General features: G+C 62.8%; 47 protein-coding genes and 5 pseudogenes (2 of these 52 running past the window's edge). 23 read left to right on the top strand and 29 right to left on the bottom strand.

Annotated elements, in window-relative coordinates:
- Together HNR05_RS07775 and HNR05_RS07770 are read right to left on the bottom strand one after the other, a co-directional pair.
- On the bottom strand, positions 1–817 hold the 5' portion of the coding sequence (locus tag HNR05_RS07775; protein ID WP_179577758.1) for an IS256 family transposase. It extends 428 nt beyond the left edge of the window; only the first 817 of its 1,245 coding nucleotides appear in the window; it begins with the start codon at positions 815–817; the stop codon falls past the left edge of the window.
- 162 nt (positions 818–979) lie between these two features.
- Positions 980–1,432 (bottom strand): annotated as a pseudogene (locus HNR05_RS07770) (IS3 family transposase); the annotation flags it as partial.
- 47 nt (positions 1,433–1,479) lie between these two features.
- On the opposite strand from HNR05_RS07770, the gene HNR05_RS07765 reads away from it, so the two are divergent.
- Positions 1,480–3,039: an IS30 family transposase gene (locus HNR05_RS07765; protein WP_179578489.1), complete on the top strand. Its 1,560-nt coding sequence runs from the start codon at positions 1,480–1,482 to the stop codon at positions 3,037–3,039.
- A gap of 34 nt (positions 3,040–3,073) precedes the next feature.
- On the opposite strand, the pseudogene HNR05_RS07760 reads toward HNR05_RS07765, so the two are convergent.
- The 8 genes and pseudogenes from HNR05_RS07760 to HNR05_RS07725 all read right to left on the bottom strand — a co-directional run.
- Positions 3,074–3,765 (bottom strand): annotated as a pseudogene (locus tag HNR05_RS07760) (transposase); the annotation flags it as partial.
- A gap of 72 nt (positions 3,766–3,837) precedes the next feature.
- Positions 3,838–4,419: a hypothetical protein gene (locus tag HNR05_RS07755; protein WP_179578488.1), complete on the bottom strand. Its 582-nt coding sequence runs from the start codon at positions 4,417–4,419 to the stop codon at positions 3,838–3,840.
- A gap of 90 nt (positions 4,420–4,509) precedes the next feature.
- Positions 4,510–5,268: a TIR domain-containing protein gene (locus tag HNR05_RS07750; protein WP_179578487.1), complete on the bottom strand. Its 759-nt coding sequence runs from the start codon at positions 5,266–5,268 to the stop codon at positions 4,510–4,512.
- Between the two features lie 446 nt (positions 5,269–5,714).
- Positions 5,715–6,797, bottom strand: a complete 1,083-nt coding sequence (locus tag HNR05_RS07745; protein WP_343062512.1) for an FtsX-like permease family protein — start codon at positions 6,795–6,797, stop codon at positions 5,715–5,717.
- Positions 6,798–6,814: 17 nt separating this feature from the next.
- Entirely contained in the window at positions 6,815–7,447 is a 633-nt protein-coding gene (locus HNR05_RS07740; RefSeq protein ID WP_343062510.1) for an ABC transporter ATP-binding protein, read from the bottom strand.
- 10 nt (positions 7,448–7,457) lie between these two features.
- The gene (locus HNR05_RS07735) at positions 7,458–8,282 is read right to left on the bottom strand and encodes a peptidoglycan-binding protein (protein WP_179578485.1); all 825 of its coding nucleotides are present in this window, start codon (positions 8,280–8,282) and stop codon (positions 7,458–7,460) included.
- A gap of 410 nt (positions 8,283–8,692) precedes the next feature.
- Complete coding sequence (locus HNR05_RS07730) at positions 8,693–9,334, bottom strand: hypothetical protein (RefSeq protein ID WP_179578484.1); 642 nt, start codon at positions 9,332–9,334, stop codon at positions 8,693–8,695.
- 2 nt (positions 9,335–9,336) lie between these two features.
- The gene (locus HNR05_RS07725; protein ID WP_179578483.1) at positions 9,337–9,792 is read right to left on the bottom strand and encodes a hypothetical protein; all 456 of its coding nucleotides are present in this window, start codon (positions 9,790–9,792) and stop codon (positions 9,337–9,339) included.
- A 216-nt stretch (positions 9,793–10,008) separates the two neighbouring features.
- Here HNR05_RS07725 and HNR05_RS07720 point away from each other — a divergent pair, with 216 nt between their 5' ends.
- Positions 10,009–10,191 carry a hypothetical protein gene (locus HNR05_RS07720; protein WP_179578482.1) on the top strand — a complete coding sequence of 61 codons (183 nt, stop codon included), beginning with the start codon at positions 10,009–10,011 and terminating at the stop codon, positions 10,189–10,191.
- 117 nt (positions 10,192–10,308) lie between these two features.
- On the opposite strand, the gene HNR05_RS07715 is transcribed toward HNR05_RS07720, so the two are convergent.
- The 3 genes from HNR05_RS07715 to HNR05_RS17370 all read right to left on the bottom strand — a co-directional run bounded on the left by HNR05_RS07715 (position 10,309) and on the right by HNR05_RS17370 (position 12,476).
- The gene (locus tag HNR05_RS07715; protein ID WP_179578481.1) at positions 10,309–10,512 is read right to left on the bottom strand and encodes a hypothetical protein; all 204 of its coding nucleotides are present in this window, start codon (positions 10,510–10,512) and stop codon (positions 10,309–10,311) included.
- A 252-nt stretch (positions 10,513–10,764) separates the two neighbouring features.
- Entirely contained in the window at positions 10,765–12,156 is a 1,392-nt protein-coding gene (locus tag HNR05_RS07710; RefSeq protein WP_179577258.1) for an IS1380 family transposase, read from the bottom strand.
- Between the two features lie 89 nt (positions 12,157–12,245).
- The gene (locus HNR05_RS17370; protein ID WP_218868840.1) at positions 12,246–12,476 is read right to left on the bottom strand and encodes a hypothetical protein; all 231 of its coding nucleotides are present in this window, start codon (positions 12,474–12,476) and stop codon (positions 12,246–12,248) included.
- Positions 12,477–12,992: 516 nt separating this feature from the next.
- On the opposite strand from HNR05_RS17370, the gene istA reads away from it, so the two are divergent.
- From istA to HNR05_RS07690, 3 genes and pseudogenes are all read left to right on the top strand, one after another.
- On the top strand, positions 12,993–14,543 hold the full coding sequence (istA, locus tag HNR05_RS07700) for an IS21 family transposase (RefSeq protein WP_179578479.1): 1,551 nt from the start codon (positions 12,993–12,995) through the stop codon (positions 14,541–14,543).
- Positions 14,540–15,285, top strand: a pseudogene (locus HNR05_RS07695) (ATP-binding protein). The gene istA and the pseudogene HNR05_RS07695 overlap by 4 nt, the downstream one beginning before the upstream one ends.
- Before the next feature lie 615 nt (positions 15,286–15,900).
- Positions 15,901–17,292, top strand: a complete 1,392-nt coding sequence (locus HNR05_RS07690) for an IS1380 family transposase (RefSeq protein WP_179577258.1) — start codon at positions 15,901–15,903, stop codon at positions 17,290–17,292.
- Between the two features lie 120 nt (positions 17,293–17,412).
- On the opposite strand, the gene HNR05_RS07685 is transcribed toward HNR05_RS07690, so the two are convergent.
- Positions 17,413–17,919, bottom strand: coding sequence for a hypothetical protein (locus HNR05_RS07685; protein ID WP_179578478.1), 507 nt, complete (start codon positions 17,917–17,919; stop codon positions 17,413–17,415).
- The gene (locus tag HNR05_RS07680; RefSeq protein ID WP_179578477.1) at positions 17,916–18,482 is read right to left on the bottom strand and encodes a recombinase family protein; all 567 of its coding nucleotides are present in this window, start codon (positions 18,480–18,482) and stop codon (positions 17,916–17,918) included. Before HNR05_RS07680 ends, HNR05_RS07685 begins: the two co-directional genes overlap by 4 nt.
- 554 nt (positions 18,483–19,036) lie before the next feature.
- Here HNR05_RS07680 and HNR05_RS07675 point away from each other — a divergent pair.
- The gene (locus tag HNR05_RS07675) at positions 19,037–20,095 is read left to right on the top strand and encodes a hypothetical protein (protein ID WP_179578476.1); all 1,059 of its coding nucleotides are present in this window, start codon (positions 19,037–19,039) and stop codon (positions 20,093–20,095) included.
- A gap of 561 nt (positions 20,096–20,656) precedes the next feature.
- On the opposite strand, the pseudogene HNR05_RS07670 reads toward HNR05_RS07675, so the two are convergent.
- From HNR05_RS07670 to HNR05_RS07645, 6 genes and pseudogenes are all read right to left on the bottom strand, one after another.
- Positions 20,657–21,616 (bottom strand): annotated as a pseudogene (locus tag HNR05_RS07670) (IS256 family transposase); the annotation flags it as partial.
- A gap of 9 nt (positions 21,617–21,625) precedes the next feature.
- Positions 21,626–22,917 (bottom strand): IS3 family transposase gene (locus HNR05_RS07665; protein ID WP_179577428.1). Its coding sequence is split into 2 segments (ribosomal slippage): positions 21,626–22,647 and positions 22,647–22,917, totalling 1,293 coding nucleotides; the frame shifts between segments, so codons are not numbered across the junction.
- 141 nt (positions 22,918–23,058) lie between these two features.
- Complete coding sequence (locus HNR05_RS07660) at positions 23,059–24,303, bottom strand: IS256 family transposase (RefSeq protein WP_179577421.1); 1,245 nt, start codon at positions 24,301–24,303, stop codon at positions 23,059–23,061.
- 131 nt (positions 24,304–24,434) lie between these two features.
- Positions 24,435–24,698: pseudogene (locus HNR05_RS07655) on the bottom strand (transposase); the annotation flags it as partial.
- A gap of 697 nt (positions 24,699–25,395) precedes the next feature.
- Entirely contained in the window at positions 25,396–27,270 is a 1,875-nt protein-coding gene (locus HNR05_RS07650) for an HNH endonuclease signature motif containing protein (protein WP_179578475.1), read from the bottom strand.
- Positions 27,271–27,458: 188 nt separating this feature from the next.
- Entirely contained in the window at positions 27,459–28,271 is an 813-nt protein-coding gene (locus tag HNR05_RS07645; protein ID WP_343062509.1) for a CPBP family intramembrane glutamic endopeptidase, read from the bottom strand.
- 259 nt (positions 28,272–28,530) lie between these two features.
- Between HNR05_RS07645 and HNR05_RS07640 the strand changes: the two genes are divergently transcribed.
- From HNR05_RS07640 to HNR05_RS07630, 3 genes are all read left to right on the top strand, one after another.
- Entirely contained in the window at positions 28,531–30,366 is a 1,836-nt protein-coding gene (locus HNR05_RS07640; protein ID WP_179578474.1) for an ABC transporter family substrate-binding protein, read from the top strand.
- A gap of 177 nt (positions 30,367–30,543) precedes the next feature.
- Positions 30,544–32,070 carry an ABC transporter permease subunit gene (locus HNR05_RS07635; protein WP_179578473.1) on the top strand — a complete coding sequence of 509 codons (1,527 nt, stop codon included), beginning with the start codon at positions 30,544–30,546 and terminating at the stop codon, positions 32,068–32,070.
- A gap of 2 nt (positions 32,071–32,072) precedes the next feature.
- Complete coding sequence (locus tag HNR05_RS07630; protein ID WP_179578472.1) at positions 32,073–33,185, top strand: ABC transporter permease; 1,113 nt, start codon at positions 32,073–32,075, stop codon at positions 33,183–33,185.
- A gap of 5 nt (positions 33,186–33,190) precedes the next feature.
- On the opposite strand, the gene HNR05_RS07625 is transcribed toward HNR05_RS07630, so the two are convergent.
- Complete coding sequence (locus tag HNR05_RS07625) at positions 33,191–33,802, bottom strand: PH domain-containing protein (protein ID WP_179578471.1); 612 nt, start codon at positions 33,800–33,802, stop codon at positions 33,191–33,193.
- A 71-nt stretch (positions 33,803–33,873) separates the two neighbouring features.
- Between HNR05_RS07625 and HNR05_RS07620 the strand changes: the two genes are divergently transcribed.
- From HNR05_RS07620 to HNR05_RS07610, 3 genes are all read left to right on the top strand, one after another.
- Positions 33,874–35,547, top strand: a complete 1,674-nt coding sequence (locus tag HNR05_RS07620) for an ABC transporter ATP-binding protein (RefSeq protein ID WP_179578470.1) — start codon at positions 33,874–33,876, stop codon at positions 35,545–35,547.
- Positions 35,548–35,795: 248 nt separating this feature from the next.
- Entirely contained in the window at positions 35,796–37,706 is a 1,911-nt protein-coding gene (typA, locus tag HNR05_RS07615; protein WP_179578469.1) for a translational GTPase TypA, read from the top strand.
- Positions 37,707–37,796: 90 nt separating this feature from the next.
- Complete coding sequence (locus HNR05_RS07610) at positions 37,797–38,255, top strand: hypothetical protein (RefSeq protein ID WP_179578468.1); 459 nt, start codon at positions 37,797–37,799, stop codon at positions 38,253–38,255.
- Positions 38,256–38,263: 8 nt separating this feature from the next.
- Here HNR05_RS07610 and efeB read toward each other — a convergent pair whose 3' ends face one another.
- The 3 genes from efeB to efeU are packed head-to-tail and all read right to left on the bottom strand — an operon-like array spanning position 38,264 to position 41,676.
- Complete coding sequence (gene efeB, locus HNR05_RS07605) at positions 38,264–39,577, bottom strand: iron uptake transporter deferrochelatase/peroxidase subunit (RefSeq protein WP_179578467.1); 1,314 nt, start codon at positions 39,575–39,577, stop codon at positions 38,264–38,266.
- A complete protein-coding gene (efeO, locus tag HNR05_RS07600) occupies positions 39,577–40,746 on the bottom strand; it encodes an iron uptake system protein EfeO (protein ID WP_179578466.1) in 1,170 nt (389 codons plus the stop codon). The genes efeB and efeO overlap by 1 nt, the downstream gene beginning before the upstream one ends.
- A gap of 54 nt (positions 40,747–40,800) precedes the next feature.
- The gene (gene efeU, locus HNR05_RS07595; protein WP_179578465.1) at positions 40,801–41,676 is read right to left on the bottom strand and encodes an iron uptake transporter permease EfeU; all 876 of its coding nucleotides are present in this window, start codon (positions 41,674–41,676) and stop codon (positions 40,801–40,803) included.
- A 149-nt stretch (positions 41,677–41,825) separates the two neighbouring features.
- Between efeU and HNR05_RS17560 the strand changes: the two genes are divergently transcribed.
- The 4 genes from HNR05_RS17560 to HNR05_RS07575 all read left to right on the top strand — a co-directional run bounded on the left by HNR05_RS17560 (position 41,826) and on the right by HNR05_RS07575 (position 45,798).
- Positions 41,826–42,797, top strand: a complete 972-nt coding sequence (locus tag HNR05_RS17560) for a PIG-L deacetylase family protein (protein ID WP_246318369.1) — start codon at positions 41,826–41,828, stop codon at positions 42,795–42,797.
- A 56-nt stretch (positions 42,798–42,853) separates the two neighbouring features.
- A complete protein-coding gene (fdxA, locus tag HNR05_RS07585) occupies positions 42,854–43,177 on the top strand; it encodes a ferredoxin (protein WP_179578464.1) in 324 nt (107 codons plus the stop codon).
- Positions 43,178–43,186: 9 nt separating this feature from the next.
- Positions 43,187–44,287: a succinyldiaminopimelate transaminase gene (dapC, locus tag HNR05_RS07580; protein ID WP_343062508.1), complete on the top strand. Its 1,101-nt coding sequence runs from the start codon at positions 43,187–43,189 to the stop codon at positions 44,285–44,287.
- Between the two features lie 203 nt (positions 44,288–44,490).
- Complete coding sequence (locus HNR05_RS07575) at positions 44,491–45,798, top strand: citrate synthase (RefSeq protein WP_179578463.1); 1,308 nt, start codon at positions 44,491–44,493, stop codon at positions 45,796–45,798.
- 316 nt (positions 45,799–46,114) lie between these two features.
- Here HNR05_RS07575 and HNR05_RS07570 read toward each other — a convergent pair whose 3' ends face one another.
- A complete protein-coding gene (locus HNR05_RS07570) occupies positions 46,115–48,760 on the bottom strand; it encodes a penicillin acylase family protein (RefSeq protein WP_179578462.1) in 2,646 nt (881 codons plus the stop codon).
- Between the two features lie 86 nt (positions 48,761–48,846).
- Positions 48,847–49,827 (bottom strand): 2,3,4,5-tetrahydropyridine-2,6-dicarboxylate N-succinyltransferase, encoded by a 981-nt coding sequence (dapD, locus tag HNR05_RS07565; RefSeq protein WP_179578461.1) that lies wholly within the window; start codon positions 49,825–49,827, stop codon positions 48,847–48,849.
- 104 nt (positions 49,828–49,931) lie between these two features.
- Here dapD and dapE point away from each other — a divergent pair, with 104 nt between their 5' ends.
- The 3 genes from dapE (at position 49,932) to HNR05_RS07550 (ending at position 52,460) form a co-directional block, all read left to right on the top strand.
- Positions 49,932–50,969: a succinyl-diaminopimelate desuccinylase gene (gene dapE / locus HNR05_RS07560; protein ID WP_179580673.1), complete on the top strand. Its 1,038-nt coding sequence runs from the start codon at positions 49,932–49,934 to the stop codon at positions 50,967–50,969.
- Positions 50,924–52,222 (top strand): hypothetical protein, encoded by a 1,299-nt coding sequence (locus HNR05_RS07555; protein ID WP_246318368.1) that lies wholly within the window; start codon positions 50,924–50,926, stop codon positions 52,220–52,222. Before dapE ends, HNR05_RS07555 begins: the two co-directional genes overlap by 46 nt.
- Positions 52,223–52,283: 61 nt before the next feature.
- Entirely contained in the window at positions 52,284–52,460 is a 177-nt protein-coding gene (locus HNR05_RS07550; RefSeq protein ID WP_179578460.1) for a DUF3117 domain-containing protein, read from the top strand.
- A 73-nt stretch (positions 52,461–52,533) separates the two neighbouring features.
- On the opposite strand, the gene HNR05_RS07545 is transcribed toward HNR05_RS07550, so the two are convergent.
- Entirely contained in the window at positions 52,534–53,166 is a 633-nt protein-coding gene (locus HNR05_RS07545; RefSeq protein ID WP_179578459.1) for a class I SAM-dependent methyltransferase, read from the bottom strand.
- Between the two features lie 87 nt (positions 53,167–53,253).
- Between HNR05_RS07545 and HNR05_RS07540 the strand changes: the two genes are divergently transcribed.
- A complete protein-coding gene (locus HNR05_RS07540) occupies positions 53,254–53,646 on the top strand; it encodes a sec-independent translocase (RefSeq protein WP_179578458.1) in 393 nt (130 codons plus the stop codon).
- A gap of 16 nt (positions 53,647–53,662) precedes the next feature.
- On the opposite strand, the gene HNR05_RS07535 is transcribed toward HNR05_RS07540, so the two are convergent.
- Positions 53,663–55,282 (bottom strand): PucR family transcriptional regulator, encoded by a 1,620-nt coding sequence (locus tag HNR05_RS07535; protein ID WP_179578457.1) that lies wholly within the window; start codon positions 55,280–55,282, stop codon positions 53,663–53,665.
- 102 nt (positions 55,283–55,384) lie between these two features.
- Here HNR05_RS07535 and HNR05_RS07530 point away from each other — a divergent pair, with 102 nt between their 5' ends.
- The 3 genes from HNR05_RS07530 to HNR05_RS07520 all read left to right on the top strand — a co-directional run.
- Positions 55,385–56,242 carry a GNAT family N-acetyltransferase gene (locus tag HNR05_RS07530; RefSeq protein ID WP_179578456.1) on the top strand — a complete coding sequence of 286 codons (858 nt, stop codon included), beginning with the start codon at positions 55,385–55,387 and terminating at the stop codon, positions 56,240–56,242.
- A 2-nt stretch (positions 56,243–56,244) separates the two neighbouring features.
- Positions 56,245–57,354, top strand: coding sequence for an o-succinylbenzoate synthase (gene menC / locus HNR05_RS07525; protein WP_179578455.1), 1,110 nt, complete (start codon positions 56,245–56,247; stop codon positions 57,352–57,354).
- Between the two features lie 99 nt (positions 57,355–57,453).
- Positions 57,454–57,671, top strand: the start of a protein-coding gene (locus tag HNR05_RS07520; RefSeq protein WP_179578454.1) for an ABC transporter substrate-binding protein. It continues 715 nt past the right edge of the window; only the first 218 of its 933 coding nucleotides appear in the window; it begins with the start codon at positions 57,454–57,456; its stop codon lies off the right edge, out of view.

The raw sequence follows: 57,671 nt of genomic DNA, 5'->3' as shown, positions 1-57,671 counted from the left end.
CCATTTCCTGGCTGCCCTTGGGCACGACGGCGAGCACGTTGCGCATGAAATGCACCCGGCAGCGCTGCCAGCTGGCGCCTTGAAACACGGTCCCGATGGCTTTCTTCAGCCCGGTGTGCGCGTCGGACATGACCAGCTTCACGCCGTCCAACCCGCGGGCCTTCAACGACCGCAGGAAGCCGGTCCAGAACGGCTCGTTCTCGGTGTCTCCGACATCGAATCCGAGGACTTCCCGGCGTCCGTCGGCGGCGACACCGACCGCGACGACGACCGCTTGGGACACAATGCGGTGATTCACCCGGGCTTTGCAGTACGTCGCGTCGAGGAACACATACGGGAAGTCGTGAGTCGACAGGGAGCGGTCGCGGAACTGCCCGACCTCCGCGTCGAGGCTGGCGCAAATACGAGAGACTTCGGACTTGGAAATGCCGGAGTCCGCGCCAAGCGCCTTGACGAGATCGTCGACTTTCCGGGTGGACACCCCGTGCACATACGCTTCCATCACCACCGCGAACAACGCCTGGTCGACCCGCCGGCGGCGCTCCAGCAGCGCGGGAAAGAACGTGCCGGCACGCAGCTTCGGGATCTTCAAATCCAGGTCCCCGGCCGTGGTGGTCAACGTGCGTGGGCGGGTGCCGTTGCGGTGGGTGGTGCGCCCGTCGGAGCGTTCGAATGGCGCGGCGCCGATGAACGCGGTCGCCTCCGCATCGATCAGTTCCTGGTAGAGCGATTCCGTCGCAGACCGGATCCGGTCGGTGACATCGGTGAGCTTGAGTTGAGCGAGCAGGTCAAGCAGGGCAGACTGGTCAAGAGCCATCGTGTGTTTGTGTCTTTTCTGTGAGGAACTTTGAACGGTTCTCACTGACCATCGCACGGTGGCTCTTCACGTTGGCGAAGCAACGCTCAAACGCCGAGATTTACACCACTACACGGGACGTGACCCTGCCCCGAGTTCAGTTGACTCGAAGGGTTAGTGGTTTCACGCGGCTTTGAGGGCCACGTTTATTGTCTCAAACTCGATTGGCGTGAGCTTGCCGAGTCGTCGTTGGCGGCGTCGACGGTGATAGGTCCTTTCGATCCAGACGACCATCGCCAGGCGCAGTTCTTCCCGGGTAGTCCAGCGTTGCCGATCGAGCACGTTCTTCTGCAGCAGCGCGAAGAAGCTCTCCATCGCGGCATTGTCGCCGCACGCGCCGACGCGGCCCATCGACCCGGTGATGCCGTTGTTCTTCAGCACGCGAACGAAGGCGTTGGAGCGGAATTGGGACCCGCGATCGGAGTGCAAAATCGTGCCGTCGATGGTGCGTTGACTGATCGCGTTGCGGGCCGCGGCGACAGCCAGCGACGCCTTCATCCGGGAGTCGATGGAGTACCCGACAATCTTGTTCGAGTAGACGTCCTTGATCGCGCAGAGGTAGAGCTTGCCCTCGTCGGCTTGGATTCCAGCGATCGTCGCAACACCGACGACGAGGAGTTGGGATGCCGGCGAGGAAATATACAGAACAGCAGAGGATTGCGTTCATGGCGATGATCGATCGTGGGGGCTCGGTTCGTGCCGCCGCTACCACGGTCGGGGTGCATCCAGATGCTGGATACAAATGGATGAAGCTGGCTGGGTTATCGACGCCTCGGAGCACGCAACGGCGCTACTCAGCGGAAGAAAGGGCTGAGTTCCTCCGGCGCCTTGCTCTCACGAGGAACGTGTCGAAAGTCGCTCGCGAACTCGGCTTCAACCGAGTCACTTGCTACGTCTGGGCACAGAAGGCCGGAATTTTCACCTCCGCCGCCTCCGACGCCAAACGGCAGCAATTCCTCCAGCTGCGACGGGACGGAGTCTCTCGCAGAGTTGCCGCCGAGCAGTTGGGGGTCGAGAACCACCAGGCGTTCGACTGGGACAAGGGCATCCGTGTCTTCTCGAAGGGCCGCATCCATCCCGATGGGCGTGTGGTTCTTTACCGTCCGGCAGAGATACTTTCGAACGTGAAGAATTCTAGAACTGCGTGGGTCCAAGGCGAGCGCGTCGCGCTCGACAAGATCGAGAAGGTCATCAACCCCCGCTTCGTGAGTCTCCTCGAGCGAGAAAGGATCAAGGACCTGCAGATGGCAGGTAGATCGATCCGACAGATTGCGGTCGCTCTCGGCCGGGCGCCGTCGACAATCAGTCGAGAACTGCGACGCAACACTGTCGGCCGCAGCGGTTACCTGTCCCACACCGCCCACCGCGCCTCAGCGAAGCGTCGCGAACGACCTCGTACCGCCAGACTCGCCCGGGAGGGGCCCCTGCGCGACTATGTGGCGGGAAAGCTGACCAAGCGATGGTCCCCGGAGCAGATCAGTCATCGTCTTCGGCGAGACTTTCCCCATGACCGGGAGATGCGCGTGAGTGTCGAGACGATCTGCCAGGCCGTCTACGTTCATGCCCGCGGCGAGCTCACCAAGGAGCTCGCTGCCGGGCTCCGTCGGGGTCGCCGACGCCGGAAGTCTCACAAAAGTGCGACGGCCCGCACCAGTCGATTCACCGACACGATGACGCCGTTGTCCGAGAGGCCCGCGGAGGTCAACGATCGAACGATTCCCGGGCATTGGGAGGGCGATCTCATTATCGGCGCGGGAAGCGGGTCGGCCGTCGCGACGCTCGTCGAGCGCACCACCCGATATGTACTCCTCGGGCATCTCCCGATCGAACGGACCGCGGACGCAGTCCGCGACAGCATCGTCACCGCGTTCAGCGTGCTTCCCGCCCAGTTGCGTCGCACGTTGACGTGGGATCAAGGGGTGGAGATGAGCGAGCACCGAAGCTTTGTCAGGGCGACCGACATGGCGGTCTACTTCTGCGAGGCTGGCTCGCCCTGGCAGCGCGGCACGAACGAGAACACGAACGGGCTCCTGCGCCAATACTTGCCTCGCAAAAGTGACTTGCGCACCTTCGGCCTCGCCGACCTCGAATCAATCGCGGCGGAACTCAACGAACGGCCTCAGAAGACCCTCGGCTGGGAGACTCCGGCCGAACGCTTCACTGCTTTACTAGACACTGCATAGATCAGAGCGTTGCGACGATCGCTGGAATCCAAGCGGTGCGGTGCTCGGTGATGTCGGTCAGCCAGAGTTGATTCGGGCGTGTCGCGGTGAAGTCCCGCTCGACGAGGTCGTCGTGCACGGGCGGGCCGGCCTTGCGGGTGAGGCCGCGTTTCTTCGCGAAGACACTCCAGAGCCGCTGCTGGGAGCAGAGCCGCCACACCCGGTTCTCGCCCGCCGTCAGGCCAGCCTGGTGGAGTTCGTCGGCGATGAACCGGTAGCCAAACGCGGGGTCGTCCTGGTGGGCGTCCCAGGCGGTGTTGGTGAGGTGGGCGTCGTCCCAGTCGCGTTGGGAGACGGGGTTGCGTTTCCACTGGTAGAACGCTTGTTTGGAGAAGCCCAACACCCGGCAGGTCACCGTGACGGGAACACCATCGACGGCCATTTCAAGGACCAGCGGGTACATCATTTTGGGTTGACGTCCCGGGAGAGATAGGCGACAGCCCGGCGCATGACCTCGGCTTCTTGTTCGAGGAGCCGGATTCGTTTCTTCGCTTCGCGCAACTCAGCGGATTCTTTCTCGGTCACGCCGGGCTTGACGCCGTCTTCGACGTCGGCCTTCTTCAGCCAGTTCGCCAGGCAGGACTCGGAGATCCCGAAGTCCTTCGCGATCTGGTTCAGCGGGGCTTCGTGCTTCCGGGCGACCGCGACAACATCGCGTCGGAACTCGGGTGGGTAGGACTTGGGCATAAAGACATCTTTCCAGCGAAGACGAATCTCCACAGGTCAGGAGTCAACCAAACCGGGGGCAGTCCCATCACCCTAGCTTCCCGGGAGGTCGACCCTCTCGACGTCATACAGGGCTTCCAGAAGAGAACAGCTCGGCAGGTTGCCGGTCCTGAGCGCATCCTCGATCATGTCGGCCAGCACCGAATAGCTAGTCACGGCGGCGCTGGCCGGCAAGCCCTCGTGTGTGTGCCAGGTCTTCTCCCTTGAGGCGAGATTCCGCTGCGGGGCCACAACGAGAAGAGGCTCATTCAGATGAGTCATATGGACGAACTGAGACTGCCATTCGCCGCATTTGAACGGGCAATCGTAGTCGTAGGAGACCTGAGTTTTCGCGCCCTTGGTCTCGATGTACGCGAGTGCTATCAAAGAGTGCTCGGTGCAGCCGGCTATGTCTCCCTCGCCCTTACCACCACGTCGCCAGGGAAGCTCTAGTTCGGGGTCGAGTCCTGTGAGCTGCGCGACGGATCGCTGAACACCGGGGAGAAAGGCGACGCAGTTGTGCAGGAGCGCCGTCGACCAGGCTTCCAGTTTGCCGATCGGGAACTCGTCAAGCTTTCTGAGCAGGGTTGGCACCTGACGCCAGGACTCATCGACAGTTTCAAGAACAGCACTCATCGTCACTCCCTCATCTGGGGTACAACGAGGCTAGCTCGGGGGTGTGACATCCGGAACGGGCCGAGGAGTGATCCCGGCTAGCTCTGCGCGTTACTCGGTGATCTTGAAAGGCCCGGCAAGCGCATCATTGAGATTGTCATTGGCCTGATTGACAGCTGCGCCTGCGTTGCGGAGTCGATTCAATAGATCTTTACGGTTGTCCCAGGTCCCGTCGAGCGATACCCAGTTGAACCCTTCAATGTCGGAAATCGCGCGCACACGCTCCGACTGGACAAAGATCGTCCCCTCGGTTGCCGTCGCAAAGGCCATTCCCGCTTCGAGCGTCACGTTCTGCCGGGGCTGACCTTCTGGCTTTAGCTCCTTCCCGTCGGCAAACTTCGGCTTGAGACGAGCTTCATCATCGGGCGAGAAGATCACGATGCCGGCCTTTACGATTTCGTAGGTGTGTGGCTGCGGCTTACCCGTAAGGTTTACGGCGTCGGACCAAGTCATCATCCTGAGGCCGAGGAAGTGCAAGTACTGGCGCACGACTTCGACGGGTCGGGTGTCTCTGCCATGAACCACGAATACTGATTTCGGGTCCCGCTGAGCCTTCCCTTCGGGTGTCGGTGCTGGTGCTTCTGTGGGCCAGGGCGGGAGACCGTTCACAGTGGCCTTTGTCGATGTCATGGGCGGGGCAGCGATTATGGATGGGGTGTTGTGGGCAGGTGCAGGGGCCGGTAAAGAGTTGGTGTACTGATAGCCGTCCACGGTGAGCAAGACGCCCCGAGGTTCCAGGACCTTCTCATTTAGTCGCTTGAATTCTTCGCTAGCCAGAATGTAATCGGCGTTAGGGTTCTCAACGAACATGAGGTCAAGAAGCGTGAGAACGTCCTTGTCGGTGGTCGGTGAGGAACTGGCGAGAGCGGGCGTAGGGCTCTAACAGAGCCGCGTTCCGCAGAGATGCACGACGGGCAATGGCGCTTCGTGTGGACATCGAGGACGGTTCCGTATTCCAGTGCCGAACCACGGGTTGGAGTAGTCTCCGTCTGAGAACGAGGTAGAACACGGCGAAGCCAACTTGCTCTCTTTCGCCCGGCAGAAGCCTAATCGGAGGTCTTCCAAGGCGAGGGATCCGATGCCCGATGCTAGCCTCTCATGTTTGGACGTCGGCACGGCAATACGACGGGTGAGACTATGCTCGCACGCGCACGAGCATAGGGGACTGCCCTCGGTTTGGTTGATTCCTGACCTGTGGAGATTCGTGCGAGGGTGCAGTCGCCGTCCACCCGTCTATGGCAGGCGCGTGTGCTTGTTCAAGGGACTCGAAGCTCTTTGAGTGGATCCCGTCTCGACGCAGCTATCGCTGGAACTAGAGCGGCAAGCAACCCGACTGCCACGGCAAGCACTGCTAGGGCACTCAGGAAAGCTGGACCGGGCAACGGATCACCGGTCAGGCGAAGGCTCGCGATGGCCAGACCCGTACCGACCGCCGTTCCGACAATGCTCAGTACCGCCATCTGAACGAGCAAGAGCGCAATGATGAGCCCCCGCGAGGCACCGAGGGCACGGCGGCGGCCAAAGTCTTTGCGGCGCAACATCACGAGTCCGTAGAGGATGGCCGCGACAAGAACGGCGGTGAGTGCGAAGACCACGATGACCAAGTTACGTCCGAAGCTGCCGAGTTGACCTTGCACGAGAGCGCGAAGAGTCGCGAGCTCCTCGCTCGTGGTGATCTTGACTTTTGTGGGGTCGTCGACCGCCAGCACTGACTGGACCGCCTGAGCGACGGGTGCGACAAGATCGGGGCGGTTGGCGATGACAACGAGCACACTGACGGTCTGGTCCGCATTGGTATCCCGGGTCTGAGGCACTATCACGAGGGGTTCGAGCATCGCTAGGTAGTCCGGCGTGCGGATCTCGCCCGCTACCGCGTAGCTGGCCCCCGCAGAAGATGTGAGGCCGCCGATTTTATCGGGCATCCCAAGCTGTTCCAACGCAATGGGAGATGCCCAAGCAGTATCGTTCACAATAACTTGCTTCGCGGGCACACCCAATTCGCTCAGGCCCGAACTCCAGGCGAGCCGAACAGGAACCTTGGTGCCGTCAGGAACGAGGGCGTTGGTAACGTCGAGCGCGCCGCCGAAGGCGCCAGCCCACTCCACGCCTTCGAGATTTGCAATCCGATCAAGCACTCCGGCGGTTAACCCTGCACCGGGATCGGCGCGGATCACGATCGAGCGCGTCCCGGCCGAGTCGATCGACCCCACCACTGATTGTTCAGCCCCCACCGTTCGCCCCGTCGTGAGCAGCACGGTCGCGCACATCCCCGCGACCATGATGACACTGACGAGGGATGCCACAGGCTGGGCTCGTGCAGTGGCCAGAGACTCGCGCACTATCGCGACCGCCCGTCTCACAGCTCGATCTTTCTGTCGCACCGAGCGACGAGCGTCGGATCGTGCGTGACGACGATGACTGCAGCGCCAGACGCGGCCTGCGCATGGAACGCGTCCACAACAATGGACGCAGAGGCGGGGTCGAGGTTGCCCGTCGGCTCGTCGGCAAGGAGCACCCTGGGATCGTTGAGCAGCGCGCGACACAGGGCGATGCGTTGCGCCTGGCCTCCAGAAACCTGCCCCGGCTTGGCTTGAGCGCGGAGGCCGACTCCAAATTGGGACATGAGATCCTGCGCACGTCGAATGGATGAACCGCGGGGCTCGCCGCGGTAGAGAGCAGTTTCAATGACATTGTCGAGCACGGTGCGCGTGGCATCCAGCGCCGCATCCTGAAACACAAATCCGAAAGTGCTTGCACGGAGGTGCGCACGACGTCCGTCGCTGAGGCCCGACGCATTCTCGCCGGCCACGAGCACGGTTCCAGACTGCGGTTTGAGCATGAGACCGAGGAGGTAAAGAAGCGTCGACTTTCCCCGACCGGAAGGACCGGTTACGGCGACAACCTCACCGGCGTCGAAACGAGCGTTCCATCGGTCGAGGAGAGGTCGGGCCGAATCGTAGCCGAAGCTAAGCTCCTTGGCCTCAAGCACTTCTATTCCCTCATTTTGCTGGTACCCGGACGCGCATTCCCTGCGAGATACCTTCGATAACAGAGATGCCACGAGCACTCGTGATCACGGTCACCGGGTGCTCGACGTTTTCATTGTCAATGACGGCCAAAGTGCCGTCTGCCTTGCTAAGGAGGGCCGCGCTAGGGACCGTAAGACCGGCAACGTTCTCGACGGTCACGACGCGGGATCGAAGCAGTGCCTGGTCGGAAACCGGGATCGACGCACAATCTTCGCCACAAATGGACTTTCCGTCCGTGCCCCCGAGGGTCAAGGTCACGCTGTCGTCCTTCGTACTTGGAACCTGCTCGACAACGAAGCCATCCCAGATTTGTCCATCGGGGCCAGTAATCTCAACCCGTGTGCCAACAGGTATTAGGCCGGCCTGGGTCGCTGTGACTGGGACGGTAAATGTGGGAGACGAGGGGAGTCCGCGCACGACATCCTCGCCACCTCCGAGCGTCGCCCCCCGCTTAACCTTGTCGGCATCAAGCGACACTCGGGTGGGAAGTGACGGGACATAGATGATGTCGGCCGTCCGAACATTGCCATCGTCTTTGAGCCCCAAGCTCTCCTGCCAAGCCTCTACGGCTTGCTGTGTAACCCAATCGAACTTTCCGTCGACGTCGTAGCGGTAGAAACCTAAGTTCGCGAGCATGGTCTGTAGCTGAGTGACGTCGGTGCCCGAGGATCCGCGCGAAAGGGATTGGAACGCGGGGACGATTCCCTGTGCGATTACCACGGGCCGAAGGTTCACTGTGTAGAGCACTGAACCCTCTGTCACCTCTTGACCGGGCCCCACGTTCACAGTCGTCACTGTCCCTGATGCTAAGTTCGAGCCCACCGGAACGGGGGTCCAAGCAGCGACCGTGTTTAGGGTGATCGATGATCCGACCTCACCGTTGACCACCTCTACATATGTAAACGGGGTCGACTCCAACACATCCGCCGGCGGCGTCAGCACAGTCGCCGTCGCCCAACCAACGCCCGCGCCAGCGATCAATACAGCAAGTGCGCCGGTGACCCAAGGCGCTGGATTGCGTCGACGGCGAATTGCCGACGAAAATTCGCCCTCGGTGCCATTCGCAGACAAGTGTTGAACTCCGCATCATCTCGGGGGGGGGGGGGGGCAATACGACCGCGTCCAAACTATCGGTCACGCGGCCCTAATCATCGCTCACTGCGCATAGCGTGTCGACATCGTGCCAACTGCGTCCGTCTAGAAAACTAGTTTCCATACACCGAATCGGGAGTCTGCGGGCACGCCGCAAATACTCGCTTAAGGTCATTTTGGGCGATGGAAAGATCGCTGTATGGCGTCCACACTCCGTCACTCTGGATAAACACCGTTTGGCTTGGCGGCCTAGCCGTCACGCCGTACCCCTCATCGTCAAGACACTGCAGGAGCTCACCGGTTCGGTAGGCGTAGAGGAGTTCGAGGCCCTCTGTTGAGAGCGGGGTCATGTACTTCTGCTGCGTGGGATATTGCATTTCACACGTGAAGATAGCGAGGTTCAGCGATTGCTTTAGTGCCGGGTCCGTGAATGGAGGATATCTGATGCCCTGACCATCCGGCGACTCGGTGACGTCAAACCCTGCATCGTTGAGACAGGCGATCTGGGTCGACGCCCATTCATTCAATGTGATTAGGCGAATTGGTTGAACGTTCGGGGGGTCAACAATGCCAAGCTGGTCAGCGAAAGCCATGGCGTTTGTCTCGAGGTAGTCAAGGGTCGCGTTGTCAAGATCCCTCTCGGAAACGGGTGTCGACGTGGGAATGCTCCTGGGAACATCGCTTTCAGCGGTGCACGCCGTGGTGCCGAGCAGGATCGCACCCACCACCACGGCCAGCAAAAAAGCTCGACTCATCGTTACGAATGGCAGGCCGCTGATCCGTAGGTGATGTCTCCACCGACACCTGATAGAAAGACCCTCCAGGTCCCGGTCTTAGCGCTGGTCAGGGAGTAATGGGTTTGGGAGGTGGAACCGTTGTTGAACGATTCCAGGGTGTTGCCATTCAGCGAGTGGTTGACACGGCCATTTCCCGTTGACTGGATCTGCAAATACGGAACGGAGGCCGATCCGCATGCTTTGTAAATGCTCCCGCTGTCCGAAAAGGCCGAAGCAGACACGGCTGGCACGACTGCCAGGCCGACAGCGAATACTGCAGCCAGCGCGATATTCCTTCTCTTCAAGATTCTCATCTGTAACTCCCCCTCAGTTATTCGACGCCAAATCGTCGGAATGCCTCGAATCATATGCCTGATGGACCCCATTTGTCTCCTCCAATATTTGGAGCGCTTGTTCTGATTGATGTACTCGATCATCTGTTCAGTGGTCGGTCGAGCTCCCATTCAGGTACTCACCTCGCGAGAAAACCGGTCTTCTGACCGGTTTTCGTCGTTAAGCCACCAAATGCGACGTCCCATGTGATGACGCCGCTCCACGCCGCCAACCGCTGCCACCGGTGGACAGCCCACAATCCCATCGACCGCACCCGCTGTCGATGTCGGCCGGACTCGGCCACCCCGCAAGGAGGCACCATGCCCATCGACGCCACCCACGTCCTGGACTACGCGGTCGCTTCCGGAATCGATCCCACTGCAGTGCTCCTGATCGTCGCTTTCTTCTGCCTCGTGCGGAACAATAAGGCGACCAAGAACACCGTCAGCATCCTCCGTGCAATCGCGCGCGTAGTTGATGTTCGGGCTCGTCACCGGAAGTAAAAGACCGTCAACGCCGAGTTTGGCAGGAGAGCTCTGCCCAAAATCGGTCTCGCAACCCATGTGTTTCGAGACACCCAGGGAACAGGTGAAGCAAACGAATCAGCACGTTTGACGTGCTCAGGTGACGCTGTCCGGAGCATGGAGGCGCTCGCTCATTCGGTTCAGGTTAAATCCGGCTTTCGCGTGCATCTGGAGTAGATCCGATATCTGGTTCGAGTCGAGAAGGTAGGGCAGTGTATAGGCCGTTTCAACGTAGAAGTGCGCCTTTGCGCTGCGCCAGAGAGAGTCCATCAGTTTGATGAGGAGAAAAGCAATAGCCATCGATTTCGTGGGATCTACCCAAGCGGATGTCTGATGCCAGTACTTCTCAGAGTCCGACACTTGATTCAGTTCCAAGAACGTCAAAACAGGCCCCTTCTGATGGATAAGCCTCAATCCACCGGTCGACTTTGAGCGTGAGGGATTTTCCGATTTCACGTTGAGTTGAGCTGTTTTTGGGGGCGGGGCATGGCTTCGCGTCGGCCTCGCTGCCGGTGATGTTCCACGTTGTCCTTGCGCCGTGTGGCTGGGTGGTCAGATGGATGCGGGTCCGGGCGGTCCGCAGGCTGCCGCGAATGCGGCGGTCCAGTGTTTCTCCCAGGGCCAGTCCTTCGGCAGGTGTAGAACGAGTCGGCGGGCCGAGGTTGAGATTCGGGCGGGAACGCTGATGAGTTTGCGGCGGATCGTGCCGCTGCGCGCTTTCCCGAGATCGGTGCCGGTGAGAGCACCAATGGCGCGGGCGAGATTGAAAGCGATGCAGGCCAGGATCAGCCAGGCGGCGTTTGCGGCGAACTTTCCCGAGGGCAGGTGTGCCAGCGCGGAGTCTTTCAGATCTGCGTTGACTTGTTCGATGATCGCGTGAGCGCGATGGGTTTTGTCGGCGGTGACGGTGTCCAGGGTGCTGGTGGTGAAGAACGCGTGGAAACGGTGCGTGTCAAACAGGGTCGGCTGCGAGAGGTCTTTCTTGTTCAGTTCGGGGATGCGCCGCACGACCAGTCGTCCCTCGATGCGGTCCGCTTTCTTCTTCGAACCGAACGCGATAAATGGTACTTCGGCGACTTCCGCGGACGACACCCAGGTTCCGGTCTGTTCGTCGCGGATCGCGTCGGTGTACTCGATGCTCGTCCAGGCGCCCTCGCCGATCGTGCCGATCGCTTTCTTCACCGCCGGATCCATCCGGGCCGTGATCGAGACTTTCGCGCCTGCCCGCCCGGCGGCGGCCACGACGGTGTGGGCGTAGAACGCCGAGTCCGCCCGCAGCAGCACCGTCCCGGTGGCGCCGTTTCCGCGGAGCCGGGTCACGTTCGCGAGGAGGTCGGCGACGAATTTCCCGGCGCCGCGCACCGAGTTCGCGGCGCCCTTGCGCAGCCGTGAGCCGACGATGATCGGCGCACTGGTTTCGGTGCTGAGGATGCCCAGCAGGGCGTTCAGGCCGCGCACTCCGGAGTAGCCGTAACCGGAGCCCTGCTTCTGGTAGCCGTGGACTTCCTTGATGGTGTCGTCGATGTCGACGAGCGCGTACTCGTCAACGCCGGCCGCGATCGGGGCCGTCTCGGCCAGGCGGCGCAGCCAACGGGACGCGACAGCATCCAGCTGCCGGATGTGCCCGAACGTGAATGCGCGCAGAAACGACCCCAGGGTCGAGGGCGCGTAGGCGCCAGTGAAGAGTTTCTTCATTCCACCGTGACGAAGCAACGCCATATCGTCGATGCAGTCGGCGCCGGCGACCATCCCGGCCACCAGCGCAGTGACCTTCAACCCCGCGTTCGCGCCGAAGTACCCCGGCAAGGTGAGGTGCGTATCGGCCAGGTTGCCGAGCCCTGTTTTCACGGCCAACGCCATCGCCGGGACGAGCCCTGCCGTCGACACGAGATTCGTTTCGTCGAAGGATGCTGAAACCGCCGCGGAGGTGTGAGAAAGTTGCATCTACGAGATGCCTTCCTTTTCGGTGAAACAGAACTCTAGACAAGCTCTATTTTCGCTGATCAGTTAGGCATTCTCGGTTTAACGCGCCGCTAAACCCTCAACTCGAGCGGTGGATCGAGGATAAGCGGACCTCCGTCTTCGCCCTCTCCTATCGAAAGACCCAAGTCTGAAGAAACGATTGCCATCCCGTGCTTCGCGGAGTTGTAGATGTGCGCATCATCAAGAATGATCCTGATTGCCGCTGAGATCAGATCTCGTAGCCCTGCCCGGTGGTCCTTCCACATCGCTGTGGGGTCTCCGCCGAGTATGAACTCAGGCATGGCCCGATACGAGAAGACTTCGGCCAGGTCGTCGAGTACTTCATCATCGCCCAGCGACTCGGCAAGTGCCGCAATTCTTTGTATAAATTCGCGAAAGTTCGTGAGTTTCGCGACTTCGAGCCACGGGCACGGATTGCGATTAGCATGCGCCAGATACAACCTGAGAGTCGCCTCCGCGGTGTGATGCAAGAGAACCGCCGACTCGCTGCCGCGTAATCGTCCACACCCTTCTGATCGCTAGGGTCCTGATCTACATCGTTGTCGTCGGACTTCATACCGAAGTCGCCATAGGAAACGCCAGCTCGAAGGAGATCGTCGAACTCCCCACCGTCTCCAATTGCGATCGCTAGGGATTTGATGAATATTGGCTTCGATGGGCACCACCTGTGGTGCGAGTGAGCCCCACTGTTCAGATGCGTGATTTGTATCGTTCAGCCCCACTACCGGCGTGGTTGAGCCCCACCTGAAAAGCTCCTTCCACCATGTGAGCGCCACATGGTGGAAGGAGTACCGGTAATGGTACGGAAGATCAAAGCGAAGCAGATCCTGCAGCTGCGTAATCAGGGCTTGTCGCGACGGGCGATCGAGTCCGCCCAGGGGATGTCCCGGCACAGCATTCGAGCTGTGCTCGATGCAGCAGAGCGGCTCGGGCTCGACTGGGACGACGTCGCCGAGTTGTCGGAGGCCGCGGTGTATTCGACGTTGTTCCCCGGCCGCGGCGTCCACGAGAGCGTGTTCGCGCAGCCGGACTGGGCGCGGGTGCATACGGAGTTGGCCAGGGTCGGGGTGACGTTGAAGCTGTTGCACCAGGAGTATGTCGACGCTTCGTCGACGGCGCAGGCGACGATGAGCTACGACCGCTTCTGCCGCCTCTATGGCGAGCACGCCGCTGTCTCGGGGGCGACGTCGCGGGTTGGCCACAAAGCCGGCCGCAGCATCGAGGTCGACTGGTCCGGGCCCACGATGCAGCTGCTCGATCCGACGTCGGGTGAGATGTCGAAGGTGTATTTGTTCGTCGCCTGCCTACCGTTCAGCCGCTATGCGTTCGTGGAAGCCACCCTGGATATGCGGCAAGAGTCGTGGCTGCGCGCCCACACTGCGATGTTCGCGTTCTACGGCGGCAGCGTCCCACGCCTGGTGCCCGACAACTTGAAGACAGGGGTGATCTCCCACCCAAAGGAAGGGGAGGTCGTTTTGAACGATGCCTACCGGGAGATGGCGGTGCACTACTCGGCCGCGGTGCTCCCCGGCAGAGTTCGGCACCCGCGCGACAAAAGTAGCACTGAGAACACGGTGGCCCATGTCGCGACCTGGGTCATCGCCGGCTTGAGGAAGGAGACGTTCACCTCGCTGGCGCAGTTGCGCCTGCGAATCCGGGAACAGATGGATGCCTATAACCGGGAGCCGTTCCAGAAACGTGTCGGGTCCCGCCTCAGCGTGTTCACCACCGAGGAGAAACCTCTGCTGCAGGCACTGCCGGCGGCGGCGTTCGAGATCAGCACGTGGTCCTATAAACGAAAGGTCAACGCCAACGCGCACGTGGTCTGGGCTAAGAATTTCTACTCCGTCCCCTTCAGCCACATCGGCGCGCTGGTGGACCTTCGTGTCACCGAGACGATGCTGGAGGTCTATCGGCGCGATGAGCGTCTGGCCAGCCATTTGCTGTTGCCGGCCAGCACGACGAACCAGTACCGGACGAACGAGGCGGACTTGCCCGAGGGCCGCAGCTTCCAGGCCTGGGACCGAACCCGGATCGAGGAATGGGCCGCGCGGATCGGGCCGGCAACCGTCACGGTGACGGCCAAGATCTTCGAAACCGTCTTCATCGACGAGGCTGGCTTCGACGCCGCGCTGGCCGTGCTGAAACTGTCGCGCCGGTTCCCTCCGGCCCGGGTCGAGGCCGCCTGCGCACTCGCGCTGCGGGGGCCGGTCCGCTCCCCGCGCTATGCGCATTTGCGGCCGATCCTCGACACCGGGCAAGACAAAACCGGACAAGTTCCGCAACCGGAACCGGACGATGGCGGTTATGTTCGTGGCAGCGCTTACTACGCCGGAGGGAACCGTTGAGCGCGCTGGATGGGGAGACCAAACGCAAGCTCCGCGAGATGAATGCCGGCGAGCTACTGGAGGCCATCGACCTCCAAGACGAGATACTCTCCATCAGCCTGACCTTCGAGGAACGGGTCCGCCTGGTCGTCGACGACGCCTACTCGACATGCATTCCAAGGTTGACGGGCTGATCCGGCGGGCGGGACTGCGTTACCCGAACGCGGACCTGCGGCGCATCGACCTGCTCGACGAGCGCGGCCTCAACCGGCAGACGCTGACCCAGCTGGGCACCTGCTCGTTCGTCACCCGGCAGCAGAACGTCGTCTTCCAAGGCTTCACCGGGTCGGGGAAGTCGTATCTGGGATGCGCGATCGCCAAACGGGCCTGCGAACATCGGATCCGCGCCCACTACGTCCGGATGCCCGACCTCGAGGAAGCCTGGGTCGCCGCGCAAGACGCCCCGGGCGGGGCGGGCAAGTTCCTCCGCAAATATGCCGCGTTCACGCTGCTGGTCATCGACGAGTGGCTGCTCGACAAGCCGACGGAATCGATGCGGACAATGCTGCTGGAGCTGATGGAGCGCCGTTACGGCGAGACATCGACGGTGTTCTGCACCCAGTATCAACAGAAGGACTGGCACCAGCGCCTCGGCGCCGGCGTCCACGCCGACGCCATCATGGACCGCATCATCCACAACACCACCTGGGTCGATACCGGCACCTACAACATGAGGGAACAAACCGCCCTCGCGACCGCGTAATCCGTGACGGGGAGCACCTGTGGTGCTGAGCCACACCACCGCCGGTGCTCTTCCGCACGATCAGTGGGGCTCAACCGCACGATCGGGTGGGGCTCAGAGGCTCGAATACTCAGATTTGAGGCGCCGCTCAAAATAGGCGTGGGGGGAACCTTGATAAAACTTGGCATTGAGTGAAGAGAACTCCGCGTCATGCACGTCATAACTGAGCGGTTTGGCCATGAGCACATACTGGCAGGATTTCGTGTCGGCTCACCTGCACCCGACGTCTTCGACTATCCGTCTCACATCCCTAGGGCTGCGAAACGTCTCGCACTGCTGCAACGCCTGCACAGCTCGGTGGCGCGGACTCACAGACCAGGAAGTCTCTCTCGCAACTATGTCTCGCAAAGGTCTGGCTGTATTGGCGCACACATCGTTAGTCGCGAGACACACTGTCTCGCGGAATCAGCTGCGACTCGCGACGGCTTCCACGTAGTGAAAACCACGACTGCTTAGCCTCGATCCACCGCTCGAGTTGAGGGTTTAGCGGCGCGTTAAACCGAGAATGCCTAACTGATCAGCGAAAATAGAGCTTGTCTAGAGTTCTGTTTCACCGAAAAGGAAGGCATCTCGTAGATGCAACTTTCTCACACCTCCGCGGCGGTTTCAGCATCCTTCGACGAAACGAATCTCGTGTCGACGGCAGGGCTCGTCCCGGCGATGGCGTTGGCCGTGAAAACAGGGCTCGGCAACCTGGCCGATACGCACCTCACCTTGCCGGGGTACTTCGGCGCGAACGCGGGGTTGAAGGTCACTGCGCTGGTGGCCGGGATGGTCGCCGGCGCCGACTGCATCGACGATATGGCGTTGCTTCGTCACGGTGGAATGAAGAAACTCTTCACTGGCGCCTACGCGCCCTCGACCCTGGGGTCGTTTCTGCGCGCATTCACGTTCGGGCACATCCGGCAGCTGGATGCTGTCGCGTCCCGTTGGCTGCGCCGCCTGGCCGAGACGGCCCCGATCGCGGCCGGCGTTGACGAGTACGCGCTCGTCGACATCGACGACACCATCAAGGAAGTCCACGGCTACCAGAAGCAGGGCTCCGGTTACGGCTACTCCGGAGTGCGCGGCCTGAACGCCCTGCTGGGCATCCTCAGCACCGAAACCAGTGCGCCGATCATCGTCGGCTCACGGCTGCGCAAGGGCGCCGCGAACTCGGTGCGCGGCGCCGGGAAATTCGTCGCCGACCTCCTCGCGAACGTGACCCGGCTCCGCGGAAACGGCGCCACCGGGACGGTGCTGCTGCGGGCGGACTCGGCGTTCTACGCCCACACCGTCGTGGCCGCCGCCGGGCGGGCAGGCGCGAAAGTCTCGATCACGGCCCGGATGGATCCGGCGGTGAAGAAAGCGATCGGCACGATCGGCGAGGGCGCCTGGACGAGCATCGAGTACACCGACGCGATCCGCGACGAACAGACCGGAACCTGGGTGTCGTCCGCGGAAGTCGCCGAAGTACCATTTATCGCGTTCGGTTCGAAGAAGAAAGCGGACCGCATCGAGGGACGACTGGTCGTGCGGCGCATCCCCGAACTGAACAAGAAAGACCTCTCGCAGCCGACCCTGTTTGACACGCACCGTTTCCACGCGTTCTTCACCACCAGCACCCTGGACACCGTCACCGCCGACAAAACCCATCGCGCTCACGCGATCATCGAACAAGTCAACGCAGATCTGAAAGACTCCGCGCTGGCACACCTGCCCTCGGGAAAGTTCGCCGCAAACGCCGCCTGGCTGATCCTGGCCTGCATCGCTTTCAATCTCGCCCGCGCCATTGGTGCTCTCACCGGCACCGATCTCGGGAAAGCGCGCAGCGGCACGATCCGCCGCAAACTCATCAGCGTTCCCGCCCGAATCTCAACCTCGGCCCGCCGACTCGTTCTACACCTGCCGAAGGACTGGCCCTGGGAGAAACACTGGACCGCCGCATTCGCGGCAGCCTGCGGACCGCCCGGACCCGCATCCATCTGACCACCCAGCCACACGGCGCAAGGACAACGTGGAACATCACCGGCAGCGAGGCCGACGCGAAGCCATGCCCCGCCCCCAAAAACAGCTCAACTCAACGTGAAATCGGAAAATCCCTCACGCTCAAAGTCGACCGGTGGATTGAGGCTTAGCTGGAGCTGGCGCTCCTGGAAGCTCGACCTCAATAGCCCTCAGCCACACGTGCGCCATCTTGCGGCGCTGGTCCATCCCCACTGCAAGGTAGATGGCGATCACAACGACCACGATGTAAGCCACGCCGGCGCTCACACTGCCGACGTAAAAGAGCACATCGAAGTCGCTCACGGCCAGCGCGACCGCAACGATCGAAACGATGATCGCGGCCACGGTAAGCAGCATCTGCGAACTTGCCGGTTCGGCCCAACGGTGCAGACCGGTGAGGACAGCCAGCCGTTCATCGGATCTTCCGTTAATGGCTTCAAGGAAACCCTGAATGTCGGCTGCGGTCGGCCAGTCATCTTTGCGCGGCCAATACTCAACCGCGGCAGCTGGAAGGTCCTCGGGCACCCAAGGAACATGTTTTCCGAATCCTCGGACTTCTCTCTTGTGCAGGCGCTCGATCTTCCGCGCCTTCCTGGTACGGCCAGTCATCGGGTTCGTCCGGCTCGAAGGTATTGGTAGACGGTTTGGCGGCTGATGCCGAAGTCGCGGGCAAGTGCCGCTTTCGCATCACCGGCGGCAGCACGCCGAATGAGTTCGGCCGTCCTCTCGGCGTTCAGCGCCTTTCCTCTCCCCTTATATACGCCTGCCTTTTTGGCGAGGGAGATACCTTCTCGTTGCCGTTCCCGGATGAGCGCCCGTTCGAACTCGGCGAATGCTCCCATCACGGACAGCATGAACGTGGCCATCGCCGTGTCGTCTCCGGTGAAGGTCAGGTTCTCCTTCACGAAACGCACCTGCACCTTCTGATCTGTGAGCCGGCGGACGATAGCGCGGAGGTCGTCGAGGTTCCGGGCGAGGCGATCCATCGAATGCACCATCACGGTGTCTCCGTCCCGAACGAAATCGATTAGCGCTTCCAGCTCGGGACGTTCCTGGTCTTTACCTGAGGCCTTGTCGCTGAAAATACGGTCGAGGTGTTCGCCATCGAGTTGGCGGATCGTGCTCTGATCCAATGTACTCACGCGGATGTAACCGACAGTTTGACCAGCCACTGCTCACCGTCCCTTTAGTGTCAGGGCAACTCTAAGAGCTAGGCGCGCACCTGTCAATAAATAGTCGGGGGCACCTCAACTTGACACGTATTTGTTAGAGCTACATCAAGAGGGGTTTACGCCTGTTTGGGGTACACCCAACCCTGACACGTAGAGATTCGACAATACGTGCTCGGGCTATGGAACGTCGACGCAGCCAGCTGATGAGCAACGAGCCGAGGAACACTGCCAGCGGGGTCTTCACCAAGTCGGCACCTCGTGATTAGCTGGGTCCGCCTCGGTCGGGAGGTACGGAACGGCGGGTTTGAGTTGCCGGCGATTTGCAGCTGAAGCGCCTCCGCGTGTAAGGGATCCCAATCAGTCATATGGTCCTAGACCACATGTGCCTTTTCGGGCAGTAGCAGAGGGGCATCGGGCGTAGCCGCAGTGCTACAGGACATATTGCTCGACTTCATTGCCCGGATCACCTATGGTTATCGAAATCGACAAACCTGGGGGGAACGTTGAATACTTTTCTTAGAACTTCGGCCGCCGCGAGTGCGAGCATTCTCGTCGTGGCATCACTAATCATGGCCGCACCATCAGCAGTCGCATCCACGGCGGTGGATTTACCTGATTCAGATGCGGCGATCGCGGCCTTCGTTGGAAGGATGGCCGGCCCGCCGACTGAACGGATTTCCGTCGAGATCAGCGAACCGATTTCCCGTGCTCGTGGAACGGAAACGGATCCATCCGTCACCTTCCACGCACCGGAGTTTGACGAAGATACGACGATTGGGCTCAATCCCGCACTTGACTTCGTGCACGAAGCCGGCGATTTCCTGGTTTTTGCTAACGCTGACAGCTCTCTAGCCTCCTATGTGAAGTCGACTCCCTCGGGCGGGCAGGCGATATACGCTCTGGGAAATGCAACTGTCGGGTCGGGTGTGGAACTTGACCTCCCCATTGCCCCATCTGCCGTGCTGGAGCCCGCAGGCTCCCAACCCGGGTACTTCATTGAACTCGAAAGCGGCGCATCGATCTACCTGCACCCCGCGGTGGCGAAGGACGCCCGCGGCCATGACCTGACTACTCAGTTCAGACTCGAGGGAAACCGTCTTGTTCAGGACGTTGTGGCTCCCGTGGGCACCGTCTATCCAATTCTCGCGGCACCGACGTGGTGGTACACGGTCGATTACGGAATCGGAACCCGAACACCGGCATCGGCTAGAGCCACGATGAAAAGTTGCTTCAACTGCAAGTTCCCCGTCGAGGGTGCCCCGTCAGCTTTTCCTGTGGCGGGGCAGCTACTGCCGCTCAAGGTCGGCCCGTTCGCTGGCTACCCTTGGCCCTTGAACTTTGAGTGCAAGTTTCGGAACGAGGCCTGGCGTCCTTACCCTGCTGACATGGGTGGCCCAATGTGGGGATTCGTTTTTGATGGAACGAGCAATCACGTCGATGGATACGGGTCCTGGATTTCGTTCGACACTTTCAAGAAGGACAACGAATCCACCTACACGTTGCGGGTCTATGGCGAGATCGTTAACAACGACCCGGGTGGCATCCCGCATAACCTATACATCACCGGGGCAACCCTCAATTGGAACGCCTTCGCCGGAAAACTAAAGCTTTGACGCTAACCACCCGTGTTCCTGTGGCAGCGCTCGGGCCGCCCGCTGCTGCATTGGCTGTGGGTTGGGTCGCAGTGCTCGCTACAGGTGGGTTCGCGGTGATTTGGCTATTCGCGACGATATGCTTCGTGGTTGTCGCATCCGCCATCGGGCTAGTCGTATTTAGCGCTTCGCAGCCCCTTCTCGACAGATCCCGACACACTCGTTGGGCTATTGTTCTCGTCTCAACGATGACCTCGTTGATCTCAGCGCCCATTGCAGCAATTGTGCTGCTCGGGGTGAATTGGGGAATCGGGGCCACATTCAGTGTCTTGGGCCGTACTGGTCTCGAGCCCACAGCGGCGAGTTGGGAAACATTTGTGGGCTGCCTGTCGCTCGTGCTATTGCCGTTAGGCGTCGCGATACTCGCAACACCAGCGTTCCTAGCAGGTGCGGTACGGAAGGTTAACCACTATTGAGCCCCCGTTACCTTGTTCGTGTCCTTGGACGGTTTGACTATCTTAGGGGGTCACGTCCCGCTGAGTGGTGGAGTTTCTCGACACCATGCAGGTCAGTGGTTTTAGTTTAGGCGGCTTTCAATTCGGGCAGCGCGGTCACCTCCTCGACGGCCGCGGCTGGCGTGTTCATGAGGGTGAGTTCGAGCATGGATGCTTCGGAGAAGTAGCGCCGGTCGGCGGCTTCCCACTCGTCGTGTTGCTCGACCAGCACGGCGCCGGCGAGCCGGAGGAGCGCGGCAGGGTTCGGGAATACGCCCACGACGTCGGTGCGGCGTTTGATCTCCTTGTTGACGCGTTCCAGCGGGTTGGTGGACCAGATCTGCCGCCAGTGCCGTTGCGGGAAATCGGCGAATGCGAGGATGTCGTGTTGGGCGTCGATGAGCATCTCTGCGACCTTGGGGTGTGAGCGCTGCAGCATCGTGGTGACTTCGCCGAACTGCTTCAGAATGTGTTCTTTGTCGGGTTGGGCGAAGATGGTGCGGATGATCGAGCCGGCCATTTCCTGGCTGCCCTTGGGCACGATGGCGAGGACGTTGCGCATGAAGTGCACCCGGCAGCGCTGCCAGCTGGCGCCTTGGAAAACGGTCCCGATGGCTTTCTTGAGCCCGGTGTGCGCGTCGGACATGACCAGCTTCACCCCGTCTAACCCGCGGGTCTTCAACGACCGCAGGAAGGCGGTCCAGAACGGTTCGTTCTCGGTGTCTCCGACGTCGAAACCGAGCACTTCACGGCGCCCGTCGGCGGCCACACCGACCGCGACGACGACCGCTTGGGACACGATGCGGTGATTGACGCGGGCCTTGCAGTACGTCGCGTCGAGGAACACATACGGGAAGTCGTGGGTCGACAGGGAGCGGTCGCGAAACTGCCCGACCTCCGCGTCGAGGTTGACGCAGATGCGGGACACTTCGGACTTGGAGATGCCGGAGTCGGTGCCGAGCGCCTTGACGAGATCGTCCACTTTCCGGGTCGACACTCCGTGCACGTAGGCTTCCATCACGACCGCGAACAACGCCTGGTTGAACCGTCCCGGATTTCATGCCGCCGTTTTGTTGGCGGCTTCGTCGTTTAACGGGCCGTTTGTTTCAGCGTAGTAGTTGCGCTCGTATTCCTCGGGCGGCATGTTCCCAAGCGAGCTGTGCAGGCGCCGATTGTTGTACCAATCGAGCCAGTCGAAGGTGACTGCTTCAACATCGGCGAGGGTCTTCAACGGGCCCGTCATGAACGGTGAGTTCTTTGCGATGGCCTCGTTCTTGTAGAGCCCCATGACGGTCTCGGCGGCCGCGTTGTCGTAGGCGTCGCCGACGCTCCCGATCGAGGCCACGAGACCTTCGAGGACGACGGTCTCGGTGAACCGAATCGACGTGTATTGCGACCCGGCGTCGGAGTGATGAATCATTCCCGGTTTCACCGCGTGACCGGCGTGGTCGCGGCGCCAGAGCGCCATCTTCAAACACTCCTCGACGAATGGGGTGTCCTTCACCGTCGAGGCTTGCCAGCCAACGATCGCCCGCGAAAACAGGTCGATCGCGAAGGCAATATAAACGAAACCGCCCCACGTCGGCACGTAGGTGAAGTCCGTCACCCAGCTATGGTTCGGGCGGGGCGCAGTGAAGTTGCGTTTGAGGAGGTCAGGAGCCCGAGCCGAGTCCTTCCCAGACGACGTCGATGTGCGGGGCTTGCGCCCGCGGACGAGGCCGTTCATGCCCTCCAGACGCATCAACCGGTCGACGGTGTGCTTGGACACGTCCGAGAACCCGCTGCGGGCCAGCCACGCCGTCATCTTCCGCCGCCCGTAGAGAACCTCGGGCTGCTGCCGGCCCTTCGCATCCCTCACCCGCAGCGTCTTGAAGATGTCGATGAGGGCGGCATCATTCCGGGTTCGTGCGGCGGCAGCGCGGGTCTTCCACGCACGATACGACCGTGAAGTAACGGCGACGCCCTGCTCGCGCAGGACGCCACACGTCAACTCGACTCCATGGCCGTTCGCCTTCATCCCCAGGATGAAAGCAACTATGGACGGTTGCGAGGGTCGAGCTCCCTCGCGAAGAAAGACGCCGCCGCTTTGAGGATGTCGTTCGTTTCCCTCAGATCCCGGTTCTCCCGCTTGAGACGTTTAATCTCCTCAAGCTCCTCGCTCGTGGGGCCGGTCCGTTCGCCGGCGTCGGCCTGCGCCTGGGTGACCCACTTCCGCAACGTCTCCGCGCCGATGTTCAGCTTCGGTGCCAGGTCTCGGCACGCAGCCCACATCGACGGGTAATCCTTCAAACGATCAAGGGTCATACGAACCGCTCGCTCGCGAACCTCTGTTGGGTGTTTCTTGGGCATAACCGAATCCTTTCACCAGAAAGAAAGCGGCAGGAAATCAGGGACGGTTCAGGTCGACCCGCCGGCGGCGCTCGAGTAGGGCCGGTCACGTCCCGCTGAGTGGTGGAGTTTCTCAACACCGTGCGGGTCAGTTGTTCTAGCTTAGGCGGCGGTGAGTTCGGGGAGGATCACCGCCTCATTGACGGTCTCGATCGGGTTGGTCATGGTGGCCAGCTCGAGCATGGACGCCTCGGAGAAGTAGCGGCGTTCGCCGGCCTCCCACTCGTCGTGCTGCTCGATCAGAACAGACCCGGCCAGGCGCAGCAACGCCGCGGGGTTCGGGAAGACGCTGACAACATCGGTGCGGCGCTTAATCTCCTTGTTCACCCGTTCCAACGGGTTCGTCGACCAGATCTGCCGCCAGTGCCGGCGCGGGAACCCGGCGAAAGCGAGCAGGTCAGGTTGGGCGTCGGTGAGCATGGCGGCGACCTTCGGGTGCGAGCGGCCCAGCATGGTGGTGACCTCGCCGAACTGCTTGTGGATGTGCTCCGCGTCGGGCTGGGCGAAGATCGTGCGGATGATCGACGCGACCATGTCCTGGGAGCCTTTCGGCACCACGGCGAGGACGTTGCGCATGAAGTGCACCCGGCAGCGCTGCCAGCCGGCGCCCTGGAACACGGTGCCGATGGCCTTCTTCAGTCCGGTGTGCGCGTCAGACATGACCAACTTCACCCCGTCCAAGCCGCGCGCCTTCAACGAGCGGAGGAAGCTGGTCCAGAAGCCCTCGTTCTCGCTGTCGCCGACGTCGAAGCCGAGCACTTCCCGGCGCCCATCGGCGGCAACGCCGACCGCGACGACGATCGCCTGGGACACGATCCGGTGCCCGACGCGGGCCTTGCAGTAGGTGGCGTCGAGGAACACATACGGGAAGTCCTGGGCGGCGAGGGTGCGGTCACGGAACTGCGCAACTTCCTCGTCCAGGCCCGCGCAGATCCGCGACACTTCCGACTTGGAGATGCCGGTGTCGGCGCCGAGGGCTTTGACCAAGTCATCGACCTTCCGGGTCGAGACGCCGTGGACGTAGGCCTCCATCACGACCGCGAACAGCGCCTGGTCCACCCGCCGGCGCCGCTCCAACAAGGCCGGGAAGAACGACCCAGCACGCAGCTTCGGGATTCGCAGATCGAGGTCCCCGGCCGTCGTCGTCAGCGTTCGGGGACGGCTGCCGTTGCGGAGGGCCGTGCGGCCCGTGCTGCGTTCGAACGGGGCGGCGCCGATGAACGCGGTCGCCTCCGCATCGATGAGTTCTTGGTAGAGCATCTCGGTCGCCGACCGGACCCGGTCGGTGACGTCGGTGAGTTTGAGTTGAGCGAGCAGGTCGAGCAGGGCAGACTGGTCTAGAGCCATCGTGTGTTTGTGTCCTTCTGTGAGTAGCTTTGATCGGTTCTCACTGACCATTACACGATGGCTCACTACGTTAACGAAGCAACGCGGGCCTGCCGAGATTTACACCACTCCACGGGACGTGACCGTAGGGCCGGGAAGAAGGTGCCGGCGCGCAGTTTGGGGATCTTCAGATCCAGGTCCCCGGCGGTGGTTGTCAACGTGCGCGGGCGGGTGCCGTTGCGGTGCGTGGTGCGCCCGTCGGAGCGTTCGAACGGGGCTGCGCCGATGAACGCGGTCGCTTCCGCATCGATCAGCTCCTGGTAGAGAGATTCTGTCGCGGACCGGATCCGGTCGGTGACGTCGGTGAGCTTGAGTTGAGCGAGCAGGTCAAGCAGGGCAGACTGGTCAAGAGCCATCGTGTGTTTGTGTCTTTTCTGTGAGGAACTTTGAACGGTTCTCACTGACCATCGCACGGTGGCTCTTCACGTCGATAATCGAACGCTCAAACGCCGGGATTTACACCACTCCACGGGACGTGACCCGGTGGGCTGTTCTCGGGATTGTCTCGCGTGATTTCGACGAGCTCAATCGGCGGATTGTTGGTCGGTCTTGTCGGGACCCGTTGGTCGTTCCGAACCCGTTGGTAGAGCGTGTCGAGACCCGTCGTCGTTCCGAACCCGTTGGTCGAGCGTGTCGAGACCCGGTGGGCTGTTCTCGGGATTGTCTCGCGTGATTTCGACGAGCTCAATCGGCGGATTGTTGGTCAGTTTTGTCGGGTCCCGTTGGTCGTTCCGATTCCGTTGGTCGAGCGTGTCGAGACCCGGTGGGCTGTTCTCGGGATTGTCTCGCGTGATTTCGACGAGCTCAATCGGCGGATCGTCGGTCGGTCTTGTCGGGTCCCGTTGGTCGTTCCGATTCCGTTGGTCGAGCGTGTCGAGACCCGGTGGGCCGTTCGCGGGATCGTCTCGCGTGATTTCGACGAGCTCAATCGGCGGATCGTTGGTCGTTCTTGTCGGGACCCGTTGGCCGTTCCCATCCCGTTGGTCGAGCCCGTCCCGCGGGCGGTCGGCGGATTGTCGGTCGAGCCGGCTGCCGCGGGGGCACACCCTCGAGTCACGTGGCGTCTGCCGCCAGGGGTGTGGCTGGGTGGAGCAGATTGATGCTGCGGAGTTGAATTGGGGTGCGTGTCGAGTCGATGTCTTCGGGTGGGACGAGCCAATAGGTGGTGCCGCGGCGTTCGATGTGCCAGCCATTGTTGTGAAGCAGCAGATGGTGGAAATAGCAGAGCAGTATTCCGACGACGAGGTCGGTGGTGCCATGGTCGTCGACCCAGTGTTCGATGTGGTGGGCTTCGGTCCAGGAGGCGGGTTTGTCGCAGTCGACCCACCGGCAACCGTCGTCGCGGGCGGCAAGAGCCGCGCGTTGCGCGGTGCTGAAGAAACGTTGTTCGCGTCCGACGTTGAGGGGTTGGTCACCGCGGCCGAATTGCACGGCCACGTAGCCAGCGCAGACGTGGCGTTCGACAGTATCGAGTGAAACCGAAACGCCGTCGATGTGCCCGAACCCGCCCGGACGCGCGGTTTGTTGTTCTTCGTTCGGTTCGAGGTTCGGTTGGCCGCCCGGATTGTGTTCCACTTCGTGCCCGGGTTTGTGGAGCGGGGTCACTGCAATGGAGTGCTGCGGGTCTGTGTTCTGTGGGTCGGTGGTCTGCAGGTCGGTGGTCGTCGGAAAGACGGAATGCTGCGGGAGGGTGGCCCGAGGACTGGTGGCCTGGCGAGCATTGGTCTGCTGGGCAGTGGACTGGGGTCCGGCAGCGCGAACATCGGCAGCGGCTTGTGGAGCAGCGGCCTGTGGAGCAGCAGACTGTGGATCGGTGGGTAGGTCGGTGGCGTTGACGTGCACGGTGACGGTGGGACGGCGGCCGAGGAGCACAGTGTGCGGGTCGGTGGCGGTGCCGAGGCGCAGCAGGGTGAGGATGCCATCTGCGGTGATCTGGTCGGTGGTGCGCGGGTCGCTCCTCAGTGCTTTCGCTTGGGCCTGGGCGACCGGGTCGACGAAACGCGGTCCGCCCCGGCGAGGGCCGATGAGTGCTTCGACGATCACTTCGATCTGCCGTCCTTGTTCGGGCGCGAACAGTCCACTGGTGCGGTACATGCCGTCGGCTTGCTTCCAGAGGCGGAAGAATCGTTCGCCGTATTGGGTCTTCTCGCGGCGGGCGATACCCGCGACGTCGAGTTGATCGCGCAGCACCCGAGCCCTCTTCCAGAGCGCGTCGGCGCTGAGCGTGCGCGCCTCTTCGATGAGAACCAGCGCGGCGGCCGCAAGCTTCTCGGCTGGCACGCCCGGACCGGTTTCGCCCAAGCCCTTGCGGATTGCCGCGGCAGCATCGGCTGACAGAACGCTCGCGTTCAAGGCGGCCGACACCTCGGCCAGCCAGGACAATGCGCTCGGCACCAGCGGCGGAGTCGCAGACTCGTGGTCGTGGTCGTGGTCGTGGTCGTGGTCGTGGTCGTGGACGGTGGTGGTGGCCTCGGGATCGGCTCCGTCGTCATTCGGTTCAGACGCGGACTGTTCCGCCCGCTCGGCCGCCTTGGCTTCCAACGAGGCTTCGAGCGCGGCGGCCGTCGCCGCAGCTGCGGCTGCGGCCGCGGCCGCGGCGTCGGCGGTATCGGCGAGCATCACGCCCAGGCTGACCAGTTTCACCGCGTCGGCGTGGGTCGTTCCGGTGGTCCTTTCGATCATGACCTCGGCGCTCCCGAACCCGTGCCGCCGGGCTAAGCCCCGCTGGCCGAACTCAGGCTTCGAGCGCAGTGCAATCTCACCCGCCGCCCACACCGCGTAGGTGTCGGCATGCCGTCGCAACGTCGCGATCAGGCCTTGCGCGCCAAGCAAATCAGTGTCGGAGAGGCTATGGAACGCGCCAACACCATCACCCAGTTGGGCGACCGCGGCAGCGGATTCCCTGAGTTGATCGGTGAGTTTCTCCATACACCCAGAGTAAATCAAAAAGAACACAAATACGAGAGATTCTCATGATCTGTGGATAACATATTCGAATCTCATGTTCTAGTGAGACGGTGCGATGCTGGCGAGACCGTGCGATGCCAGTGGTACTGGGCAGGGCAACCTCGGCGTTGGCTCGCCCTCGGAGAGTGTGAATCCTGCGCTCAGGTCGTCTAGGGCGTCGGGGTCGGCGTGGGCGTTCCTGTTGACGTCGGGGTCGGCGCCAGCAGATCGGGCCACCACGCAAGGGCCAGGGGGTATCCCACGAATGACGCGATGTCGAGAATCCAGTGGGCGATCACGAGCGGCATGACGCGGCCCCATCGTGTGTACGCCCAGCCGAAAACGACACCCATCGCAAAGTTGCCGAAGAACGGTCCGATGCCTTGGTAGAGGTGATAGCTGCCGCGCAGTGCGGCGGCCGACAGAATAATAGTCCAGCGTGACCAGCCCAACTGCATGAGCCTGGTGAACAGGTAGCCGATCACGATCAGCTCTTCGAGGAGCGCCGCTTGGAGCGCCGCGAAGATCAGGATTGGAATCGTCCACCAATATGTCTCGAGCGGCGACGCATCAACCGCGACGGTGAAGCCGAATGCACGACCGGCCAGATAGAGGCCGAGTCCAGGAACACCGATCACGACAAGCAGTGTCAGCCCGCCGAGCAGATCTTTACCCGGTCGCGTGAAATCAAAGCCGAGGCTGCGAAAGACGTTCTGGCCTGGCCGCCACAACAGATACAGCACGAGTGCCACCGGCATGAGGCCGAAGAAGCTTCCAAGCAGCTGATAGGTGAAGTCGAGCCACTCGCGAGTCGACTGCGACCCATTCAAAGTGGCCGTCTGCGAGGCGAGGGGGATCGGCTCGGTCAGCCGCGCAATGATCGAAATGATCGAATAGACGGCGGATGCTCCGAGCGAGAGCCCGAGCACGATCGCTATCTCAAGGTAGGTCCGCTTCTTGGTTGCCTCTGGCCCATACGTCACGCTGCAATCTTCGCATCGATCACGTGGGGACGGCGTGATTGGCTGCTACCGACTGCAGCGCGATGTTGCGTCTGGCTGCAGGTGATCGCAGATTTGTGGGAATCCATGCAAAATTCATGCGAAAACGTCGCCGCGACATAACATTTTGTCGCTCAGTTTGGAATTCAGACCCCCCTCTCTTTAGGGTCGTTAACTATCTAGCGTGGGTATTCCGGCGAGAGTCGGGTATCCACGTACATTTTTTTGCACTGGAGGAATATTGAAGATCGGACGCCTGGCAGCCGCGGGTTCACTCGTCGCTGCTACTGCACTGATTCTCTCGGGTTGCGCCGTTCCGCGCAGCTCAGAGGTCATCGGTGGCACCTCAATCAAGGTTGCATGGAACGACCCGCTGCAGGAGTACAACACCCTGACGTCAACGGGTAACGCTGCAACGAACAACAACATCTGGTACCTCGCCAACCAGAGCTTCAACTATTACAACAGCAAGAGCGAGCTGGTCAAGAACACCGACTTCGGAACGTACAAAGTCGAATCCGAGGATCCCCTCACTGTCAAGTACACGGTCAACAAAGACGTGACCTGGTCTGACGGCACCCCCGTCGACGCCGCAGACCTTCTGCTGACCTGGGCCGCCCAGACCACTCACCTCAGCAACGTTGAGGCTGAGTACGACGACGAGGGCAACGTCACCAACCAGGATGCACTCGACAAGGGTGTCTTCTTCGACGGCGGTGCAACCCCCGGAGTCGGACTCGACCTCGTCAGCAAGACTCCGACCATCGGCGACGACGGCCGCAGCCTGACCCTCGTCTACGACGAGTATTACGTGGACTGGGAGCTGGCCTTCCCGGTTGGCGTTTCCGCACACGGTACTGCGCAGCTGGCGTTCCCCGACAAGAAGTACTCGGGCGCCGACGCAAAGAAGGCCTTCATCAAGGCTGTCCAGGACAAGGACACCACGTTCCTGAGCACATTCGCGAAGGCGTGGAGCAACGACTACAAGTTCCTCGACATGCCGAAGGAGAAGCAGAAGACGCTCTCCAACGGCCCGTACACGATCACGGACCTCAAGGATCAGCAGTACGTGACGCTGACCGCGCGCAAGGACTACACCTCCGGCCCGTCGACCAAGTACCAGAAGGTCATCGTGCGCGTCATTCCCGACCCGCAGGCACAGATCACCGCTCTTCAGAACGGTGAAGTTCAGATCGCCGCCGGCCAGCCCACCGCTGACCTGCTCACACAGATCAAGGGCACAGCGGGCATCGAGTACAAGAGCTCGCCCGACGCCACATACGAGCACGTGGACCTGCAGGTCACCAACGGCGGCCCGTTCGACCCGAAGACCTACGCCGGCGACGCCGAGAAGGCCCGCCTCGTTCGCGAAGCGTTCCTCAAGACCGTTCCGCGCCAGGACATCGTCGACAAGCTGATCAAGCCACTTCAGGATGACGCAGTCCTGCGTGAGTCGAACGTCTTCCTGCCCGGCACGCCGGGCTACGAGGCATCCGTCAAGGCCGGCGCGTTCACCGCATTCGACACGGTCGACATCGAGGGTGCCAAGGCAAACCTCGCCACGGCCGGCGTCACCGACCCGCAGGTTCGCCTGCTCTACGGCTCGACGAACACGCGTCGTCAGCAGCAGTTCGAACTGATCCGTCAGTCCGCAGCTCTGGCCGGCATCACCGTGATCGACGGCGGCAGCGAGACCTGGGGCTCCGACCTCAGCTCAAAGCCCGACGCCTATGACGCAGCACTGTTCGGTTGGCAGTCCACCTCGACCGCCGTCGGCGAGTCGCAGGCGAACTACATCCCCGGCGGTCTGAACAACTTCTTCGGTTGGGACGACAAGGAGGTCACCGCGACCTTCAAGAAGCTGATGACCGAGACCGACCCGGCCAAGCAGCAGGCGCTGCTGGTCGATGCCGAGCAGGGCATCGCCGCGCAGGCCTGGACCGTTCCGATCTTCCAGTTCCCCGGCGTCACCGCCTGGAGCGACAAGGTCACCGGAGTCGACCCGGCGTTCCTGGCGCCGCAGTACTTCTGGAACTTCTGGGACTGGGCGCCGTCTGACTCGGCAACCAAGAAGTAAGTAGTACGGGGGGCTGGGCGGATCTGATCCGCCCAGCCCCTTCTTTCGTTGACAGGGTGTTCCCTGCCAACTGTGCGGCATGAGGCTGGCGAATCGCCCCTTCAAGCCCACTTAGTATTGAAGGCTGACCTCGCCACACGCCGGGCCACCTGAAACAGATAAGGACGACGACCCACTGTGCTCGCGTTTATAACTCGTCGCCTCGGCGCCTCTGCACTGGTTCTACTTGTAGCCAGTTTCATTATTTACAACCTCACCGCCATCTCGGGTGACCCACTCGAAGACCTTCGGGCGTCAACGGCTCCCAATAAGCAAGCGTTGATGGATGCGCGCACCGAGCAGCTCAATCTCAACGTGCCACCGCCGCTGCGTTACTTCATCTGGCTGAGCGGAATTTTGAAGGGCCTGATCGGTCAGTTCACGCTCGGTGACAGTGTCAAGGGCCACGCCGTGACCACGCTTCTGGGTAGTTCAGTGGGCAACACCATCCAGCTCGTCACCGCGGCCACAATCATCGCCGTTATTCTCGGCGTCGCGATCGGTATGAGCACGGCACTTCGCCAGTACAGCGGCTACGACTACACAGTGACGTTCATGTCGTTCCTCTTCTTCTCGCTGCCAGCCTTCTGGGTCGCCGTGCTGCTCAAGCTGTACGTGGCAATCGGCTTCAACAACTTTTTGGTCGATCCGATACTGACGCCGCTGACAGTGGTCATCATCGCGCTGGCCTCCGGCTTCATCTGGATGAGCATCATCGGGGGAGACGGCAAGCCTCGTCTCATCGTCTTCGGCTCGGCCACGCTCATCACCGGTGGAATCTTCGCCTTCCTGCTCGCGACGGACTGGTTCACCACGCCGCAACTCGGCCCGGTGCTGATTCTGATCCTCGGAGCGCTGTCTGCACTGATGGTCACGTCGCTCACAACAGGTCTCTCCAACCGCCGGGCCCTCTATTCCTCATTCGGCACGGTGCTGCTGGGCGTCGCACTCTGGTACCCGCTGCAGTTCCTCTTCGAGGTTGTACCCGGAACCTGGTTCCTCGTAGCGCTCGCGATTGTCGCGATCGTCGTTGGCGGCGCAATCGGCTACGTCTTCGGCGAGAACGACAAATGGGCGTCGGCCCGAGCGGCCGGCATCACAAGCTTCCTCGTGGCGGCGCTGGTTCTGATCGACCGCATCATGGTGGCCTGGCCGTCCTACGTGCAGGCCGTCGGCGGTCGCCCAATTGCGACGGTCGGTTCGGGTACCCCCGACCTCGGTGGTTCGATCTGGGTCGGCTACGTCGACAACTACACGCACCTCCTTCTGCCGACGATTTCACTGGTCTTGATTTCGCTGGCCGGCTACACGCGGTACGCCCGCGCCAGCCTGCTTGAGGTGATGAACCAGGATTACGTGCGCACCGCCCGGGCCAAGGGACTCACCGAGCGCACCGTTGTGATGCGTCATGCGTTCCGTAACGCCATGATCCCGGTCATCACCGTCGTCGCCTTTGACGTCGGCGGATTGATCGGGGGCGCTGTGATCACCGAGACGATCTTCGCGTGGAAGGGCATGGGTGCGTTGTTCACCGACGCGCTCCGCCACGTCGACGTCAACACCGTCATGGGCGTCTTCCTGGTCATTGGAATCGTCGCTATTGTCTTCAATTTGCTCGCGGATATCGCCTATTCGGCGCTCGATCCGAGAATCAGGGTGAGCTAGTAATGTCAAACATCATTCTTCAGGTCGAGAACCCGGAAGACCCCAAGGATGCGGGTCTGACCATCGAACAGCGTGAGGTCATCGGTCTCAGTCAGGGCACGATCGTGCGACGCCGGTTCTTCCGGCACAAGGGCGCGATGATCTCGATCGGCGTGCTCGTCCTCATGGCGCTGCTCGTCTACACCTCGATCGGCTTCACCTTCTTCGGGCTGCAGGTGCCTGGTTGGTGGAGGTTCGGCTACGAAGCCCAAAACGCAATCATTAACAAGGGAAACCCGACCTGGACGCTGCCCTTCAACTTCGGTGAACACCCGTTCGGTCAAGATGAGATCGGTCGCGACATCTTCGCCCGTGTCATGCGTGGCACGCAGCAGTCGATCGTCGTCACCGTTCTGTTCGGCGGGCTCTCCGCCGTCATCGGTGTCGTGATCGGCTCGTTGGCCGGGTTCTACCGGGGCAAGATCGACCAGTGGCTGATGCGCCTGACCGATCTGTTCATCATCTTCCCTCTGATCATTCTCGGCGCTGTTCTCGGCCGTACCGTGGGCGGAATGGGCGCCGTCCCGCTCGGAATCGTGCTGGGTCTGATCGGCTGGACGTCGTTGGCACGGCTGGTGCGTGGTGAGTTTCTCAGTCTGCGTGAGCGTGAGTTCGTCGACGCGGCGCGTGTCGCCGGCGCCGACACGAAGCGGATCATCTTCAAGCACATCCTGCCGAATGCCGTCGGCGTGGTCATCGTCAGCACCACACTGCTGATGAGTGGCGCCATTCTGGCCGAGGCCGCCCTCAGCTTCCTGAGCTTCGGCATCAAGGCTCCCGACGTCTCGCTCGGTCAGCTCATCAACGAGTACCAGGGTGCGTTCACCACTCGTCCGTGGCTGTTCTGGTGGCCCGGCCTCTTCATCATCATCATCGCGCTCGGCATCAACTTCATCGGCGATGGACTGCGCGACGCATTCGACCCGCGTCAGCGGCGCATCCCGAACTTCGCCGGTCCGTACCGCCAGATGGGTCAGATCATCGCCGGCTGGTTCCGCCCCTGGAGGAAGACCACCACGCGCGACGCCGCTCCGACAGCGACGCCGACAGCGGCACCGGCCAAGGAACAGAAGTGACGCGGCTAGCCGAGCAGCAGCCCCAGCGCACTCAGCACGACAAGAAGCGCCAGAACCACGATCTGCACGCGGTGCCAGTGCACCGCAGTGTGATCAGGATCGCTGGCCCGACGGTCGAGGTGTCCGGCATCGCGCAGAGCTTCCCAGCGGCGACGGATGATTGCTGCCGCGTCACCGGAATCGGTGCGGGGCACGTCGCCCGCGCCAATACTGCCGGCCATGAACGTCGATTCGGGCAGATGCTTCGTGTCAGAGGCAGGCGTGCTCATCAGCGTGTGGCGCCCGGAAGCGGGTGCTGCCCACGCGACGAAACGGCCATACGTTGTGTACAGCGTGAGCGCGTAGCGGGTGTCGATGCGCTCGATCGACGGCCAGGGCAGATCGATGGTGCGCAGGGTGTTGTGCAGGCGCACGCCGCCATCGCTGATTTCGACGGCCGGGAGCCAGAAGGTCAGCCAGACCAGGTAGCCCACGGTCACGAGCGGCAGTGCGAAGCGGATGCCGGCCGCCGGGTCCCCGTCAACGATCAGAGTGACCAGGCAGACCACGATGACCACGCCAGTGGCGATCGCAAGAACTTTTCCGAACAGGGGACGCAGGGTGATCGTTTCGGCCATTCCTTTATGCTCCCACGCGCGGCTGAAACAGCCTCGCACCTGACGGTCACACGAACGAGCGGAGTAGGCGCATGAGCGAAGCAGTAAAGACACGTTCCGTCGACGAGAACATTCTTGAAGTCACCGACTTGGGTGTCGACTTCTGGGTCGGCAATGAATGGGTGGCAGCCGCGAGCAGGATGAGCTATGCGGTCAAGCCGGGTGAGGTTTTAGCCATCGTCGGAGAATCGGGCTCGGGCAAGAGCGTCAGCTCGATGTCGCTGCTCGGTTTGCTTCCCGGCAACGGCCGGGTCAGCGGCAGCGCGCTGCTGAATGGCGAAGAGCTGATTGGGGCGAGCCAGGCGAAGCTGCGCAAGGTGCGCGGTAAAGACATCGCCGTGATCTTCCAGGAGCCGATGACGGCGCTGAACCCGGTCTACCGGGTTGGTTTTCAGATCGTCGAAGCCCTCCGCGTGCATTTCCCGCTCACGCCCTCTCAGGCCAAGGAACGCGCGCTCGAACTGCTGAAGCTGGTTGAGATGCCCGACCCGCAGAAGGCGTTTGATTCCTACCCGCACCAGCTCTCCGGCGGTCAGCGCCAGCGTGCCATGATCGCTCAATCGATCTCGTGCGACCCGGATGTGCTCATCGCTGATGAGCCCACCACTGCGCTTGACGTGACGATCCAAGCCGAGATCCTCGACCTGCTGCGTCGGCTGCGCACACGTCTGAACAGCGCGATCATCATCATCACTCACGACATGGGCGTTGTCGCCGACCTGGCCGACAAGGTCATCGTGATGCGTAACGGCGAGATCATCGAACGCAATACCGTGCAGGAGATCTTCACCAACGCGAAGCATCCCTATACCCAGGAGTTGCTCGCGGCTGTTCCGCACCTCGGCACCGGTACGGCCGTCGCCGTCGAAGACGTCGCCCGCACCGACGCACCGGCTCTCGTGCTGAAAAACGTCGACATCGAGTACCCCAAGCGCGGACGAGTGCCGGCATTCAAGGCCGTCGCGGATGCCTCGTTCGAGATCTACCCCGGCGAGATCGTCGGTCTGGTGGGAGAGTCGGGTTCGGGGAAGACCACTATTGCGCGTGCCGCGGTCGGCCTCGTGCCCGTGGCCGGCGGCGAGCTGACTGTCGTCGGGCAGAATATCGCCGGTGCCAGCGCCAAGCAGATGAAAGCAGTGCGCCGGGACCTGGGGATTGTGTTCCAAGATCCAGGGTCCTCGCTGAACCCGCGTTTTCCCGTGGGGGAGAGCATCGGCGAGCCCATGCTTCTCTCCGGACTGTTCGACAAGCGCCAGATCAACCTGCGCGTCGAAGAACTCCTCGATCAGGTCGAGCTGCCGCGTGCCTTCCGCAACCGCTACCCGCATGAGCTTTCGGGCGGTCAGCGCCAGCGCATTGGGATTGCACGAGCGCTCGCGCTGAGTCCGAAACTCCTGGTGGCCGACGAGCCGACGAGTGCTCTCGACGTGTCGGTGCAGGCACACGTGCTGGAACTCCTGCAGGAGATCCAGGCCAAGCTCAAGTTCGCCTGCCTGTTCGTCAGCCATGACCTGGCCGTCGTCGACCTGCTCGCCGACCGCATCATTGTGATGAACCACGGAAAAATCGTCGAACAGGGTGCAACCGAGAACATCCTGCGCAACCCACAAGATCCGTATACACAGCGCCTGATCGCGGCAGTTCCATTGCCCGACCCCGCCCTGCAGCGGGAACGCCGAGAAAAGCGTCAGGCTGCTCGCGGCTAAGAGTGTGACAGTTTCGAGGGCGGGACGGGGGGAACCTCGTTCCCGCCCTTCTCTGTGCCGGAGAGGCATTCGCACCGAAGCGACGGCGAGGATTCCACTTTCTCTGCGTCAGCAGCTAATATGGCTCTCCGCGTAAACGCACAGTTTCAGTGCGGTAAGATTGTCGATTGGGTCAGCTCTGATCCCACTTCCATTCTTCGTCGCATTCGAACACTGTGCGGCTGCAATTCTTTGTGAGGAACCCTTTTATGGCGATTGCCACGCGCAATAACCTTCGAAACGTAGCGATCGTTGCCCACGTTGACCACGGCAAGACGACTCTGGTTGACGCCATGCTGCGTCAGACCGACTCCTTCGCCGAGCACGCGCACCTCGAAGAGCGCGCCATGGACTCGAACGAGCTTGAGCGCGAAAAGGGCATCACGATCCTCGCCAAGAACACGGCAGTGTCGTACAAGGGCAAGCACGCCACCGACGGCCCGATCGTCATCAACGTCATCGACACTCCCGGCCACGCCGACTTCGGTGGCGAGGTTGAGCGCGGTCTGTCCATGGTGGACGGCGTTGTTCTTCTCGTCGACGCCAGTGAGGGCCCGCTGCCGCAGACCCGCTTCGTGCTGCGCAAGGCACTCGAGGCCAAGCTGCCCGTCATTCTGTTGGTCAACAAGACCGACCGCCCCGACGCTCGCATCGACGAGGTTGTTGCCGAGAGCCAGGACCTGCTCCTCGGCCTCGCCAGCGACATGGCAGACGATGTGCCCGACCTCGACCTTGACGCGATCCTCGACGTTCCCGTCGTGTATGCATCGGGCCGTAACGGCGCAGCCAGCCTGAACAAGCCCGCCAACGGCGAGCTGCCCGACAACGACGACCTCGAGCCGCTCTTCGAAGCGATCCTCAAGCACGTTCCGGCACCCGTTTACGACGACGAGCACCCGCTTCAGGCGTGGGTCACAAACCTTGACTCCTCGCCGTTCCTCGGTCGCCTCGCGCTGCTGCGCATCTTCCAGGGCACCATCAAAAAGGGCCAGACCGTGGCCTGGGTCAAGCACGACGGATCCGTTCAGAACGTACGCGTGACCGAGCTCTTCATCACGAAGGCTCTGGACCGCTTCCCCGCCGAGAGCGCAGGCCCCGGTGACATCGTCGCCGTTGCCGGCTTCGAAGACATCTTCATCGGTGAGACCCTCGCCGACGTCGATGACGTGCGCCCGCTGCCGACCATCACGGTCGACGACCCCGCCATCTCGATGACCATCGGAACCAACACCTCGCCGATCATCGGCAAGGTCAAGGGCCACAAGCTCACCGCCCGTATGGTCAAGGACCGCCTGGACCGGGAGTTGGTGGGTAACGTCTCGCTCAAGCTTGTCGACATCGGCCGCCCGGACGCCTGGGAAGTTCAGGGTCGTGGCGAGCTCGCCCTGTCGATCCTGGTCGAGCAGATGCGTCGTGAAGGCTTCGAGCTCACCGTCGGCAAGCCACAGGTGGTTCTGAAGAAGATCGACGGCAAGACCGCCGAGCCGTACGAGCACCTGACGATTGACGCTCCCGAGGAGTTCCTCGGCGCGATCACCCAGCTGCTCGCCGCTCGCAAGGGCCGCATGGACGGCATGTCAAACCACGGCACCGGCTGGGTTCGCATGGAATTCATTGTTCCGTCGCGCGGCCTGATCGGCTTCCGCACGGAGTTCATGACGATCACCCGCGGCGCGGGTATCGCCAACGCCGTCTCGCACGGGTACGACTTCTGGGCTGGCGAGATCAACACGCGCACCAACGGCTCGATCGTTGCTGACCGCGCTGGTTCGGCTACGCCGTTCGCCATGGTTGCTCTGCAGGAGCGCATGTCGTTCTTCGTTGAGCCCACCCAAGAGGTGTATGAGGGAATGGTCGTCGGCGAGAACTCGCGCGCCGATGACATGGACGTCAACATCACCAAGGAAAAGCAGCTCACCAACATGCGCCAGTCGACCTCGGACTCGTTCGAGCGCATGACCCCGTCGCGCAAGCTGACTCTCGAAGAGTCGCTTGAGTTCGCTCGTGAAGACGAGTGCGTCGAGGTTACGCCCGAGTTCGTTCGTATTCGCAAGGTGGAGCTCGACTCCTCCGCGCGTGCACGCACCTACTCGCGCATGAAGAAGCAGAACCAGAACTAACCAGCATCAGGGTCAGTGCACTGATCCGGAACGCGGTTGTGGCGGGGGAGACCTCACCACAACCGCGTTTTTCAGTTCAGAAGAGCCCGTATGGTTGACACCATGAAGACACCGTCACGACTGTCGCGCATCGGGCTCGCCGCCACACTCGCCCTCGTCGGGGTGCCCCTGCTCGCCTCCTGCAGCACCGCGGGCGACCTCGTCAACGGCGCGGTGCAGGATGCCACGGGTGGCGATGTGAGCCTGGGTGGCGCGCTGCCCGCCGGCTGGCCGGCCGAGGTGCCCGTCATCGACGGCGAGATTCTGTTCGGCGCCGGCGGCGCGGATACGCACAAGGGGTGGGCGGTCACCATCCAGGCGAGTTCAACGGATCCGCTGGGCGACGCTCGGGTTCAGCTGGAAGACGCAGGTTTCACGGTGGATGCGGCGGCACAGGCCGCGGCAGGCGGCGGAGTCGTCGCGGTCAAGAATTCCACCTACATCGTGCTGGTTGCCGGAACCACGGAGGGCGGCGTGCTCTACACCGTCGCTCTGATCCCCGCTCAGTAGAAGAATCGTTACGCGAAGAGCGTCGCGCCGACGTAGCTTCCGCGCGTCGCGCCCGGCGGCACCGCGAACAGTGCTGATCCCACGTGGGTGATGTACTCGTTCAGCGCATCGTGACGGGCCAGGTTGAGCTGCACCTCGGTGAACTGGTGCGGGGAACGCTGGAACGAGATGAAGAACAGACCCGCGTTGAGGCGCCCCAGTTCGTCGTTGCCGTCAACGAAGTTGTAGCCACGCCGGAGCATCCGAATGCCTGCATTCTGCGTGGGATGCGCCAAGCGCACATGCGCGTTCTCCGCGATCAGCGGAATGTTCTCGCGCCCGCTGAGCGCAAAATCGGGCTCGGTGAACTCGGTGCCACCCGACAGCGGAGCGCCCTCACCCTTATTGCGGCCGATGACGGCCTCCTGCTCGCTGAGGATCGTACGATCCCACGGCTCGATGCCCATACGGATGCGCCGGGCCACCAGATAAGACCCGCCGGCCAGCCAGCCGGCACCGTCACCCGATTGGACCCAGACCTGGTCGTTGACGGCAGTGGGCTCTTCGGCCTTGATGTTGGCGGTTCCGTCCTTGAAACCGAACAGATTGCGCGGGGTGGTCTGGCTGGTGCTGGTTGACGAGGTGCGGCCGAAGCCGAGCTGGGACCAGCGCAGGCTCGCACGCCCGAACGCGATGCGCGAGAGGTTGCGAATGGCATGCACGGCCACCTGCGGATCGTCGGCACAGGCCTGAATGCAGAGGTCGCCGTCGCTCGTGGCAGGGTTGAGCCTGTCGCCCGGAAAATGCGGGAGGTTCACCAGCTCGGCTGGCCGTCGGGCGGCCAGACCGAAGCGGTCGGCGCCCTCCGTCGTCTGAAACAGCGTTGGACCGAACCCGAACGTGATGGTGAGACCTGAGGCCGGTAAGCCGAGTGCCTCGCCCGTGTCTTCCGGCGGCGCGTCGTACGGGCCGCTCACCGCGCCGAAATCACCGATGTCTTTACCGGCCGTCATCGCGGCCGCGGCCACCGTCCAGTCTTTCAACAGCTCGATCAGGTCATCCCGGGTGGCCGAACCCGACATGTCAAAGGCGGCGAAATGCAGGCGATCTTGCGCCGGCGTCACGATCCCGGACTGATGCTCACCGAAGAATGGATAGCTCGTCGACACCGCACCGGTTCCGCTTGCCGCCAGGGCGGCAACGGTGCGGTCGCCGGCAATGCCGACACCCAGCCCGGCGATCCCGGCGCCGGCCAGCCCGAGGAGGCCACGGCGGGAGATTCCACCGGATTTCGTGTCGGGTGCGTCAGGCTGGTCTGAAAGGGATTCGGTGGGTGTGGTCATCAGAGCACTAACGCCGCGGTGAGCTTATTCAGTGGCTCGCCCAGGGCGTTGACCTGATCGGACAAGGCCTTGATCTCGGCTGGACTCAGTGCGGTGTAGAGCGTGAAACCGTCACCGACCCGCTGCGCGTCGAGCAGGGTTTGCAGGTCCGTGAACTCACGGTCGAGCGTGGTGACCAGCTTCGGATCCTTCTCGATCAGGATGTCTCGCACCCCGGCATAGAGCACCTTCGCGCCGTCGACGTTGGCCTGGAAGTCCCAGAGGTCGGTGTGCGACCAGATTTCTTCCTCACCGGTGACCTTGCCCCGGGCGACCTCATCGAGCAGGCCGATCGCACCATTGGTCTGTTGCGCGAGCGTGAAACTCAGGTCTTGGACTTTGGTGTGCAGCGTCGCCGTGTCGGCGACCAGCTGGTCGGCGAGCTGCTGGCGTTTCTCGGGTGAGTAGGCAACGAAGCCGGGCTCGGCGTCGGTCGGCCAGAGATCCTTCTCAATGGCGTGCCAGCCGGTCCAATCCTGGCCTTCTTCGAGATCTGCCTCGCGGAGGTCAAGTTTCGGGTCGAGGTCGCCGAACGACTCGGCGACCGTTTCGACGCGTTCCCAGTGGGCGCGTGTCGTCGGGTAGAGGCTCCGGGCCGTGTCGTCGTCGCCGGCGAGGTAAGCGGCAACGAAAGCGTCGGTGCCCGTGACAAGTTGGCCGATCTGATCTTTCACGTACGAGGCGTAGTTGGCATTCGCGGTGTCGATCTGCGCGCCGAAGTCAGTGCTGACGGCTGCCGCACCATCTGCCTTCGTAACGGTGAACGCCGCCTTTCCGACGCCGGAGCCGACCATTCCCGGCTTGCACGCGGTGAAGTAGTTACCGGCCGGCAGCGAAACGACGAGGTCGCGGCTGAGACCGGGACCGATGTTCTCGACCTCGCCGGCGATGCGCAACCCGTCATCGCCGAGGAGGTAGAACTCGGTCACCTGGTCGCCGCTGTTGGTCACGGTGAAGCGCGTGTTTCCGGCCGGAACGGTGTTGGCCGACACAGTGCAGGCATCGGCGCCGCTGTCAACGGTCAACGCAGCGTGCCCGCCTGCTTCAGACGAATCGTTGGCCACGCAGCCGGTGAGCGCGAGCAAGCCGGCGGCACAGACGGCGGGGACGAGCAGGAGGCGGGAGCGCATGGGAATCCTTAGTGGTGACGAAACGGGTGTCGAGAGAGTGGGTACGTTGGGCGATCAGACGGCCGCGTGGGCTGTGCTCGATGAGGTGTGTGTGGCCTCGGGCAGTGCTGCGCTCCTGGCGCTGCGAGATCCGCCGCGGCTCTTCAGAATGAACACGGTCAGGGCCGGCACCAGGTAGGCCAGCCATACCGTGAGTTCCAGCCAGGTCGTCGCGGGCGAGAAGTTGAAGGTTCCCTTGAGCAGAGTGCCGTACCAGCTGTCGGGCGGGATCGCAGCACTCACATCGAACGCTAAAGCGTGCAGGCCGGGCAGAATGCCGGCTTCCTGCAGGTCGTGCACGCCATACGAGAGCACGCCGGCCGCAACAACGAGAAGAATGGCGCCGGTCCAGGTGAAGAATTTCGACAGGTTGATGCGCAGCATCCCCGAGTAGATCAGCCAGCCGAGTGCGATCGCGGTGAGGATGCCGAGCCCTGCACCGATCAACGGCAGAGTGGTCTCACCGGTCGCCTTGACCGCGGCCCAGATGAACAGCGCGGTCTCGATGCCCTCGCGGCCGACCGCGAGGAAGGCCACCAGCACCAATCCGATGCCGCCGCCGACGAGATGGCGGTCGATGTTTCCCTGCAGGTGACCCTTCAGATCGCGCGCGGTGCGCAGCATCCAGAACACCATCCAGGTGACCAAGCCGGTGGCGACGATCGAGAGCACGCCACCGATGGTCTCCTGCGCTTCAAAGGAGAGACCATAGGTCCCAAAGGTGAGCAGTGCGCCGATGCCCAGCGCCAGAAGCACCGCGAGGCCCACACCGATCCAGATACGCGGAAGTACGTCTTTCCGGTTGATCTTGACGATGTAGGCGATGAGGATCGTGACCACGAGTGCGGCTTCGAGGCCTTCGCGCAGTCCGATGAGATAGTTAGCGAGCACGGTGCTTCCTGGGGATAGCGGGTGAGGGATGGTAAGGCTAACCTTACATTTCTACTGTAACTGGTCGGAACCGAGGCTGTAAAGCCGACTGCGGAACGGACATCGTATCTGCGGGGCCGTCCAGAGAATCTCGCGGCTAAGCTTCAGGCGTGATGGTGATGTCAGGCAATCGTGAACGCGTGGTCTTCGTCGTCGGCCGGCCCGGCGACGAGTCCCTCATCACGGGCGGAACGATCGCCCGGTTGCGTTCGGATGGTGCCCTGGTGTCGGTGCTTTTTGGCGCGGTGGGCGACCAACCGGATTCCTCGACCCGCACGGCATTGGCCGAGCTCGACGTCACCGAGTGGGCCGTGGTGCCCGCGGCATCCGGGGGCTCGATCGACGACGACGACCGTGAGCTCGACGCGTTTCTCGCGACGCTGCTTCGTCGGATCGAGCCGACGGCCGTCGTGATCGGAACCGACGACGATCGGCTGCGCTCGGCTCTGACGCATGCGGCGATGGATGCCGGAACTCCGGTCTTCGTCAGCCGGCGGGTCTCGTCGAGTGCGAGCCAGCGGCTCACCGCTATTGACGTGACCGCTCAGGTCGACCAGAAGCTGCGTGCCATCGCCGCCTATCCTGGACGCTGGTCCGTTGTCGACCACACGGCGCATGAACCAGACGGCGCCGTACTGGCGATCACCGGAAGTGAGGCCTACGCCCAGACGTCGGTGGGAAACCGCGCGGGACGGGCGGATGCCGAGCCCGATGTGACTCCCGTCGGCCGTGCGGCCGCGGCCGTGCTCGCGCTGATCGTCGGTGCCGTCTTCGGGATGCTGGGAACCGTCGCGCATCAGACCACGGTGTCGGTATTCGGGTGGGCGTTCCCGATCGGCCTGATTCTGGCGATTCTTGCGACGGGTGCCCTGCTGGTCGGTCTGCGCCTGGTGTTGCACGATCGCCTCGCGGTTCTCGGAGCTGCCCTCGGAATGCTCGGCACAATATTTCTGCTCTCACTGAAAAGCGTCGGAGGGTCGGTGCTCATCCCCGCGGGAACGCTGGGCTTGGTCTGGACTGTCGTCCCAGCCCTCGTCGCCGCACTCGTCTTGGCCTGGCCGCAACTTCCGCCGCGCCGTTGAGAGTCCGTCACGAGGCATAGACTGGAAGTCCAGCTCGTGAAGGGAACCGAAACACCGTGACGTATGTCATTGCTCTTCCTTGCGTCGATGTCAAAGACCGTGCCTGCATCGATGAATGCCCGGTCGATTGCATCTACGAGGGTGAACGTTCGCTCTACATCCACCCCGATGAATGCGTTGACTGTGGCGCCTGCGAGCCGGTCTGCCCGGTCGAGGCCATCTACTACGAAGACGACCTTCCCGAGAAGTGGGCTGACTATTACAAAGCCAACGTCGAGTTCTTCGACGACATCGGTTCTCCGGGCGGCGCGGCGAAGGTCGGAGTCATCCCGAAGGACCACCCGGTGATCGCGGTTCTCCCGCCTCAGGTTCAGCACTAACCCGCGCCCGTGCTGAAGCAGCTTCCCGACTATCCGTGGGATCAGATGGTTCCCTATGCCGAACGTGCGCGTGCGCATCGTGGCGGAATCGTCGACCTGTCGATTGGGTCACCCGTCGACGTCACGCCCGCGTTGATCAGGAACGCTCTGGCCGAGGCGACGGATGCGCACGCCTACCCGCAGACCGTCGGCACCCCCGAGTTGCAGCGTGCCATCGTCGACTGGTACGCGCGTCGCCGCGGCGTGCCCGGGCTCACCGAGAAGAACGTGCTGCCCACGATCGGCTCCAAAGAGTTCGTCGCCCTGCTGCCCTTCATGCTCGGAATCGGTGAGGGTGACACGATCGTGCATCCCCGAGCCGCCTACCCGACCTACGCCATCGGTGCCGCCATGGCCGGCGCCACGGCGCTGGCGTCCGACGACCCGGCCGAGTGGCCCGAGTCGACCAAGCTGATCTGGTTGAACAGCCCCGGAAACCCGGATGGCCGGGTGCTCTCCATCGCCGAACTCAGGGCGGCAGTCGCGCGGGCACGCGAGCTCGACGCGGTGATCGTGAGCGACGAGTGTTACGCCGAATTGGGCTGGGACGGCCCCTGGGCGACAGACCCTATCCCGAGCATTCTCGACCCGCGCGTGACCGACGGTCGTCGACACAATATCTTGGCCATCTATTCGTTGAGCAAGCAGTCGAACCTGGCCGGCTACCGGGCAGCGTTCGCCGCAGGCTGCAGCGGTGTGCTGGCACGGGTGCTCACGGTGCGCAAGCACGCCGGGCTCATGCTTCCCTCCCCGTTGCAGGCCGCGATGGTCGTTGCCCTCGGTGACGACGAGCATGTTGCCGTTCAGAAGGAGCGCTATCGGGCGCGGCGCACCGTGTTGCTTCCGGCCCTGCGTGACGCGGGCTTCCGTGTCGATCACAGCGAAGCCGGCCTCTATCTCTGGGCGACCGCGGGGATCGACGCCTGGGAGAGCATCGGGGCGCTGGCCGACCGCGGAATTCTTGCCGGACCCGGCCCGTTCTATGGGGACTTCTACCCGCAGCATGTGCGCTTTTCACTCACGGCGACGGATGAGCGGATCGCGGCAGCAGCAGAGCGACTTCGCGCCTAATCGGGTTCTGACGAGTTCGACCCACGCAGGCGGGATGTGGACTTCGTCTAACGATAAGCGACAGGTCTTGGCAGATGCCACAGTAGGCTGCCGGGCGGCCTAGGCTGTAAGTGGTTTGACGTGCCACGCACTATGAGTGTTTGCTGCGTACGCCCAGAACTTACCGGTTGCCGCATCTCGGCATTATTTCTCAGGGAGACCCCGTGGGCGAGTCCGCACAGACACCATCCAGCGAAGCGCAGAAGGCGACGCTGACCTATCCGGGCGGCACGGCCGAATTTCCGATCCTGCGCAGTGTCGACGGCGCGTCAAGCCTCGACATCTCAACGCTCACACGCCAGACCGGACTCACGACACTCGACTACGGGTTCGTGAACACCGCTGCCACGCGCTCGGCGATCACCTATATCGACGGTGAGCAGGGCATTCTGCGCTATCGTGGCTACCCGATCGAGCAGATCGCCCAGAACTCGACCTACCTCGAGACCGCGTGGCTGCTCATCTACGGTGAGCTTCCGACCGAAAGTGAACTCGCGGACTTCGACCACCGCATCCGTCACCACACGCTGCTCCACGAAGACCTCAAGCACTTCTTCAGCGCACTGCCGCACAACGCGCACCCCATGTCGGTGCTGTCGGCGGGAATGTCGGCGCTATCGACCTACTACCAGGACTCGCTGAGCCCGAAGAACCCCGAGCACGTCGAGATCGCCACGGTACGGCTGCTCGCGAAACTGCCGGTGATGGCCGCATATGCGCACAAAAAGAGCATCGGCCAGGCATTCCTCTACCCCGACAACTCGCTGAGCTTTGTCGACAACTTCCTCAAGCTGAACTTCGGCACGCTGGCCGAGCCGTATGTGGTGAACCCGGCCGTGAGCCGTGCACTCGAACGCCTGCTCATGCTGCACGAAGACCACGAGCAGAACGCGTCGACGTCGACGGTGCGCCTGGTCGGTTCGACCGAGGCGAATCTGTTCGCCTCCATTTCTGCCGGCATCAACGCCCTGTCTGGCCCGCTGCACGGTGGCGCCAACGAAGCCGTGCTCACGATGCTCGCCGACATTCAGGCCTCGGGCGAGGGCGTCGCGAAGTATGTCGAGCGTGTCAAGAACAAGGAAGCCGGCGTCAAGCTGATGGGCTTCGGGCACCGCGTCTACAAGAACTACGACCCGCGCGCCAAGCTCGTCAAAGAGAGCGCCCACGAGGTGCTCGCCGCCCTCGGCGTGCAGGACGACCTGCTCGACATCGCGATGGAGCTCGAGCACTACGCGCTCAACGACGACTACTTCAAGGAACGCAAGCTCTACCCCAACGTCGACTTCTACACGGGCGTCATCTACAAGGCCATGGGTTTCCCGACACGGATGTTCACGGTGCTGTTCGCGATCGGGCGTCTGCCCGGCTGGATCGGCCACTGGCGCGAGATGAACACCGACCCGGCCACGAAGATCGGGCGCCCGCAGCAGCTCTACGTGGGCTCTCCGGCGCGCGACTACCCGCAGCGCTGACCTTCGGTCGGTTCGGTCGCCAACTTCCGTTGGTCGAGCTTGTCGAGACCCTGGTGCCTCGGCCCGCAACTTCCGTTGCGTCGGTCGCCAACTTCCGTTGGTCGAGCTTGTCGAGACCCTTGTGCCTCGGCTCGCAACTTCCGTTGGTCGAGCTTGTCGAGACCGTGGTGCCTCGGCTCGCAACTTCCGTTGGTCGAGCTTGTCGAGACCCTGGTGATTTGGTGGGTGAGAGCGGGGCGATCGCACTCAGGTCTCGACGGGCTCGACCAACGGCCTGTTCTAGAGGGGCGATCGTGTCAGGTCTTGACGGGCTCGATCAGCGCGTCGGCGTCAGCGTCAGCGTGTTCGCCGCCGCCCGCTTCACTTTGTCGAGGCTGAACAGCCACGGCAGCGTCTGGTGGTGCTGCCAGAGCGGTGTCTGGTCGGTGTAGTTCGGGTGGAACGCATGCCCGGATGCCCCGGTCAGGTTCACCCAGGTCGACCCGTCGAGGTCGGCGAGGCTGACCACCTGCCGCATCGACGGCACCCAGTCCACCGTGTACCCGACAGTCGAGTCCCACCCGACGGCATTGACCACCGACGATCCACCGCCCACCGGGTAGGGGCCACGGTTGAACAGCCACTCGATCGGGGCAATCCCCGATTCGCCGAAACTCGCGTTCGTCAGTTCAAGGGTGTGGATCTCGCCCCAGGTCCACCGTGACGGGTTCGACCCCATCAGGGTTGCGCCCTCGGCGGCGGATTTCGCGAGCACGCGCGTCAGCATGGTGTCGCGACTGATCGTGCCGAGCCGCGTGCTCGTCCACCGCGGTGAGTCGGGCTGGGCAAGCAGGTCGGCCACGACGGCGAAGGAACGATCCCCGCCGGTCAGGGCGGTGCCATCCGGAAGCACACCGTCGAAGAGATCGGCCAGCAGGTTCTTCCAGATGATGCTGAAGTACGCGGCCGGGGCACTCTCGGCGTCGAGGGTGTAGTCCCAGCCTTTCAGAAGGGCCACGGCATCCTTCGCGCTGGCTGGCACCTTCGCCTCGAGGAGTATCGGCACGAGCGTTGCGGCAGCAGCACTGTAGTTGTCGGCTTGAATGGCACTCATATCGTCGACCGTGATGGGGGCCGATGCGCCGATGAGAGCCTGCAGACGGTTCGTGATCTGCTCGGCCCGGTAGCCCAGGTCCCAGTCCTTCGTGATCAGGTACGGGTAGTCGGGGCCGACCGCCGCGTTGTTCGCCGTGACGATGTATCCGTCCTTCGGATTGAAGACGCTCGGCAGCTTCGCAAACGGAATGAAGCCCGTCCAGCCGTACTCGCCGCTCCACCCCGGCACCGGAAGCGTGCCGTCGCCCTGTGCCCGAATCGGTATCAGCCCGGGCGCCTGATAGCCGATATTGCCCTCGACGTCGGCATAGAGCAGGTTCTGAGAAGGCACATCGAACAGTGCGGCCGCAGCGCGGAAGCCGGCCCAATCAGTCGCCATATTCAGGGCGAAAATCGCCGATGCCGTTCGCCCCGGGGTCAGCGCTGTCCATTGCAGGGATAACTCGGTTGTGGTGGTCTCGACCGGGGCATCGGCACTCTCAGTGGCGCTCGGATCGGGCAGCCCGAGCCCCGCAGCATCGGGGTAGTCGGCGGCGATACCCGGGAAGTAGGTGCCGGTCAGGCCGCTGACGATCGGCCCGTGCTCGGTCGAGCGAATCTGAATCTTCACGTCGTCGCTGCCGGCCACGGTGATCTTCTCGCCGCGCACCGCGAGCGGTTTCTGCGCGCCGTCGTACTCATAGTTGTCGCCGGTGACGCGCTCGAGGTAGAGATCGGCTACATCCGGGCCCAGGTTGGTGAAACCCCAGGCGATGCGGGCATTATGGCCGATGATGATCCCGGGCAGGCCGGAGAAGCTGTAGCCGGCCACGTCGAACGGGCACTCGGCGTTCACCGTGGAACAGCGCAGTCCGACCTGGTACCAGACCGAGGGCATGACGGCGCCGAGGTGGGGGTCGTTGGCCAGAATCGGCAAGCCTGTGTCGGTGTATTGCCCGGCGACGACCCAGGAGTTCGAGCCGATCTCCCCGCCCGCTGGTCCGAGTAGCTCGGGCACCGCGGCCAGCGTGGCCCGCAGGTTGGCGAGGGGTCGGGCGACTGAGTGCTCGGCGAGCGCCAGCTGCGCAGTGGTGGTGGGGGAGTGCGAGGCCGGGGCCGACGCCCCCGCTGCGGTCGGCGCATCCGCTGCGGGCTGTTTCTCACCGGAGGTGCCGCCCACAATCGTCGGGTGGGTGTCGAACGGATAAGCGGGGTGAAGTGCCGCGATCTCTTCCGGAGTCTGGTTTGCTGACAGCAGGGCCCGGTCGATCTCATCGTCGAGGTTGGAGCGCAGGTCCCAGGCCATCGCCTTCAGCCAGGCGATCGAGTCGGCCGGCGTCCACTTCTCGGGAGCGTAATCCGGGTTCTGGAGGGCAAGAGTCACGTACTCGAGCGAGAGGTCTGCGCCGGAGTGCGTAGCGAGGTAGGCGTTCACGCCGTCGGCATACGCCTGGTAATAGCCGAGTGTGACCGGGTCGAGCAGGGCCACCTCTTGCTCGGCGACGGCGCGCCAGCCGAGCGTACGAATGAAGGTATCGGTGCCCACCTGGCTTTCGCCAAAGAGTTCAGAGAGGCGGCCGGCCGTGACATGCCGGCGAAAGTCCATCTCCCAGAACCGGTCTTGGGCGTGAACGTAGCCCTCGGCGCGGAACAGGTCCTGCGCGGTGGAGGCCACGATCTGTGGAATCCCGGTCTCGTCGCGATACACGCTGACCGGTTTCTCGAACCCGGCCAGCGCGAGCGTGCCCGACAGCGTCGGAAACGATCGCGTCACCGTCCACACGCCGAGTCCGACAGCAACGAGTACAACGCTCATCACTATTCCGAGCACCGTCAGGAGGGCACGGAAGCGCCGGGGTCGCCGGCTTCGCGGTGCGTCGGTTCCCATTGCACTCCCTTGTGAATGTTGGTTCTAGGAGACTACAGAAGTTTCGGGAGCGAATGCCGCAGTGTGGGCGGAGCGGATGCCGCCGATTAGGCGTGCAGGGCGTTGTTCAGCACGATGCCGCCGCCGCTGCGCGGCAGGGCCTCGACCGCGCCCGTGACGGAATTGCGGCGAAACAGCAGGTTCGACACCCCAGACAACTCCACGGCTTTGATCTGCTGCAGAGCACCGTCCGCGGTACGCGGCTCATTCGGCAGGACGACCTTGGTGCCGGCCGTGACGTAGAGCCCGGCCTCGACCACGCTATCGTCGCCGATGGAGATCCCAACACCCGAGTTGGCTCCGAGAAGGGCGCGCTCACCGATGGTGACGCGTTGCGTGCCGCCACCCGACAGTGTGCCCATAATCGACGCACCGCCGCCGATGTCGGCACCGTCGCCCACCACGACCCCCTGCGAAATGCGGCCCTCAACCATCGACGCCCCCAGCGTGCCCGCGTTGAAGTTGACAAACCCCTCATGCATGACCGTGGTGCCGGGTGCCAGGTGTGCGCCGAGTCGCACGCGTGAGGCATCCGCGATACGGACGCGGTCGGGGGTGACGTAGTTCAGAAGCGGCGGGAACTTGTCGATGCTCATTGCTTGGATTCCGTGGCGGAGAAGCGCGGGACGCAGGCGGTCGAAGTCGGCCGGAAGCATGGGGCCGGCGTTGGTCCAGACCACGGTGGGCAGGTACCCGAAGATGCCGTCGAGGTTGATACCGTTCGGGGCGATGAGAAGGTGCGACAACAGATGCAGTCGCAGGTAGGCATCCGAGGTGCTGCGCGGTGGCTCGGTCACGTCGATTTCGACGGTGATCGCTTCGAGACGCACGGCACGGCGAAGATCCTCGCCGGAATTCTCTTCGAGGGAGGCAGGCACGATCCAACGGTCACGGCCGGCCGGCAGCTCACCGAGAGCAGGGGCGGGGAACCAGGTGTCGAGCACCGTTCCGTCGTCGGTGATCGTGGCCAGGCCATACCCCCAGGCGTGTGTGGAAAGGGCGGACTCGGAGGAAGAAGCGGTGGCCATAGCTCTAGATTAGTAGCGTGCCTCAGACCTCTTCGCCGCAAGAACACACAGCCTCCTCGACCGCCGGACTTGACCTGACCCGTTCGTCGGTCGAGATCACCCGCATGCTGTGCGATATTCCGTCGGTATCGGGCCACGAGACCACACTGGCTGACCTGATCGAACAGGCGCTGACCGACTGCGCTCATCTGGAGATCACGAGGGACGGCGACACGATCGCCGCCCGGACCCGGCTGGGGCGTGCGCAGCGCGTCATCATCGCGGGGCACATCGACACCGTTCCGGTGAATCACAACCTGCCGACGCGTTTCGAGACCGAGAACGACGTCGACTACCTCTGGGGCAGGGGCACCGTCGACATGAAGGCGGGCGTCGCCGTGCAACTCAAGCTCGCTCGGGAGCTCACCGACCCCGTCGTCGATCTGACCTGGATGTGGTACGACCACGAAGAAGTCGACTCCTCTCTCAATGGTCTCGGCCGGCTCGCCCGTAACCGACCCGACCTGTTCACAGGCGACTTCGCCATTCTTGGCGAGCCGAGCAACAGCCAGGTTGAAGGCGGCTGCAACGGCAACATCCGGGCTGAGATTCGCGCGTTCGGGCGGCGCGCGCACTCGGCACGCGCCTGGATGGGGGAGAACGCCATCCACAAGGTTGCGCCGATTCTCGCCACGCTGGCCGCTTACGTGCCCCGAGACGTCGAGGTCGAGGGCCTGGTCTACCGCGAGGGTTTGAACGCCGTCGGAATCTCGGGCGGCGTCGCCGGTAATGTCATTCCCGATGAGGCGATGGTGCATGTCAACTATCGGTTCGCGCCCAGTCGCACGGCCGCCGAGGCCATTGCCCACCTCCATGACGTCTTCCCGGGTTACGAGATCACTGTGGTCGATGAGTCCGAGGGCGCACGTCCGGGGCTCGACGCCCCACTGGCCCTCGAATTTCTATCGGCGGTCGGCGCCGAAGCACGGCCGAAATACGGTTGGACCGACGTCGCCCGATTCTCGGCGCTCGGAATCCCCGCGGTGAACTATGGGCCGGGCGATCCGTCGAAGGCGCATGCCGACGACGAACGCGTCGCCGTGGCACAGATTGAGGAATGCGAACGCGCGCTCCGGTCGTGGCTCACCGCGACGAAGCGTTGAGGTCGACCGCGGTGTTGACGGATGCCGCCGCCGGCGCGCATCGCCCCCGGAGCGCCGGTTCCCGGTTCCCGGTGCGCTGGCGTGCACGCTACCGGCTCACCCCGTGGTGGGCCCGGGTGCTGGCGATCTGGGCGCTGTCACGCGTCGTCACAACGACCCTGGTGCTTATTCTGGCCAGCGTGCAAGGACCGAACCCGTGGACCGGCGCCAAGCCCGGCTACGTCGCCTTCGCCAACATGTGGGACGCGCTCTGGTACAACATCGTTGCCGTCGGCGGATACCCGTCAGAACTCCCGGTCACCGACGCGGGACACGTGGGGGAAAACGCCTGGGCTTTCATGCCCGGATATCCCACCGTGGTTCGGTTGCTCATGCTGATCACCGGTCTGGACTGGGGGCCGGTGGCCGTTTTCGTCTCGGTGGCCTTCAGCCTGGGCACGGCCTTGGTCTTCTACCGCTTGATGCTGCGTGTGCTGCCATCGTCAAACGCGATGTTCTCAGTTGTCTTGTTCTGCGTTGCACCGCTCTCGCCGCTTCTGCAATTCGGCTATGCCGAGTCGATGTATCTGTTCTTTCTCACCGTGGCATTGCTCCTGCTGCTCGAACGCCGTTATGCGCTGCTGTTTCCGGTCATTGCGGTGATGGCACTGACCCGGCCCAGCGGATTGGCTTTCGCGCTCGCGCTCGGCGTGCACGTCATCTACCGTTGGGTGACGCGACGCCGGAATCCGTTCAGCCTGCGTGACGGGGTGCTGGCGGCATCCGTTGCCGTGTTCAGCGGGCTGATGGGGCTAGCCTGGCCGCTCATCGCCTGGATCGGGACGGGGTCGATGATGGCCTATACCGACACCGAGTTGGCCTGGCGCTCGGCGTACATCGGCTATACGGAACTCGTTCCATTCAGCGCCTGGTTCCAAGGCGGGGTCTGGTGGTTGGGCACGCCGTTCGGCATCATCGCCGTCATCGCGCTCATCCTCGCGTTCGCCCTCCTGCTGTTCGCGCCGCCGGTGCGCCGGTTGGGTGTCGACCTGCGGTTCTGGTTGGCGAGCTACGGCCTATACCTGCTCGCCGTGTTCTTTCCTCAGTCGAGTACGTTCCGTCTACTCATGCCCATGTTTCCGCTACTCGGTGCAATGGCGATTCCGCGCAGTGTGATCTACCGGGTTGCGCTTATTGTGTTGGGGATCGCGGGTCAATGGGGATGGCTTTTGATCTGTTGGGGCGTCGACGGCGCCGACTGGACTCCGCCGTGATTATCAGTTACGGGCCTGAATGGTCGATAATAGAAGTCAAACACGAATGGAAGGGGAGTTCATGGCGGCCATGAAGCCACGCACTGGAGACGGTCCTATGGAGGCTGTGAAAGAGGGGCGCCTTATCATCGTGCGGGTTCCGCTCGAAGGTGGAGGTCGACTCGTCGTCTCTGTGAACGACGCTGAGGCCAAGGAGCTTCACGACGCACTCGCCGATGTCGTTGCCCTGGCAAAGTAGCCTCGCAAACAACTAAGAACGGCTGCGCAGTGACTGCGCAGCCGTTTTTTGTGCCCGTTGTTCCGGGCGAAATCTAGGCTCGCGTCTTAGTGATCTGCAACAGCCCATCGCCGACGGGAGACAGCGCGCTGACGACGGCATTCGACGACACGATCTCGGTGAGCAGGGTGCGGAAGCCGGTGGCCACATCGTCGCGCTGCGCCGGGTCGGCGACCCGTCCACGCCAGAGGGCGTGCGCAACGAGCACGGTACCGCCCGGGCGAGCCAGGCGCAGGGCATGCTCGACGTATTCGATGACCGACTGCGGGTCAGCATCGATAAAGACGATGTCGTAGGAGTTCTCGTTCATGCGTGGCAGCACCTCGGCGGCCTTGCCCGTAATCAGACGCACTCGCTTGGCCGGGATGCCGGCATCCAAGAAATTAACTCGGGCGTGCTGCTGATGATCGATCTCGGTGTCGATCGAGGTGAGGGTTGCTGCCGGGGCACCGGTCAACAACCACATGCCCGAAACGCCGGCCCCGGTGCCGACTTCCAGGATGTTCATCGCGCCGGTGGCCGCAGCCACCACGGCGGACTGTGCTCCGACGGATGGCGCAATCGCGTCGATCCCGAGCTCCAGCGATTGCGCCCTGGCGCGGGCCAGAGCATCGGTTTCGACGACCAAGTCGTCGCAAAATTTCCAGTTCAGTTCTTTATCAGACACGGCGCCGCTCCAGTAGGTGTGTGGATCAAGACTATTGGGACGAAGCCCGTGGTACGGGGAGGCCTCGCCGCGGGTTAGTCTGGTGTCATGTTTGGTTTGACGTTCGAGAAGATCCTCATCATCGGGGTCATCGCCGTCTTTCTGCTTGGACCCGACAAGCTTCCACACTACGCGGCCCAGTTGGCGCGGCTGGTGAAGCAGCTGCGCACCATGGCCAACGGTGCCAAAGATCGCATGCGCGACGAGATGGGTCCCGAGTTCGATGATCTCGACTGGAAGAAACTCGACCCGCGTCAATACGACCCGCGCCGCATCATCCGTGAAGCGCTCAGCGAGGACGATGACGTTGTGACGCCGGCTGCGACCGCCGTCATCTCACGCAGCCCCAATCCTGACGGTGCCTACCTCAAACGCAAACTGGCGAAAGAAGAGTCGTTGGCCGCGGCGGAGTTCGCTCCGTTCGACACCGAGGCTACGTAACCTGCCCTCTGCAGTCTTAGTTGAACTCGACAACGCGCAGGCTCAACCAGAGCGTCATGGTGTCGTCGGGATTGCCGAGGTCGATGCCGAACAGTTCCTCGGCTCTGCGCAACCGGTAGCGCAGAGTGTTCTGATGCACCGAGAGGCGTGAAGCGGTGACCGCAGAGTCTCGGGCGCTATCGAGGTACGTGCGCAGGGTGCCCGCATAGTCGGAACCCGTGCGAGAATCGCAGTCGAGAACTGCGGATGCGTGAGGCGAGAGTAGCCGTGGGGTGTCGCGAAACACCTGTGACAGTTCGAGAAGGGTCAATCTGCTGCGTGCTTCATGAGCACTGGCTACGCTCACCACGGTTTGGTGGTTCGCGAGCAAGAGCAACACCAAATCGGCGTCGTGCCGGGAACGGCTGATCTCGCCGACGGTGGCCACCGTCGAGCCGAGCGCTGCGCGCACCTCGAGGCGCAGGGCGCTGGCGGCCCGGGCGACGAGTCGTTCGGCCATCGACTGGATTCCCGCAACGTCAGCCGCCGCCGCGCCGGTGAACAGCGAGTAAACCGTGTTCCCAAGCACGACACACTCGGTGCCGTGTTGGTGAGCCTCGCATTGCATTGCGATGAGGTCGATCAGGCGACCCATCCGTGGTTCGTCGCCGCCCGCGGCGAACTGCGGCTGGAATCCTACGGCGATGAAACTGCCCGCCGTGTCAAGTCCCAGTTGCTCGACAATGAGCTTGGAATCCTCACCGCCCTCGAGCAGCCGGCGCAGCAACGCGCCACGTTGCTGCCGCGCCAAATCCGCAGCGTTTCTGGCCCGCAGCAGATGGAGGGCGGCGATGTCAGCTGCTCGCTCAAGCGCGCCCAGGGCATCCGCATCGATGTCACCCGTTGCGTCGACGACCCAGATGGAGCCAAGTGGCTGGGCTCCGGCTCGAATGGCGACGGCGACCCGGTCGAGGGCCGGCCTGACGCCGGAAACCCAGAGAGCTCCCGGCGCTCGAAACACCGCAGCATATTGTTCGGCGTTTTCAGGGAGGAACGGAACCTGACGGCCGAGGATCCCCACGCGTCTGTCTTCATCGATCGGTTGGTCCGGCACCGTGGAATAGGCCAGCACGCGTTCCTGCAGGTCTTCGATGGATGTCGCACCGCCGACGAGAGCCGCAATCGCATTCGCCAGCGCGAACAGGTCGCCGATCGCAAGGCCCGACAGCTCGGTGTTCGAATCGGGTGCCGAGCGCAGTGCCGAGCTGATGAGCGCATCGAGTTGTCGCCAATCGAGTTCGTCGTCGGCCACCAGCAGTGCGATGCCCTCGGCGTCGGCGAGGGCTGCGATGCTCGACAGGCTCAGTGAAAGAGATTTGATGACAATCGCACCGAAACCGTGCCGCGCGGATTCGCGTACGACCTCGAGAGTTTTGGCTTCGGTGGGGTGCAATCCGATGCCCAGAAGCACTCCGCTGCGTCGTCCGGACGAAGGCGCCCACGGGTCATAGAGCGTCGGGCTGGTACGCGGCAAAAGGATCTCGGGTCGCCCCGACGCCAAGTGGAGCCCTCCGCCGTCGAGAATTCCGAGCAACTCGCCCACGCTCAACTCCGTGCGCTCGCTGCGTTCGCTCTGCACCTCTCGAGGGGTCACCATGCCGAAAGGATACAGGTCAATTGTGTTGCACAACATTCTCAGTGACGAATCTTCGTGCTGCACGCCGACGACTGCGGGAACTGCCTCAGTCACACTGAACGAATGCTTCCCTCCATCCCCGAAAGCTCGCTGGTTACCCACGCCGCACATGCTGCAATCCGTGCTGCGAGTTCCGCTGGCGTGCGCATCGCCGATGAGCACGAAATGGATCAGCTGAGAAATATCACGGACTTGCTCATCGGCGTCTGGGGGACCTCGCAACACGGCGCGCCGATTCCGGCCGACCTTCTGCGCAGCTTCAGCCACGCCGGCTCGAACGTCACGGCTGCCTATGACGCTAGCGGCAGCGTCTGCGGTGCGGCGGTCGGCATTGTGACACCCGACGCATCCATTTACTCGCTCATCGCGGGGGTGCGTCCCGGACTCGCCGACCGAGGTGTCGGGTTTGCGCTCAAACAGCACCAGCGCGCGTGGGCGCTTGCCCGCGGCATTGAAACGATGGTGTGGACTTTTGACCCTCTGGTGAGCCGGAATGCGCGCTTCAACCTGACCAAATTGGGCGCACACTCCGAAGAATATATTGAGAATTTCTACGGCGTCATGGACGACGAGATCAACGCCAACGACGAAAGCGATCGGCTGGTGGCGGTGTGGCCGCTCAGCGGGGAACGGGCGCTCGCCGGAAGCGACGGGCGGTCTGAACCGGTCGAGATGCCGTCGTTCACCTCGGCTGAGGTGCGCGAAATCGGGCCAGACGACCGGCCAATTCTCGTTGAGGCAGACGGCGTGCTGTGGTGCCGGGTGCCGACGGACATCGTGTCGTTGCGCAGCGCGAATTCCGCGGAGGCCACAGCGTGGCGAACCGCCATCCGCTGCATCTTCACTGACGCTTTCGAGGCTGGGTACCGCGCCCTCGGAGTCACTCGAACCGGCTGGTACCGACTGAACAAGGAAGGTTGACCATGAGAATTGAGAACATTGAACTGGTCAGGATCGCCCTGCCTCTCGTCACGCCGTTCCGCACATCGTTCGGCACCGCGAACGAGCGCGTGACGACCCTGGTGCGTGTGAGCACCGCGGATGCCGAGGGTTGGGCCGAGCACGCGGCTGAGCCCGACCCGCTCTACAGCCCCGAGTTCCTCGACGGCGGCGACCTGGTCATCAGAGAACATCTCATTCCTCGTCTGCAGGCACTCGGCGACAGTTTGACGGCCGAGCACGTGGCTACGGCGTTGGCGCCCGTGAAGGGGCACCAGATGTCAAAGGCCGTACTCGAGACAGCGATCCTTGACGCGCAGCTCAAGGAGCGCGGGATCTCGTTTGGAGCGCACCTCGGTGCCGTGCACGAGAGCGTTCCTGCTGGCGTGTCGGTCGGAATCATGGATTCCCTCGACGAACTGCTCGACGCCGTCGGTCGCTATTTGGACGAGGGCTACCTGCGCATCAAACTGAAGATCGAACCCGGCTGGGACATCGAGCCGGTGCGCCTGGTGCGGGAGCGTTTCGGCCCCGACATTCTGTTGCAGGTCGACGCGAACACCGCCTATACCCTGGCTGATGCGCGTCACCTCGCTCGTCTCGACCCCTTTGACCTGCTTCTGATCGAGCAGCCGCTGCCGGAAGACGACATTCTGGGGCACGCGGGCCTGGCCCGGCTGATCTCGACACCGATCTGCCTCGATGAATCGATCGAGTCCGCCAGGGACGCAGCAGCAGCGATCGCACTCGGCGCCTGCAGCGTGATCAACGTGAAGCCAGCTCGTGTGGGCGGCTATTTCGAAGCGCGTCGTATCCACGATGTCGCAGCGGCGAACGGCGTGCCCGTCTGGTGCGGCGGAATGCTGGAGACCGGCATCGGACGGGCCGCCAACGTCGCCCTTGCCGCCCTGCCGAACTTCGTGATGCCCGGCGACACCTCGGCGTCCAGCCGGTACTACGAGCAGGATGTGACGGCACCGTTCATTCTCGACGCCGGCCGGTTGCACGTGCCGACCGGGCCGGGCATCGGCGTCGATGTTCTTCCCGACGTGCTGGCCAGTCTGACGACGTCGACCGTCGACATCCGGTTCTGAGCTCAGCAGCACTGAACTCACCAACATTGACCTCACCAACAGAATCGATCTCACCAGCGGCGTCGGCATCCCACACCGCATAACCTTCAGGAGAGCACCATGACAACGAAGAGCACCTCAGTTTCGTGGAAACTTGCAACGGCAATCGGCGTCACGGCCTCGTTGCTGTTGGCCGGCTGCTCGGCCGGCGGAGCGGGCGGTTCCACGGCGGCGGCCACGGCGAACCCTGCCGACCTTGACCCCGCGGCGGCCGCGGCTCTGCCCGCGAAATTCAAGGACGCCGGGGTCATCAAGGTGGCCTCCGACATTCCGTTCCC

The organism is Leifsonia psychrotolerans (assembly GCF_013410665.1).
Classification (GTDB): domain Bacteria; phylum Actinomycetota; class Actinomycetes; order Actinomycetales; family Microbacteriaceae; genus Cryobacterium; species Cryobacterium psychrotolerans_A.
This window is presented reverse-complemented; position numbering and strand designations above follow the sequence as displayed.

Coding starts and splice junctions, on each gene's coding strand:
- HNR05_RS07765 (WP_179578489.1), top strand. CDS start 1,480: ATGCCGGCGAGGAAATATACAGAACAGCAGAGGATTGCGTTCATGGCG.
- HNR05_RS07755 (WP_179578488.1), bottom strand. CDS start 4,419: ATGAGTGCTGTTCTTGAAACTGTCGATGAGTCCTGGCGTCAGGTGCCA.
- HNR05_RS07750 (WP_179578487.1), bottom strand. CDS start 5,268: ATGTTCGTTGAGAACCCTAACGCCGATTACATTCTGGCTAGCGAAGAA.
- HNR05_RS07730 (WP_179578484.1), bottom strand. CDS start 9,334: ATGAGTCGAGCTTTTTTGCTGGCCGTGGTGGTGGGTGCGATCCTGCTC.
- HNR05_RS07725 (WP_179578483.1), bottom strand. CDS start 9,792: ATGATCGAGTACATCAATCAGAACAAGCGCTCCAAATATTGGAGGAGA.
- HNR05_RS07720 (WP_179578482.1), top strand. CDS start 10,009: ATGCCCATCGACGCCACCCACGTCCTGGACTACGCGGTCGCTTCCGGA.
- HNR05_RS07715 (WP_179578481.1), bottom strand. CDS start 10,512: ATGGCTATTGCTTTTCTCCTCATCAAACTGATGGACTCTCTCTGGCGC.
- HNR05_RS07710 (WP_179577258.1), bottom strand. CDS start 12,156: ATGCAACTTTCTCACACCTCCGCGGCGGTTTCAGCATCCTTCGACGAA.
- HNR05_RS17370 (WP_218868840.1), bottom strand. CDS start 12,476: ATGCCTGAGTTCATACTCGGCGGAGACCCCACAGCGATGTGGAAGGAC.
- istA (WP_179578479.1), top strand. CDS start 12,993: ATGGTACGGAAGATCAAAGCGAAGCAGATCCTGCAGCTGCGTAATCAG.
- HNR05_RS07690 (WP_179577258.1), top strand. CDS start 15,901: ATGCAACTTTCTCACACCTCCGCGGCGGTTTCAGCATCCTTCGACGAA.
- HNR05_RS07685 (WP_179578478.1), bottom strand. CDS start 17,919: ATGACTGGCCGTACCAGGAAGGCGCGGAAGATCGAGCGCCTGCACAAG.
- HNR05_RS07660 (WP_179577421.1), bottom strand. CDS start 24,303: ATGGCTCTAGACCAGTCTGCCCTGCTCGACCTGCTCGCTCAACTCAAA.
- HNR05_RS07650 (WP_179578475.1), bottom strand. CDS start 27,270: ATGGAGAAACTCACCGATCAACTCAGGGAATCCGCTGCCGCGGTCGCC.
- HNR05_RS07630 (WP_179578472.1), top strand. CDS start 32,073: ATGTCAAACATCATTCTTCAGGTCGAGAACCCGGAAGACCCCAAGGAT.
- HNR05_RS07625 (WP_179578471.1), bottom strand. CDS start 33,802: ATGGCCGAAACGATCACCCTGCGTCCCCTGTTCGGAAAAGTTCTTGCG.
- HNR05_RS07620 (WP_179578470.1), top strand. CDS start 33,874: ATGAGCGAAGCAGTAAAGACACGTTCCGTCGACGAGAACATTCTTGAA.
- typA (WP_179578469.1), top strand. CDS start 35,796: ATGGCGATTGCCACGCGCAATAACCTTCGAAACGTAGCGATCGTTGCC.
- HNR05_RS07610 (WP_179578468.1), top strand. CDS start 37,797: ATGGTTGACACCATGAAGACACCGTCACGACTGTCGCGCATCGGGCTC.
- efeB (WP_179578467.1), bottom strand. CDS start 39,577: ATGACCACACCCACCGAATCCCTTTCAGACCAGCCTGACGCACCCGAC.
- efeO (WP_179578466.1), bottom strand. CDS start 40,746: ATGCGCTCCCGCCTCCTGCTCGTCCCCGCCGTCTGTGCCGCCGGCTTG.
- HNR05_RS07570 (WP_179578462.1), bottom strand. CDS start 48,760: ATGGGAACCGACGCACCGCGAAGCCGGCGACCCCGGCGCTTCCGTGCC.
- dapD (WP_179578461.1), bottom strand. CDS start 49,827: ATGGCCACCGCTTCTTCCTCCGAGTCCGCCCTTTCCACACACGCCTGG.
- dapE (WP_179580673.1), top strand. CDS start 49,932: ATGCTGTGCGATATTCCGTCGGTATCGGGCCACGAGACCACACTGGCT.
- HNR05_RS07555 (WP_246318368.1), top strand. CDS start 50,924: ATGCGAACGCGCGCTCCGGTCGTGGCTCACCGCGACGAAGCGTTGAGG.
- HNR05_RS07550 (WP_179578460.1), top strand. CDS start 52,284: ATGGCGGCCATGAAGCCACGCACTGGAGACGGTCCTATGGAGGCTGTG.
- HNR05_RS07540 (WP_179578458.1), top strand. CDS start 53,254: ATGTTTGGTTTGACGTTCGAGAAGATCCTCATCATCGGGGTCATCGCC.
- HNR05_RS07535 (WP_179578457.1), bottom strand. CDS start 55,282: ATGGTGACCCCTCGAGAGGTGCAGAGCGAACGCAGCGAGCGCACGGAG.
- HNR05_RS07530 (WP_179578456.1), top strand. CDS start 55,385: ATGCTTCCCTCCATCCCCGAAAGCTCGCTGGTTACCCACGCCGCACAT.
- menC (WP_179578455.1), top strand. CDS start 56,245: ATGAGAATTGAGAACATTGAACTGGTCAGGATCGCCCTGCCTCTCGTC.